We start from the raw sequence: 57671 nt of genomic DNA, 5'->3' as shown, positions 1-57671 counted from the left end.
GGGACCCATTAATCTCTAAAATCGCACACTCCACTTCTTCTATATTGAAGATATCCTTGCCTCGTAAAGCCTGTTTAAGAGATTCAAGTGAATAGCCCATTTGCTTCATTGACTCTTCGAGAATTTGTCCTTTTTGAATTATGGTAGCTGGTTCTCCAGCGATCCATTTTCCGAAGCGTGGATTTCGAACCGCAACAAGATTCAGCATAAAAACCACGGCACCCATAATAATCATTGCAATGATGAAATACAGGAATTTAATTTTAATATTGAATGCTAGATTTCCTGCAATGGTCCCCATGGTAATGGAAGCGATATAAAGGTGATAAGTCTTCTGGGCAATCGTCTGTTTACCGAGCAGCTGCACAAATACCCATAATAAAATAAAAGCAGTTAAGGTTCGAATGATGATTTCAACAGATCCTGACATTGCTATTTCTCCCTTACAAAAAATCCCGACAGATCGATTGTGATAGTATGCTCTACCTGCAAGCTCTTTATGAATATTATCAGCCAGCTGCACCACGCATACCGTTTTTCGAACCACAGAAGATTGGAAGAAGTAGTTTTACATTAAGCATGAGTTTGTACATCAAGATCAGGATGAACTTCTTGCATACGGGGAAGTGGTTATCGTTAACTTTGACTCTGAAAAGCAAAAAAGTGCACCAATCCCTGTTGAAATGCGAAATAAATTGGTAAAGTTTTTGAAATAATAATGTACTTGAATTAATAAGATGGCCATTTTTCTGATGAAGGGTCTTTTTAGTGACAATAATGCATTATGCATTGTTGGTACATTTCATTGGCCATTACACGCTTAACTTCCCTAAATTCATTTAACAATTGACCTCCTTTAAAATTCAACTGGAAATGAAAGGAACAAAGGTTTTGGATAAATTTCCACATTATCCTTATTTCTGTTGATTATAGAAGATAGGAAGATATAGTATATAATTATCATATTGAAAGGAAGGAAATACCAGTCGAAAACATGGCTAAGTGTCCATCAGTAAAATAAAAGAGTAATTATTTATTCGGGACAGCAAAAGATGATTGTGCATCTTCCACAATCCGTATTGAGAAAGCAATCGTCAATTTGGAAGGAATTTTTCAAGCAAATATCAATCTAGCCTTGGATAAAAATGAACGAACCAACAATCCAGCACTAACATACCAATTTTACTAGGGTAGTGACCTAATTTGAGGAGGAATTCAATGTGAAAGTTCTTTTAATAGGAGCCAATGGGACAATTGGCCGTGCGGTTCATAAACAGTTAGAGCTGAGACATGAAGTAGTGACGGCTGGGCGGAATGAGGCAGATTTACTGGTCGATATTACATCGCCAAATAGCATCAAAGAGATGTACTTAAAAATAGGGAAGGTGGATGCCGTTATTTGTGCAGCGGGTGCCACATTTTTTGGCTCACTGACAGAACTTACGCCTGAAAAGAATGAACAATCGATTCAAAGCAAGTTAAAGGGCCAAGTAAACTTAGTTCTCCTTGGTCATGAACACGTAAATAATAATGGTAGTTTTACCTTAACAACCGGTATTATTATGGAGGAACCAATTGGGGGAGGAGTTTCTGCTGCCATGGTGGGGGGAGCAATAAAGGCCTTTGTGGAATCAGCGGCATTTGAGCTGCCAAGGGGAATCAGGATTAATCATGTTAGTCCAACGGTCATAGCGGAATCAATTGAAAAATATGGTCCTTATTTTCCTGGATTTGAGCCTGTTTCTGCATACCGGGTGGCTAAAGCCTATCAAAAAAGTGTAGAAGGTATTCAATCAGGAAAGACATATCGCGTTTACTAAGTGAGGAAATCATATAATAGGAGATATATGAAGTTAGAACATGGACGTCTTGGCAAATTTGGAAATTTTAACGGTGTTTCGGGGATATTTAAAACAAAGAATGTTAGTTGTAGGGGTAAGAGAGGAATCCAATACAATGAACCCCTGTTTTTGTCTTTGTCAACCTTTTGTTAAAATTTTTAAAAAATTCAGAATATGTATTGACACATTTTTGTCACTATTATAACATTCATAATAGGAGTAAGTTAGTGAGTACTAACAAACACAGTTAGGTAGGTAGAAGGAATATGAATACGGATGAAAAAATATTAAAAGTGGCAATTGATATGATTGCGAAAAAGGGATATAAGGGAGCGACGACAAAACAAATAGCAGAAAAAGCTGCAGTGAGTGAAATGACTCTTTTTAGACATTTTCCGAACAAAAAGAAAATATTAGAAGCAGCAATTGACCGTTACTATTATAGTTTTCAGATGAAGGAACTTTTCGACCATAATTTAATTTGGGATCTAGGAAAAGACTTATTAATGATTGCTGAGACTTATCACACAATCATGAAAAAGAATAAAAACGTTATAAAGATTGCCATCCAAGAAGGGCATAATGTACAAGGGCTGAATGAGCAGGTAAATAAACACCCAAGGCAATTAAAGGAATTACTTATTAAATATTTTGAAGAGATGAATAAACGAGGGCTTATTATAGACGACGATTATGAGCTAACAGCTATGAATTTCCTTTATATGAGTTATGGTCTTTTTATATCCAGATCATTCGTTCAAGGTCAAACGATTACAACACTATCAGAAGATGATGTAATAAAAGGGAGCGTACAGGTATTTATCAATCACTTAACTCCGAATCAGGTAAGTCATGAAATTCACTAGACAAAGAGGGAGGAAAATAACATGCATTTAATGATTCACTTAACACATGGACCAGAGGCACCAACACAAGCTGACCGGGCTTTTCTTATTGCAAAAACAGCACTTAGGGATGGTCATCAAGCGTCGATGTTTCTTGCTGGAAGTGCGGTCCAATTAGTAAAGGAAGAACATCTTGATAGTGTTTTGGGTGTTGGGGTGACGGCTACAGAGTTAAGGAATTCTGTTAATGAAATCATTGAACGAGGCGGACGTATTGTGCTGTCACAGGTTTCCTGCGGGGCTAGGGGAATAACGGAAAAGGATTTCCTTGGAAAAAAGATTGAATTAGGTTCTCCTAGTGTCCTAGTTGAAATGACTGATGCTTGTGATAAAGTCATTACTTACGGATAAAAGGGGGAAAGCAAATGACTAGAATATGGGAAAGATACTTAGATGAGAGAGATGCAAAAATTTACTCTAACGCTGGATTAGGGACTACTTATGGTTTAGGTCAAAAACCTGCCCTCCTAATTGTAGATGTCCAATATGGGTTTACTGGGGATGGACCAGAAGAGATTGAAGATGCGATCAAAACATACCCAACAAGTTGTGGATCAGCGAGTTGGGAAGCCATTCCGTATATTAGAAGAGTACTAGAAATATTCCGTGAAAAAGGACTTCCTGTTATCTATACAATTATTGAAGGAAACAGGAGCGGTGATAATGACCGTGTAGCAATTAAAGGTCAGATATTCAATCATCCTTTGCTTCTTGAAGGAGAAAAAGGAACAAAGGTAGTCGAAGAGTTAGCACCTTTAGAGGGGAATATCATTCTATCAAAGAAAAAACCTAGTGCGTTTTATGGAACCCCATTGGTTTCCCTTTTAACCGCTAAGGGGATAGATAGTGTAATTGTTACAGGATGTACGACAAGCGGCTGCATTCGAGCAACCGCAGTGGACGCATTTTCAAATAATTATAAAGTTGTGGTTCCAGAAGAATGCGTGTTTGACCGTGGTATTACGACCCATGCGATTAACTTGTTTGATATACAACAAAAGTATGGTGACGTCATACCGACGGAAAAATTGATTCCCCTTTTGGAAGCGCTTAATAATGAGGGAGGAAGTAAATGATTATTTCAAAGCAGGAAGGGAAATTAGTGTTGGTAAGGCAGGATGAACATGCTACTCAAATGGGAAGTGTTTCTAGGTTATGGGGGAACGAAAACTTCAAGAAACTAGAAAATCATGAATCTGTCAGTTTTGGAATCGAAAAACATGACTCTGGATGGAAACAACCTGATGATGAAGTATTGTTTAACGATGCTACAAAACGACCAACCAATTTTTTAGAAGTTAATTTACCGGAACATGTTCGTTTCTACGAAAATGGGTATCGAAATACCTTAAAGCAGGATCCATATGCTGGGATGATGCTGGGAATGCACTGGATTGGTCTATATACAAGTAGATTTGGCTATGATCCAACCTTTACCTATAAGGTTTCAGACGATCTAAGAGGTTTCATGAATGAAACCATTAACACAATCCAAAAAGAATGGATTGATATCAAGCAAAAATATTGGGAAGCCCAGCAGAAACGCAGTGAATTTGAAGATAAAATCTGGATGCAGTATGAGTATTTTCAAGTGTTGGATCGCTTAGGATTATTTATGGGGCTTAACAATCCTAAGGAAGTAAATGAAGTTACCTTAGGTCCAATAAGAATGACAAGGGAAAGCGAACTGGTACACTTAACTGTTAGATCTAAAGGGAATGGAGAAATCCTTATTCATCCTTTCCCATTTGCTAATGAATTTGTTACAAGTGTCCCTGGTAGAAAAATAGATGACCGTGACTATGAAAATCATCAGGAAGCAAAGGAAGTAGTTAAGGCTGCAGAGAAAGAAGATATCCAATGGAGAATTGTTGCTAGCTAATCTAACAAACTTCCTTTTTAGATTTCAGAAAATTGTAAAAATGATAAAAGCCAGAAATATAAATAATGTACAGAGATCTATTGTAATGTTAGTTGGTACTAACTAACTTCAAATGATTGCAGGTGAATAGCAGTGAAGGAAAGCTTTGTCCTCAAAAATGAATTTGCACATGTATCCGTTCAAATAGATAGGTCAGCGAATGGTGACAGGTTGTTACTAAAGGATATCCGAACTGGAAAAGTTTCTTATTTTGATCCTCTTGAACTAGAAAGTCTATTATGGGCTACACATAAGGATCTTACAATTCTATTAGATCCTTCTAAAACTAGATGGATAGATGAAGCAGATGATCTTGAATAGAAGATTTCTATTGGAAATGGATTAAGTGGGGGGAATTAAATTGACCAAAGTAAAAGCAGCTGTTCTTACTGCTAAAGAAACAATAGAAATCATGGAGTTCCCAATCCCTGAAACAGGAGAAAATGACGGACTTCTCCATGTTGAAGCCTGCGGGGTTTGTGGATTTGATAGTGAAGCCTATTTAAATGGCGCAAATGGGGTATTCCAACTCCCGTGTGTGATTGGCCATGAAATAGTTGGAAGAGTGACGAACTTGGGACATAAGGCTGCAGAGCGCTGGGGGTTAAAAGAAGGGGACCGAGTGGTAGTGGAAGAGTATATTCCATGCGGTACCTGCAATAATTGTCTTACCGGTTATTATCAACAATGTTTTGATTTGCGCTATGGTGCGATGAACATAGACAATGATAAAACAGCTTTATGGGGGGGCTTTGCAGAATATATGTACTTGCACCCGAATTCCATTATTCATAAAGCGAGTCCAGATGTAACACCAGAACTTTTACAATTATATATTCCGATTTCAAATGGAATTCACTGGGTTCAAGAAGTTGGTAACACCAAAGTTGGTGACACTGTACTTATTCAAGGACCAGGACCTATGGGTCTTGGTGCTGTAATCGGGGCGAAAGAAGCTGGTGCGGGTAAGATCATCGTTACGGGAATGTCAAAGGATAAACACCGTTTGAAATTAGCAAAGGAATTCGGTGCCACGCACACTTTCTATGCAGATACTCAGGATCTCGTTAAAGAGGTTCATGATGTAACAGAAGGGAAGATGGCAGATACCATCATTAATGCAGCAACAGCTCCTCAACAATTAGTAACAGCTTTGAATTTGGCTGGACTTAGAGCAACTATCGTTCATTCTGGAACAGATGAAAAGTTATCGCAAAATCTAATGTCTAGTAAAATTACTTGGAAGCTTTTAACGATAAAAGGAGTCCTGGGCCGTCCAACTAAAGCTGTTGGGGTGGCATTACGGGTAATTGAATCAAGAAAATATCCTCTTGAAAAGATGGTTACGCATAGTTTTCCAATAGAAGAAGCGGCAAAAGCAGTGAGAATGCATGCTTATGGAGAAGATGGATGTATTCATGTTGCAGTTGTAAACGAATCTATTAAGGAAGATAGGTGAGAAGACCAATGGAAACGGTGAAAATTTCTGATCTGATTAAAGAAGGTTCAGTCCATGGAGATGTCTATACGGATGAGATAATTTTTCAAAAAGAAATGAAGAATATCTTTGAAAATACATGGGTTTACGTTGCGCATGAAAGTGAGATTGCTAATTCAGGTGACTACAAGACAACCATTATAGGAACCAATCCGGTAATTGTAACACGTGACTCTGATACTGATGAAATCCATGTTGTCTTTAACCGTTGCCGTCATAGAGCTGCTACTGTTTGTCAGCAGGAACAAGGAAATGCAAACTATTTCCGTTGTGCATACCATGGTTGGACGTATGCAAATAATGGTGATTTGACGGGAATGCCATTCCAGGATGGGTATGATAAAAACTTTGACCGCTGTAAAATGGGATTAATTAAAGTACCCAAGGTTGAGGTATACCAGGGTTTTATCTTTGCTAGTTTATCTGAAGATGTACCGAGCCTTGAGGACCATTTAGGGCACGCGCGCAAATATATCGATTATGTGGCAAATACAGGACCTGATGGTATTGCGTTAAATGCAGGTGTTCATAAATATAGCTTTGATGGCAATTGGAAGCTTCAGGTGGAGAATACGATTGACCCCTATCATTTAAGTGTTACCCATCGAAGCTTCTTCAATTTAATAGCGAACAAAACAGGAAAGAAAATTAATTTTTCAAAGATGCATAAGAACGAAAAAATTCGTGATTTGGGGAATGGACATTCCTTATATGAATTAGACGGAGACCTTGGAATAGGCGCATTGCCTTTTAATCTAATTATATTCCCTAACCTCGGATTTGTTGGTTCTCAAGTTCGTATCACTAGACCTATTTCCGTGAATAAAACGTATGTCAGTCTGTATCCAATCATGCTTAAGGGAGCATCCGTTGAGGAAAATGCCAGCCGGTTAAGAAAGCATGAAGGTTTCTATGGACCAGCAGGTTTTGGTACCGTAGATGATCTGGAAGTTGGTTTTGATCGAGTCATGGAAGGCCTAAAGGCAAAGAGTATGAATGAAGATTGGATGGAGATAAGCCGTGGTATGAATCGCGAAGAAATAGATGAAGATGGAATTATTACTGCCACTTCGAGTGACGAGGTTTCTGCTCGAGCATTATACAAAGAATGGAAACGACTAATGGTGAAAGAATAAACGATTATTATAGGAGGCATGAAAATGAATGAAGTTCTTGTAGACCGAAAGGATATAGAAGCTTTTCTTATAGATGAAGCCTCTTATTTAGATGAAGGAAAATTTAGTGAATGGTTAGACTTATTTACGGAGGATGCTTGGTATTGGATTCCTTCTAATAAAGATCACTATGATCCGAATACGCATGTATCTATTATTTATGATAGTAAAGAGCGATTGGATGAACGAGTGTGGCGATTACAAAGTGGTTTAGCATATGGACAGGACCCACAATCGAGAACAAGACATTTAATCACCAATGTTAAAGTTCTAGAAAGAGAGGAATACTCGCTTACGGTTAGTTCAAATTTTATTATTGTGGAATTAAGACGCGGGATCCAAACGATATATTCCGGCAGATTTGAACACAAGCTGAGGATCTACGGTCACTCTTGGAAGATTGCTTCTAAAAAAGTAGAACTGATTAATAATAACGAATTTCTCGGAAACCTGAGCTTCTTGTTATAAATGGGTGCAAGTATTATGAATAGAGTTCCCGTTATCATATTAAGTGGATTTTTAGGGAGTGGAAAAACAACTGTATTATTGAATTTGCTAAAAGAATCAGAGCGAAAAGAGATAACATCTGGAATACTCATGAATGAATTTGGAAAAATGGATGTTGACAGTCACATTATAAACGGAAGAAGTTCTGTACCTATACAATCACTTTCTGACGGATGTGTCTGTTGTAGTAAAAAAAGTGATCTGATAAATAGCTTTGAACAACTATTAAGAACGAATCCACAAATCATTTTTGTGGAATTAACAGGTATTGCAAATCCAGAGGAAGTCATGGATGAAATGTTGAAAAAGGAATTAATTTCCCGAGTGTTTGTGAAAAGTGTAGTTACGCTAGTGGATGCTGAAACTATTTCAGGGATAACATCTTTCGATATGAGGACCACATATGCTAGACAACTATCTTCTGCGGATTGTATTATCGTCAATAAGATGGATAATGTAGCGGATGGGCTTAGACCCAAAATGGAAAAAGTAATTAAAGAGTTAAATGAATCGGCTGAGATTACATTCACAACCTTAGGTAAGGTTTGCCTGGATAAACTTCTAAATGTTAAAAGGGCATGCAAAAAAAGCGATCGAAAGGATTCATTCAAAACCTCTGAAAATCATGAGTTTGCAGGAGACCAACCTTCATATGATTATTTATCAACAATAGCAATTCCTGTTCCAATTAAAGTGACTAAAAGTATAATAGAAGAATATTTCTCTCTTCTAAAGCCAAACTTAATTAGGGCAAAAGGATTTGTCCAATTAGAAGAAGATAATAAGATTTATTTAGTTCAGCTTACTAGGGATAGGGTTAGCTGGGAGATCTTTTTAGAATTTGAAAGTAATCCATTTATTACTTTAATTGGTATAGATATAAATGCTAATCAAGCATTTGAGGAATTTTCGAGTCTTGTAAAAAAACCAATTGATGAACTTTTGATGAATTATATTTAAAAATATAGATCAATAATGATTGGAGAAATACCTTTTAAAAATAAATGTCACAATATGTCGTTAACTAAAATATTCAGAAAATACAGAACTATGTATAATTAAAAACATGCTAACTAGTAAACTATCATTAGATTATAAGGGGTGTTTGAACAGATGAATCTTGAAGGCGAAGCGAAATTTTCGATGGATGTAAATCAGTTATGGGACTCACTTCTAGATGAAGAAATTTTAAAAAAAGTAATTCCGGGCTGTCATGAATTAGTCTTAAAAGAAAATGGGGAATATGATGTAGTTTTAAAATTGGGTGTTGCTGCCGTCAAAGGAGAATATATCGGTAAGGTGAAAATTGAAGGTGTAGATAAACCAAATTATTATATTCTCCATGCATCTGGCAGTGGTTCTCCAGGTCATGTAGAAGCCCAAATGCATTGTAGGATTTTTGAGATGGAGGGTGGATCAAGACTTGAATGGAAGTGTGACGCTGTTATCGGCGGTACAATTGCGAGTGTAGGGAATAGGGTACTCGCAGGAGTGGCTAAATTTCTAGCTGGCAAGTTTTTCAAAGATATTCAAAAGGTGGTCATAGCTGTATCACTAGAGACAGCTGAAAATTCCATTGTAGAAGTCGAATAATAAAAATAAATATGGTTGTCCAAAAAAACGTAAAAGGTGGAAATAAAAGAATGAAAAAAAATTATCGAGTAGGACTAATAGTTCCTAGCTCCAACACAACAATGGAAACTGAAATTCCTGCAATGCTGCATTCTAAGATGACTGAATCTTCAGAAGCCTCATTCACTTTTCATTCAAGCAGGATGAGAATGAAGCATGTTTCAAAAGAGGAATTATCTAAGATGGATGTGGAAAGTGACCGGTGTGCGGTCGAATTATCGGATGCCCGCTGTGATATTCTTGCTTATGCCTGTCTTGTAGCAATTATGTGCCAGGGAGCTGGTTACCATCTAAGCTCTGAAAAAAGACTGTATGGTGCCACGGTTGAAAACGGGGGAGCAGCCCCTGTTATTAGTAGTGCCGGAGCATTAGTAGAGGGTATAAAAACCATTAATGCAAAGAAGGTCTCCATTATTACGCCGTACATGAAACCATTAACTGAGACGGTAATTGATTATTTAGAACAAAGTGGGATTGAAGTGATTGATTCGATTAGTCTTGAAGTACCTGATAATTTGGATGTTGGGCGATTAGATCCCAATAATCTTCCTGCCATTGCGAAAAAGTTAAACATTGATGGAGCTGATGCTATCGTTCTTTCTGCGTGTGTTCAAATGCCATCTCTCCCAGCTGTTCAAAAGGTTGAAGACGAGCTTGGGTTACCAGTGTTAACTGCAGGCACCTCAACTGTATATAAAATATTAAAGCAATTGGAGTTGGAAACATTTGTCCCCAACGCTGGAAGCTTATTATCGGGAAAATATTAATAAAAGTAAATAAAACTAGTATAAGGAGGTCAACTTAATGAAGCCCCCAAAGTTCTCCTATCTAAGACCTAATAATCTCTTAGAAGCACTTGAAATGTTGGCTGAATATGGAGACGAGGCCAAAATCATGTCCGGAGGTCAAAGTTTGATTCCATTATTAAACATGAGGCTGTCAACTCCTGCCTACATAATAGATATTGGCAGAGTTGAAGAATTGAAAGGGATAAGAGATGAGGAAGATACCATTGTTATCGGCGGGATGACTCGGCATGCAGATGTAGAAAAATCACCATTAATTAGAGAAAAATGTCCACTTTTGTCTGAAGGGATCCGGTGGGTAGGACATAATCAAATCAGGACGAGAGGAACGATAGGCGGGAGTATTGCTCATGCTGATCCTTCAGCTGAACTGCCATGTATGTTAACCGCTTTAAGAGGGGAAATCGTTATCGTTTCAAACGAGGAGGAAATGATCTTTTCACCTCAGGAATTCTTTCTAAGTTATTTATTAACCTCCCTGGAGCCAAATCAACTTGTAAAGGAAATCCGTTTTCCGAAAATAAAAAAGGGAAGTGGATATGCCTTTGAAGAGGTTGCTAGACGACATGGGGATTTTGCTTTAGTAGAGGTAGCCGCAGTCATAGAACTGAATACGGATGGGACGATTGCAGATGCAAAAATCGCATTAGGCGGTGCAAATTCTGTTCCTTTTATCCCAGAAGAAACAGAAGGATTTTTAATTGGAAAGCTGCCAGACGATTCCATTCTAAAAGAAGCTGCTGTTCTTCAATTAGATGAACTTGATCCAGAAGGTGATATACACGGCTCGAAGGAATACCGCCGATATTTATCGGGTGTTTTACTAGAAAGGGCATTATATAAGGCTGTTGAACGGGCGAGGGAAGGAGTAATCGCATGAGTATGAATACCGTTAAAATAAAAGTTAATGGAAGTTTAATAGTAAAAGAGATTGAATCTCGATGGCTGTTATCAGACTTTTTACGGGATAAACTTGGTTTAACTGGAACACATGTAGGATGTGAACATGGTGTTTGCGGAGCATGTACGGTTTTAATTGATGGTGAGCCTGTTCGTTCCTGTTTGATGCTGGCTGTTCAGGCCGATGGCTTAGAAGTTGAGACTGTGGAATCACTAGCTGGAGATGATGGATCCCTCCATCCGATACAAAAAGCGTTTGCCGACAATCATGCCTTACAATGTGGGTTTTGTACTCCAGGTTTTCTAATGTCAGTCAAAAACTTCATGGAGAATCATCCTGATTTACCAACAGATGAAGAAATCCGCGAAGCGATTTCTGGTAACCTTTGTCGTTGTACCGGATACAGCAATATTATTAAAGCTGTAAAAGAGGCATACGTTTTGTAATGTTAACAAGGAGGATTCGTTGTGAAACAATTTGTTGGCCAGAATGTAAAAAGAAAAGAGGATTATCGGCTTCTCACGGGTTCCGGAAGGTTTGTCGCTGATATTCGAATTGAAAATATGGTGGAAGCGGCAATTTTAAGAAGTCCTTATGCCCATGCCAAAATAAAAAACATAGATCCTTCTCAGGCAAAAAATTATGAGGGTGTTCTTGATGTCATCATAGCAGACGACTTAGAGGGCAGCGTAAAACCATTTACTGAATTTGTAGAATTCACTTTGCCCCCACAGCTAGAAGCTGATATTAAACCAACCATCAAGAAAAACCCTGAACCCATGCTGGCTAAAGATAAAGTAACGTTTGTCGGTCAAGCGGTTGCCATTGTATTAGCTGTAGACCGCTATGTTGCTGAGGATGCACTTGCCTTGATTAAAGTTGAATATGAAGCTTTGCCTGTGGTCACGGATCCTTTTGAAACAATTAAGGATGACGCACCTGTCATTCATCAAGAGCTGGGCAATAATATCCAATCACATTTTGAGGTGAAAGTTGGAGATATCGACTATGCCTTTAAACAGGCTAATCATATTTTAAAAACACGAATAACAACTCCTAGAGTATCTGGAAATCCGCTTGAAACAAGAGGGGTAATTGCCGAATATGAGGAGCGGAATCAACAGCTTGAAGTTTGGTCATCTACACAAGTACCGTATATGGTTAGGTCCTATCTTTCAAAGCTTGTTGGGTTGGTGGAAGACAGCATCCGTGTTGTAGCCCCAGATGTAGGGGGAGGCTTTGGTCCGAAATGCGCCGTCTATCCGGAAGAAATCATCATTCCCTATCTTGCAATGAAATACAAGCGACCTGTTAAGTGGATTGAAGACCGCCTTGAACACATGCAAAGTACTAGACATTCACGTGATCAGGTACATGACGTGGAGGTTGCTTTTAAAAATGATGGAACAATCCTTGGATTAAAAGATCAGTTCTTGCTGGATAATGGTGCACATAATTCCTTTGCCTTATGCTGTGCCTATAATTCGGCTGCTCATTTAAGGGGAATGTATCACATTCCAAATTATAATATTACTGGTCGAATCGTCTTGACCAATAAAACACCTAACGTCCCTTATCGTGGCGCAGGAAGACCGGAAGCGGTATACGTTATGGATCGAATTATTTATATGATTGCCTCTAAGTTAAATCTTGATCCGGTGGAAGTGTCAATGAGGAATTTTGTACGACCTGAACATATGCCATATGACACAGGGATTTTTTACCGGGATGGAGCCAATATGGTTTTAGAAAATGGAAATTATACTGAGTCATTAAAACAAGCCATGAAAATCGTTGATTATGAGGAGTTCCGCCAACAGCAAGAGGACGCTAGAAAAAAGGGTAAATATATTGGCATTGGCTTTTCATCCTATATTGAAGGAACAGGTATTGGTCCTTTTGAAGGGGCTGTTGTTAAAATCGATCCAACAGGTCATATTTTGGTCGGAGTTGGTTCAAGCCCACACGGTCAAAGTCATGAGACCACATTCTCTCAAATATGTGCAGATGTATTTGGAGTGAACCCCGAGCAGGTAACTGTACGGGCAGGAGATACAAGTTTACTGCCATATGGTGTTGGCACTTTTGCCAGCAGAGGAGCCGTTACGGCAGGGTCCGCGGTACAAGGGGCTTCAAAACAATTAAAGGAAAAACTTATCGCTACAGCTGGAGTAATGCTCGGAGTTTCATCGGATGTATTAGAAATGCATGGTGGAAAAGTATATCTTAAAAATGATCCAGCTAAAGGAGTTTCTCTACAGGAAATTGCTCAGGCTTCTAGACCAGGACCGCGCTGTAAGGTTCCAAAAGGAATAGAACCAGGAGCAAGTGCCACTTACTATTTTGTTCCGCTTACCGTGACATTTTCTTCAGGTTTTCATGTAGCGGTTGTGGAAGTTGACAAGGAAACAGGATTTGTTAACATCCATCGTTATATTGTAGTACATGATTGTGGCCGAGTTATCAACCCGAAGATTGTGGATGGGCAAATTCAAGGTGGAGTTGCTCAAGGAATTGGCGGTGCTCTCTATGAAGAGATTATTTACGATAAAAACGGTCAATTAATAACCGGAACTTATATGGATTATTTAATCCCAACATCAATGGAAATTCCTAATGTTGAAATGGGCCACCAGGAATACTTATCACCTCACAATCCAATGGGGATCAAGGGAGTTGGAGAAGGCGGTGCGATTAGTCCCCCTGCTGCGATTGCAAATGCAGTATGCGATGCAATGAAACCATTAAATATCGAAATAAACACACTCCCTATTAGTCCAAATAAACTAAGAAGTTTAATAGTGGAAGCTGAATTGCAGGAAGTTTATTAAATTATTAAATTCTTTCGATCTTTTTTTTACTCTATAAACAATATAAGCACAGTGATAATAAAAAATAAAAGGGGAGGCTGAAGATGGATTACATTATTTATGGAATAATCACTGGTTGTATTTTGATAATAGCTTCCATCGGTTTTTCAATGGTTTGGAAAACAGAAAACTTCTTAAATATTGCTCATGGACAAATGCTCTTAATAGGTGCTTACATGGCCTATCTTTTTAAAAGCGTACTCAACTTCCCGTTTGCTCTTTCTATGATTTGTTCTGTTATTGCTACAGCGGTGTTGGGATTATTATTTGCGAAGGTTTTCTATTTCCCAGTACGTAAAAGTGGAATTCTAGTCTTACTCTTTACTTCTATCGGTCTTTCATGGGTAATCTACGGAGTGGTTCAGGCAATTGTTGGCCCTCAGATTCGAACTTTTGGACTTGAGACAAGTAATATGATCGAATTGTTTGGGCGGCAGCTCCTTTCTTATCAAGAATTACTAATTATCCTTATTTCGATAGTTTGTGTAATTGTGCTTCATTTCATCTTAACAAAAACCAAAAATGGTAAAGGCTTCAGAGCAATGGCTGAGAATCGTGATTTAGCCCAAATTCGAGGAATCAATTCTAAGAAACTATCCGATTATGTTTGGCTGATCTCTTCGGGATTAGCCGGATTAGCCGGAATTCTCCTTGCAATGACAGGGACTTTGAATATGGAGTTAGGCTGGCAGCAAATTTTAATTATCATGTCCGTGGTAATTGTTGGGGGTATGGGGAACCTTTACGGGACAATGCTTGCTGCCCTCATTATTGGATTAAGTATGGATGTTAGTACAATGATAGTTCCTACCTCTTACAGAACAGCAATTGCCTTTGTTATTGTCATCTTAGTGTTGTTAATACGCCCTCAGGGTCTATCCAAGCGAGGTGCTCATTAATGGAGATTTTAGTTTTCCTTTCAGGTCTGATTGCATTAGGCGGTATCTATGCAATGCTTGCTGTAGCATTGAATGTGAATGGCGGATTACTTGGATTATGGGATTTAGGAGTTGTCGGTTATTTTGCAGTAGGCGCCTATTCCTATACCTTGCTCACTATTGATGCTCCAGAGGGGCTTGGGCTCCCAATGATTGCGGGTGTCATTGGAGCTGCCGTTATTACCGGTTTACTGAGTTTATTTATCGGGTATACCTCCCTTCGGTTACAGAATGAGTATTTATTAATTACAACCTTTGCTTTTGCTGAAATCATTAGAATCATAGCAGGTAACGAGGAATGGTTAACAAATGGAAATATTGGTTTTTTCGGCTTAGATAAACCATTTCAAGACATAATTCCAGGTTCCAATTATATGTTATTTTTCTCAGGGTTAGTGCTTTTAACCTTGGTTCTATTTTATATCTTTGCCCAGCGATTGGCAGATTCGCCAATGGGCAGGTACATGAGAGCAATTCGGGAAAACGAACTAGTAACCCAGTCTATTGGGAAGAAAATATTCTCCACAAAGTTAAAAGTGTTTGTATTGAGCAGTTCCATGGTTGGTATTGTTGGCTGCTTTTATGTGTGGTACATGTCGATCATTGCACCAAATATGTTTACATCCACAATCACATTTACAGTTTGGACCGCACTTGTTTTAGGCGGGATTGGTAATAACCGTGGAGCAGTAATGGGTGCATTCGTACTAATTCTCGTCCAAGAAGGTACGCGCTTTATACCTGTTGCTGCAGAATATAGCGTTGTCTTAGCAGGATTACGTCAATTTATCTCTGGGATGATGTTGATTCTCGTTCTACGATTCTTGCCTCAAGGATTAATTGCAGAAAAGTTCAAATCAGTCGAGAAGCTATTTAAATTTCATCATAATTCGTTAATCCTCGAACCGAAGGGGGTAAGGGAAAATGTTGCAAGTCAAGGGGCTGAGTAAGAACTTTGGTGGAGTTCAAGCAGTTAAAGATGTGACATTAGAGGTTAATCAAGGTGAAATTGTTGGATTAATAGGACCAAATGGTGCTGGGAAAACAACCCTTTTTAATATGATTAGTTTATTTTTACCTTCAAATTCGGGACAGATTACCTTCTTAAACGAAAAAATTGATACAGCCACTCCAGATGGTGTAGTCGAGAAAGGATTATTAAGAACCTTTCAAACTCCTGTTGGGTTTCCGAAACTAAGTTTGCTTGAAAATCTAATGGTTGTTCCTCCAAATGAAGGAGAAGGGATATTTTCCATATTCCTTTTTAGAAAAAAAATTATTCAAAGGGAACAGGAACATTATGCAAAGGTTTGTGGACTTCTCAGGCAGTTTAATTTATTTGATAAGCGAAACGAGCTTGCTGAAAATTTAAGTGCCGCAGAGCTAAAACTATTGGAATTGTGCAGGCAGTTAATGGCTAGTCCGAAAATTATGCTTCTTGATGAACCAGCTTCTGGTGTAAACCCGGTGATGCTAGATAAAATGGTCCAGCATATTTTAAGGCTTAGAAGCGAAGGAATGACCTTCCTAGTAATCGATCATAATCTAGGTTTCATTTATCGGATTTGTGATCGTATTTATTGCCTGGCAAATGGGGAGTTAATCGCCTCAGGTACTCCTGAAGAAATTTCAAATAATGAACAGGTTAAATCTGTATATCTGGGGGCGAGTTAAGATGAGCTTTCTTGAAGTAAAGGATGTCGTTTCTGGATATGGGAAAATCCCGATTTTACATGAGATAAACCTTCATGTTAATCAGGGAGAAATGGTAGGAATCATTGGGTCTAATGGAGCTGGAAAAACTACGTTAATGCATACGATAAGTGGTTTGCTGCCATTAATGAGCGGTTCTATTACCTTCCAAGGAAAGCGGATTGACCAATTACCTCCAAGTGATATAGCAAGAATGGGACTAGGTTATGTTCCCCAGCGAAAAAATGTATTTGCGGATTTAACTGTTCTTGAAAATCTTGAAATGGGTGCGTATACATTAAAAAAGCAAAAAGAAAAGATTAATGAAATGCTAGAGATGTTTCCACGCCTGAAAGAAAGAATTGGACAAAAAGCAGGAACGTTAAGCGGCGGGGAAAGACAAATGCTCGCTTTAGCAAGTGCATTGATTGTAAATCCGAAATTTCTTCTCCTAGATGAACCGATAACGGGATTGGCTCCGCAGATTATTCAAGGTCTTATCGACATGATTGTTGAGATTCGAGATAAAGGCACAACCGTGATCTGGGTTGTAGAGGAAAATCCAAAAGAAGTGTTAAAACACGCAGATCGTGTTTATTTAATGGATTCTGGAATCATTAAAATGGAACGGACTGGAAAACAATTTTTGGAAGAAGAAAATTTAGAAGAGCTATTCTTGGGCCACTAAGGAGGAGGAAGGAAAATGAAAAAAGTTTCGATGGCAGCTATTTCAATTTGTACCGCATTAACAGTAATGACGGGGTGTGCAAGCTCCACAGGAAGTTCAGGGAATAGTGGTTCTAATAGTGGCGGGGATGTGAATGTTGGGTTCTTATCAGGGCTAACTGGCTGGCTTGGAGCCTTTACGAAAGAAAATATTAATTCTATTCTTCTAGCAAAGGATGAAATTAACGCAGCAGGCGGTATCCTTGATGGGAAGAAGATTAATATCATCGACGTAGATACTGCTTCTACTGTGGAAGGCTCAATTAAGGGTTTTCAAAAGCTGGTAAACGCTGATAAGGCAGTAGTAGCAATTGGGCCAGAGACAGAATCTATGCTTGCCTTATTAAAAGAAGCGCCAAAATCAAAAGTACCAATTATGTCAGCCTTTGCAGGTTCAACAGAACTTGATGAGGTTGGCGGAAATTATGCATTCAGAACAGCCGCTTCAGACTCAACAATAGGAGAGGTACGTGCAAAGGTATTAATTGAAAGCGGAGTAAAAGAAATAGCCATTATGGTTGGAAACTATGAAGGTGCTCAAAGTGACGTTGAGAGATTTAGAGAAACATATGAAGGTTTAGGTGGGAAGGTTCTGGCTGAAGTAACCTTCAATTCAGGTCAGAATACGTATAATGGGGAATTGAAAAAGATTGCAGACGTAAATCCAAAATTAGTGTATTATTCTGGTGCCATTGACACAGCCCCAACAATTTTTAAGTCAGCAAAGCAAAGAGGATACGAATGGGATTGGTATATAACACCTGATGTTGCTGTTCAAGAATTCATTGATGTTATTGGAAAGGATATCGCTGAAGGAATTAAGACAATCATTCCAATGGAGGATGAAAATAACGAAGGCTTTAAACGTTTCAATAAGGACTATGAAGCAAAGTTTAAAGCTAAACCATCTGGCGGATATTACAATGCCAATACGTATGACCTATTAATTGCATCCGCTTTAGCAATGGAAGCAGCAGGCGAAGCAAGCGGTAAGGCAATAAATGAAAAAATCCGTGAAGTTACAAACCCACCGGGCAAGATAGTAACTACATTTGAAGAGGGTCTTAAGGAACTGCGTGCAGGAAACGATATTGACTATCAAGGTGCCTCTGGTCCAATCGACTTTGACCAACACGGAAATGTTGTATCTTCATATGCTTTAATGGAAGTTAAAAATGGCGAATGGAAACAAGATAAATTCTTTACCGCAGATTTTCTTGAATAAAATTTCTGCATAATATAAAAACAGAAAACAAAGAGGCAAAAATCAATATTTTGCCTCTTTGTTCATTTAAAATGTTGGGGGAATTAGAATGAGAAAGGGAAATCTTCAACGACTACATATCTTTTCATCACCTCAATCAGCTATTCGCTCCCAGAACCTTTCATCAGGTATTGTATCTGGTTTACTGGCAGCCACAGGTCCGCCAGTCATTATCTTAGAGGCCGCAGCGAATGGCAATTTTACAGATGCACAAACGATTTCTTGGATGTTTTCTGTCTATTTTTTTGGAGGACTATTTAGTGTTGTCCTTCCCATGTTTTATCGAATACCAATTGTGGGCGCCCACTCCATTACAGGAGTTGCATTCTTAGCAACCATAACTTCACAGGTCCCTTTCAATCAATTGATCGGCAGTTACATGATATCAAGTCTATTAATCTTTCTCGTTGGTATTTTTGGGTTATTCGCAAAATTCATGAATTATGTCCCTAAGGAAATTATAGCAGCTATGATGGCAGGTATTATTACAAGCTATGTTGTAAGATTAATCGTGGCCGTTCAACACTTGCCCTTGATAGGTGGAACCGCATTGCTTACATACTTTTTGTTTTCTAAGTGGAAATTACGAGTTCCCCCCGTCATTGCCGCCGTTTTCTCTGGGTTTATTGTTCTGATAGTAACATATAATTTTGATGTAGCAACTGGTAGTAACACTGGTTTTGTTATGCCGATATTTCAACTGCCGGAATTTAATCTATTAACTATTTTCACTGTTTCAGTACCTCTTGCCTTATTGATTTTGAGTAACGATGCAGCCCCAGGTATCGGAGCATTACAACAAAACAACTATGAGCCTCCGATTAATAAAATTGTTACTTTAAGCGGGATATTTTCTCTTTTTGCCAATTTGTTTGGCGGTCAGTCTGCAAATGTTGCGGGTATGATGACAGCTATTTGCTCGGGCAAGGAAACTGGCATGAAAGAAAAAAGGTATATAGCAGCCATAGTTTCAGGGATTTTAATTATTTTGTTTGGTATCTTTGCCTGGTGGACAGTGCCTTTTATTAAATCATTGCCAGGTGATTTTGTGTCAATGCTGGCAGGATTTGCACTATTTGGAGTGTTAGGGTCCAGCCTAAATCTGAGTTTTTCGCAGCCCACTAGGATGATAAGTGTTACGTTTACCTTTGTTATAGCAATGTCAAACATTAGTATATTGTTTATTAGTGCACCTGTTTGGGCATTAGCAGGAGGAGCCCTAATTGCAAATTTTGTAGAAAAAAAAGAAGAAAAACAGGTGGGAAAAGGGGAAACTCATGGCGAAGGTAACTCTTACAGCGGTGGAGAATAAGTCTAAAATTTATTACGGATTTCTCGCATACGGATATCTGTTAAAATGATGTCCAGATTCTCTTTTTCAATCCAAAATAAAGCCTCTTTCCCATTCTCCACTGTGCCAATAAAATTGTGTTTCTACCGCGCTTTGCTTGGTGGCCTTCTTATAAAAGAGCAAAATTTAATCTGTTCTTTTTACAAGTGAGGAAATTGATCCAGAAAAAGAGGGATTTTCAGAAGAAGTATTACAGTCTCTATTATTAGTAGAGGACTGGGCTCAAACTATTCATCATCGGAAGCGTCCCTATGTTCAGGATGAGAGAAAACACATCAAGCCGGGAATAGAGAGAATCAATAATATAAAATAAACAAGCCTAACTATGTTAAAAGGCTTGTTTATTTTTGACCATTTTTAAGTTTAATTTTCCCAAAATGAACAAAGTGTTTTTCTGTAATGTATCTGTTATATACACTAATTATCTCATTTTAACATCTGCTTGATTACAGCCATTGAAATGTACCACATTTGATATATAGCATTTAACACCAAATGATGAAAAGGTGTCCCAAAGAATGACAGACTGTTTACCACTGCCCTTCCATGTGGTGTTAAAAGATATTAACCGTATTTTTTAGAATCAAAAGTGTTGTGAAAATTTGATTGATGCTCATTAAGGTCAGTCTTATGGTATGCTCTTGTATTTCGTAGTAGACTTATACTGCCCAGTAAATTTCTTCATTTTTTTATTTTCCTTGCTCCCTTTTAAAAAGAAAAGAAGCAAATGGTAGGGAATCGATATATTAGAAAATAGGAGACAAATCTGTAAAAGATTATATTAGTCGGTGGAACCGGATCCTAAACAAAGGTTTATATAATGGAGAAACAGAGCTTACTCCTTATTTGATAGCATCTGTTGATAGGGAGTATCCAGAAGACTCTCATTATCGCCTCATACTTAAACGATATATTGAATTCCAAAACAAACTGGAACAAAAAAGTTAATAAGGATAGTTGGGAAATGATCGGAGAAGTATATAATATATAAAGGTTAGTAGAGGGTAAGGCAAAATGTAAAGAATTTCAACTTAGTTATTTTGAAATACTAGTGTTTTAAAAGATGGTAAATGGATAATTATGGTGTAAGATGTATATGTAATCTACTAATCGTTGGAGTGATTTCATGCTAAAAAGTCTATTTAAGAAGAAAACGGATTTAGTCGACTTAACCTCATCTCATATTGATGAATTCGACGAAATTGAAATTGAAGAAGAACTAGTTGTTGATTTAAAAGATGAAGCAGAAAAACTGAATGCTGAAGATATAAACCAACACGAAGAGCATTTTTCAGAGGAAAAGTTTTGGACTAAGGTTCAAAAGTTTTCTAAAAGAGCTGGAACTTCTGTAGTCTATGCCGTTCTATTACTTTATTACACACTTCAAAAGCCTGATATACCATTAAAAGTTAAAGCAACCATTGTTGGGGCTTTAGGTTACTTTGTTTTTCCTCTAGATATTATTCCCGACTTAGCAGTTGGTGTAGGATATGTTGACGATTTAAGTGTTGTACTATTCGCTTTAGTTCAAGTAGCTTTATATGTGGATGATGAAATTAAAATGCAAGCCAAAAATAAACTAAAAGATTTATTTGGCGAGAATGTAGATACAACGGATGTTGATAATAAGCTAGGTAGATAATGAATTATGAGTCTGTTTCCATGCTCATTAATCCATCCTCGTAAATTTGTCCTTTTTGGACATAATATGTTACGGGACAGTGCAGCTAAAACAATAGCACTTCCCTATAAAAAACGAGGGAGTGAAATAGATGGCTGATATCAACGAACGCAAACGTGAGGATATCGATACTGGCGAGGCAGCAGGGACTGATGTAGGTGCTTTTGCTGGGGATACCATGGCTTCTGCTCTTGATCCATTTGGTAGTGTTGCAAGTGCTGTTGCTGGCGGAGCGCTGGACAACATGGCGGAGGGAGTTACCGTTGATCACGACAATGATGGCTCCAAAACAAGAGATTAGACTTACGTAAAGTCATCCTTTAACCGAAGGGTTATTGCATGCAGTGGACTTCCTAGAGGGGAGTCCTTTTTTAATAAATAAGTTAATGAGCCTCTATAAATAAATTTCCATTTTTATTGAAAGTTTCTAATTTTTTATTGGATAGCGTCCACTAGTAAAATAACGAGTTATTTATGAATTACAACACTAGTACCAATCGTAACTCTAGAGGATAAATCTAGAACATCATGATTAAACATCCTAATACAGCCATGGGAAACATTCTTACCGATTGAAGCTGGGTTATTAGTTCCATGTATACCGTAATGAGGTTTTGACAATCCCATCCAAAGAACTCCAAATGGTCCACCAGGATTACGTTGTTTATTGATTATCATGTATGTCCCAGAAGGTGTTGGTGACAATATTTTTCCTACTGCAATTGGGTACGTTTTTATCAGCCTATTTCCATCAAAAAGTATTAATTGATGTTTCGATGTAGATACGTTAATCCATCTCGCCATGAGGGATCACTCCAGTTTTTAACATAATGTATGAAGTCATTCAGTTATTTGTTAATTAACTTGAAATTAATCAGCAACCAAGAATTGCAGGTTATGAACCAATTAATGTTGATTATTACCTTTAGAAGATGAGATCGTTAATTAAGTATCCTTTAAAATTGCTCCTTCTTATTAGTTAGAAGAATTGGTGGTGAAAATCAGATGGAAATAACTCAGAGAGATTCTTGAGCGCATTCAATCAAATTCATGACTTGTTCCGAATAGTAACAAGACCATCGTTAGATGGACCGCGGAATGCGATTTCCTTAAACAACTTCTAAAAATAAAAAAGCGTCTGCAATTCATGCAAACGCCTCTTAGGAGGTCTATATACAGCTGGTGGGCTTACTAATAGGATATGCAATCAGAATTAATCTGAATGGGACAAGTGCTGATTATAGTAATTTTAGAATTTTGCACCACGACTTGTCGAAAATCAACAATAAAATTTAACATATCCAATAACTAAATAACTCTATTCTTAAAGAAAGTAACTACTTTTTAAATTTTTCATTTATTTTACTTAAAAAAGGTGCTACTTCTTTAATTAATGGTTTAAATTGTTTAGATGTAGCAACTATGGTACCAAAGGTTTCCATAAGCAATCCAATATCAACATTTTTAATGAAATTTTCTATTTGATTCTGAGTGTTTTGAGTCTGTTTCGGCCTGTTTTGATTCGATATAGGTTCCTTTCTTCCACGTCCAAAAAACCAATCATCATCGTTATGATTTGATCTGTTATCGAAAGATAATTGTTCTTTTTGTTCGAGAATTTCTTGTGAAATATTTTCGCTTTCTTTGTAAGTTTCTCTTGGTTTACGGTTTCCAAACATTATTCTTGAAAAAGGGTCCATTTCTCTATTCGACTTATGTTTTTGATTATGATCATTACCCTCCAACAACTTCTTCCTCCTCTCTTTAATACTCTTTTAGATAAGCTATGATTAGTTGAGTATTTTTGTGTGGATGCAGCCCATTAATAGTGTAGTAAGTAATCTAAACAAGGCAAAAATCAGCATGAGTCTTTTTTCTTCATAATAAGAACCTAATGTGGATTAATAAATTAAATAGAAAATAGAAGCGTCGGTTGACGCTTCTATACACTAAAGAAGTAGTGTGTTTTGTTCTGTGATTCTTTTACAAGCTTAGTACCCGCCCATGAAACTTGCACCAACAATAATTAAAAGAATGAATAGAACCACGATTAGTGCGAAGTTCATTCTAGATCCACCACCATATCCGCCGCCGTTTGACATAATGTATCACCACCTCTTTATAGAATCTATATATATTATGGAATGATGATAAATCTGAAATGGACAAACATGGAATTTTGAATATATTAGATCAATCACTCTTTAGTTATGATTTTGGTGTAACAATTACGGAATTGCGTCAGTTTTTGAAAATTATAAGCAATTGAAAAACAGGTACACCTGAAATCGCTATAACTGGTGATTTTGTACTAACTACTGAAGAACTAAATCCTGTTGCAACAACATTACGAAAACATGGTATTGAAGTAACTGCTTTAATTTTGAATAGTCGTCCTTGTTAATAAAGGTGAAAGAGTAATACAATGATTGGCTGCGTGCTTCTCTTTTTCTTTATTCAGCTAAAAAGGTCAACCAGAAAAATCTGGCTAACCTTATAAGAACGGGGAGCAAGAGTTGAAGATCAAACTTGATCGGCAACTCTTTTTTTCTTACCGAAGTAAATAGCAGTAAAGTTTAAGTGCGAAACTAGTTATCTTATCATTCGTATATAATATAAAGATATTAAATCTGGATTCCAATTATAAAGGGGAGATGTTGATGAATCCTATGGATTTAATGGCAGTAGGTTTTCCAGCTGTTATAGTTATATTAGTCCTAATTGGCTTTTATAAAGTGTTGGTAAAGAAGAGAAGTATAACACCTTTCTATACTCCATTTGACGAAATAACTAGACAAACTGAAGTTGAGTTTCACGAAGAACAAATAATTCTTGCAGAAGATGAAGACCAAGGAGACGACAAGAATAAAAAAAGTAGAATGAAATTTCCTAATGAGTAATAACTTAAATCTCATTCTTATCTTAAAACAATGATTATCATTAAAGTTTGATGACTAATCCTATTCAACTCGGGGTGCGTTAGTTAAATTTGGAAGTCATAGTTTAAGAAGGTGAAAAGAAGTGGAGAAACAATTTGAAATGGCACACCGTTTTAGTAGTCATCATCGAAAGGAATTAGTAAAGGACAATATATGTGGTTGCTTTTATTGTTTGAAAATCTTTAATCCCTCTGAAATTACCGATTGGTGTGATAGTGAAAATAGGAAGCTTCAGCATATAAATATTCTGCCTGGTGGGCGAATGAAATAGATGGAACTCACACACATGCACGTTCATGGTTAATGGCTGGATGGAAAACGGCTGAGGTAAAACCCGGAAAAATGGTGACATTTATGAAATAATTTGCTACTTCAAAAAATGATATATGGGATTATTTGAACAACGTTGCTCTTCATGGTCAGTACCATTGAGGACAGATTAATCAGCAATTAAGAATTGCAGGTTATGAACCAATTAATGTTGATTATATTACCTTTAGAATGTGAGATCGTTACTACTCTAAACCATCAAATGGAATAATGGATTATGAAGATAAAATAAATGTGAGGAGCTAAAATGGATGGGGAATAGGAAAGATGATATTTCAGTAACGGATGAACCTCAAAAAACATATACACTTATTGGCACTGATAAACGACCCTATGTGAGTAAAACACCTGGTACATATGGCGGTCACCGCAAAACGAAAGTTTACGGACAAATGGATTGTTCTTCAGCAATACGCGCATTAAATAAAGGCGGTTATGTAAAAAATCGGGTCTTTTTTGCAGATGAGCCAACAGCGATTGCAGCAGGTTTCCGACCATGTGCAGTGTGCCTCCCAGAGAAGTATGCTATTTGGAAGAGACAAAACGTATAGAAGTCAATAAATTTGGATGATTCGCGGAAGGATATTTTCAAGAGAATTATTTGATTATTTCACTTAAGTGAAAAAAACACAAAAAGGCTTAGAGATAGTTTCATCCCTAAGCCTTTTACTTGTTGCCTTCATTTAAAGTAGTGGAATACCATTTATTTTTCTCTATTCGAGATTCGCATGTTTTCCATACATTTTAGTAGAATCCAATCCTTTTTTCTCCATAAAGCGCAAGATGACGGAATCATAAAATAACAACATCGTTTGCTCAAATAGAGATCCCATTGGTTGAATCGTCTTGTAATCACCTGTAGATTGATCCTTCGTTACTCCCGGTAATGTAACAATCATATCAGCTAATGCTCCAATGGTTGATTCAGGAGAAATGGTGATAGCTGCGACTGTACCGCCTAAGCTCTTAGCTTTTTCAGCAATGGCCACTAAGGTTTTAGTTTCACCTGAACCAGAACCAACGATTAATAGATCGCCCTTTTCTAAATTAGCTGTTACGGTTTCACCCACAACATAGGCATCAATCCCCATGTGCATCATTCGCATGACAAAGGATTTACCCATCAATCCAGATCTGCCTGCACCAGCCACAAAGATTTTCTTCGATTCTAAAATCTGGTTTACCAATTTCTCTGCTTCTGCATCAGAAATGAGCTGGACCGTTTGACTTAATTCCTGAACGACTTGTGCTAAATATTCAGTAGTCTTCTTCATGGAATTACCCTTGTTTCATTAATTCTTGCATTTCGCGTGCTGTTGCTTTTTTATCTTCTTTACTTGTAATCCCGCCACCAACAATAACTAAATCTGGTTGTTGTTTAATGACTTCGGGAAGTGTTTCTAATTTAATTCCACCTGCAATGGCGGTTTTCGCATTTTTAACAACGCTCTTGATCGTTGCAAGGTCTTCAAATGAATTTTTTCCAACAGCTTGAAGGTCGTAACCTGTGTGAACGCAGATATAATCTACACCTAGTTCATCTAGTTCTTTTGCACGAGCGGCAATATCCTTTACAGCGATCATATCGGCAAGGATTTGTTTCCCTTGTTTTTTCGCTTCTTCGACTGCACCTTTAATGGATTCGTCTTCAGCAGTTCCAAGAATCGTAATGATGTCAGCACCTGCAGCAGATGCTTGGCTGACTTCATATCCAGCTGCATCCATAATTTTCAGGTCAGCTAATACAGTTAGGTTAGGAAAGGCAGCTTTTACTTCTTTTACAGCTTTAAGTCCTTCATTGATTACCACAGGAGTACCAATTTCTACCACATCAATATGCTCTTCTACCTCTTTCACTAATGCAATTGCTCCTGGAATATCGACAAGGTCTAATGCTAATTGTAATTTCATTTATAATCGCTCCTTAATAGAATGTTTTTTATTGTGCTTCAATTGAGATGTGCTAACGTTTCCCTGTGAAAAATGATTTTCTCATTGGCACGAGGTTTAGTATACTCTGTATGTTATCCATTTAAAAGTACGCACTTTTACCGCATATAGTGATAAAAAGTATACTATTGGGTAAATTAAGCAGGAGGTGAATGAAATGCCGAATTTAGGAGAGAAGACGTTTAGCTGTGAAAAGGAATTGACACTGGCAGTTATTGGTGGTAAATGGAAAATGTTAATTTTATGGCATTTAGGCAAAGAAGGAACGAAACGATTTGGTGAATTAAAAGCCCTGATGCCAGGGATTACCCAAAGAATGCTGGTTAATCAATTGCGTGAACTGGAAGATCATTTAATCGTACATCGTGAAGTATACCCTGTCGTTCCACCGAAAGTTGAGTATTCATTGACTGAGTATGGAAGAAATCTAATGCCGATTTTAGAAGCAATGTATGACTGGGGCAAAGATTACATTGAGCATGTATTGGAAAAGGAAAAGGAAAAGGAAACGGAAACGGAAGATGAACCGGCTGTTAAGTAAAAAAAGTTTCTTTTCATACTGTAGGACAATCATAACTTGCCACGGTTAGCCATAAATAACCGTGGTTTTTTATTGTGTATGTAAAAGCAACAACACACTATATATAGAAAGAGTATAAAAAAAGCCTTGGACAGTGATTTATACATACTCGCTGCCCACGGCTTTTTTTGTATTTATCCTTTAATATTCCAAGCGTAGTTTCTTAATTGATTAAAATTCCTCATAAACCGCAGGATCCTGATTAGCAATCCTTCCATCAGGGCGGCTTAATGCCGAAATCATTGCCATTTCTGAATCATCCAGTGAGAAGTTGAAAATGGAAATGTTCTCTACCTGGTGAAGGGGTGAAGCTGATTTAGGAATCGAAATTGCTCCAAGCTGGTAGTGCCAACGTAAAACGATTTGTGGAATCGTTTTGTTATGATGGGTAGCAATTGTTTGAAGGGTATCAATTTCTAAATCTTTGAATCCGCGAGTGAATGGGCTCCAAGATTCTGTCGCAATATTTTTCTCTTCATGGTATTTTCTTTGTTCAGCTTGGTTAAAGAAGGGATGTAATTCAATTTGGTTAATGCTTGGTTTGACGCAGGTTTCTTTTTCCAAACGATCCAAATGTTCTGGTAAGAAATTACAAACACCAATTGAACGAATGAGTCCCCATTTTTTAGCGTCAATCAAAGCCTGCCAAGCTTCTACATATTTATCCTGGTTAGGATTCGGCCAGTGAATGAGGTATAGATCATAGTAATCTAGGTTAGCTCGGTATAGAGATTCTTGAATGGTTGCAACTGCTTTGTCGTAGTCCTGATAGCGACCTGGAAGTTTGGAAGTAATGAGTAATTCATGTCTTGGTACAGAACTACGGCGAACAGCTTCACCGACCGTTCCTTCATTTTCGTAATTATAGGCTGAGTCAATCAGGCGATAGCCATTATTGATCGCACCTACGATGGCATTTACTCCAGCATTTCCTTTAAGCGGGTAGGTACCAAAACCCATCACAGGCAAGGTTAATCCATCATTTAACGTAACCTCTGGAATCTTAATTTCCATAAACTAACACTCCTCTCCATTTATATCCTAAGATATCACAATTTTGATACTTCTTCATTATTGGGGTTTGCGAAAAAAGGCGGGGTCCACTTGCATGAATAATAAATTTCTCTTGGTTAAATAACTTTATAGGCGTTGGCTTTAAGGATGCTAGTAATTTTATTAGAATTAATACATTTTTGCTCATATGCTAACAATGTAATAATCCGTTCATTTTCTGTTCATTTAAGAGGTGTATTCTAAGGAAGTCAAGAAGAAAGTGGAGGTATGAATGATGAATCTTGCATTTAAAGAAATTAAGAAAAATAAAGTTAGATTTTTAATATTAGGATCAATAATTTTTCTCGTAAGTTTACTAACTTATATTATTTCAGGTTTAGCGAATGGATTATCACAGGACAATGCTTCATTAATTAAAGATTTACCAGAAGGACATTTTTACATGAATCCAGAGGCAGAAGAAACATATAATCTGTCTCGCATTGATAGCAGTTTGCAAGAAGAGATAGTTAACGACTATCAAGACGCTACCGCACTATCCATTCAAATGGGTTTTCTAGATGATCGTAACGGCAAGCAACAAAGTGTTGTATTTGTTACTTCAACCGAGTCGGAAATTTTTAATGATGTCAAAGATGGCGAAATCCTATTAGATCGTTCATTGGAGGATAAGGGGATCAAAGTTGGAGATATGTTAACGAACCCTCAATTTAGCGGTGAGTTTATTGTAAAAGGTTTTGTTGACCAAACGAAATTCAGCCATGCAGCTGTTGCATTTATTAATATGGAGGACTACAAAGAAATCTATAAAGTTAATGAGATGCAGTTAGTATTTATACCAAAAGAAAATTCTCCTCATGAGATAACGGGTTTACAATCATTTACAAAACAAGAATTTCTCAAAACAATACCAAGTTATAGCGCAGAACAGATGACGTTAAATATGATTGTTTGGTTTTTGGTCGTAATTAGCGGAATGTTGTATGCCATCTTTTTCTATATGATGAACGTTCAAAAGATTGGTTTGTACGGTATTTTAAAAGCAATCGGTGTAAAGACAAGTAGATTATTTACAATGATGTGGACACAAATGTTTTTGATTACAATTACTTCACTTGCGCTGTCTATTGCAATTAGCCAAGGCTTTAACACGATTGCACCTGAAGGAATGCCTTTTAGTTTAACCATTGAAACAACGTTGATATTATCTGGGGTATTCCTCATGATTGGATTTATAGGCACTACTATTGCAAGCTTACAAATTAAAAAAATAGAACCGTTACAAGCGATTCAACAAGGAGAGATGTAGTATGTCTTTATTCACCATTACTAAAGTGAGAAAAACGTTTCAAAATGGGGATAGTAAGGAGGAAATATTAAAAGGAGTGAATCTTTCTCTTAGAGAAGGTGAAATAGCAGCATTAGTGGGTGCATCAGGCTCAGGTAAAAGTACACTGCTTACAATAGCTGCAGGACTTCAATCTGCATCAGATGGTCAGGTGCTTTTTGAAGAGAAAAATATAAGTGCCATGAATCAAGAGCAAATTCGAGAAATAAGATCGAAAAAATTTGGTTTTATCTTTCAATTTTCACACCTTGTTCCATTTCTCACCGTACAAGAACAATTAATGTTAATGCTAGATGTTTCTGAAACGGAACTTAAGAAAAGTGAACAAAAAAGAGAAGTGGATAAAATTCTGCAATTAGTTGGAATGGAACATCGAAAACATGCCTATCCATCCTCATTGTCAGGTGGGGAGAAACAAAGAGTTGCTATTGCTCGTGCAATTATTCATAAACCTAAAGTTCTTTTTGCGGATGAGCCGACTGCAAGTCTAGATTCAAAAAGGTCTAAAGAGGTAATGGAATTAATACGAGAGATAACGAAAACCTTGAACATTACTACCCTAATCGTAACGCATGATGAAGAGATGCTTTCTTACACCGATCACATCATTAAAATGAGCGATGGTTTGATTTTAAAAAATAAAGAGTTAATTCATTAATTTTAAGATACAATGTACCACTTCGCTTATTTTTTTTAAAAAAAGCCCGGTTATTTTGTACTGGGCTATTTTTTGATATTCAGTTCGTTAGGATAGTAAGGAGGTACCATAATGACAAATATTCTAGTTGCAGATGACGATATCAATATTTTAAAGCTTGTATCCATTCACTTGTCTGAACAAGGTTATATAGTATTTAAAGCAAAAGATGGAATTGAGGCTCTAGAAATCCTAAATAGAGAAACCTGTCACTTAGCAGTTGTTGATGTAATGATGCCGTTTATGGACGGATACAAATTAACAAGGGAAATTCGAAAGCAGTATAATATCCCGGTCATCCTTTTAACAGCAAAAAATCAAATTGAAGATAAGGAGCAGGGATTTCAAGCGGGTACAGACGATTATTTAGTTAAACCATTTGAACCAAAAGAGTTAAGCTTTCGAATAAAAGCATTATTGCGTCGGTATGACAATCAATCAGATGAGATTACGATTCGCATAGGCAGTACAACGATAAATAAAATGAGCTATGAGGTTCAGATTGGTGACAAAATGTTCCTTTTACCTTTGAAAGAATTTGAACTTTTGTATTTTTTAATGTCAAATTCTATGAAAGTTTTCTCTAGAGAAAAGCTAATTGAACATATTTGGGGGATAGATTATGAGGGAGATGACCGAACTGTAGATGTTCATATAAAAAGGTTGAGAGAACGTTTTACTAAAATAACAGATGACTTTCAAATTAAAACAGTACGAGGGGTTGGATATTTGCTAGAGGCCAAACGATCATGAAAACACTCTACGTAAAATTCGTTGTCATTTTCATTGGTATCTTGATCTTGAGCAGTATTCTTGCTTTTTTAATATCCAGTGCCTATTATCAGCAAGTATTGAAACCCGATAATGATGAAAAAATCACAAAAATTGCGCAATCGGTCTCAACCTATATTGACGCGCATCCGAATATCAACTTGGATGAGTACTTAGATCATATTTCTTCCATTGGATATCAAATGTACTTAATTGATAATTTGGGGGAAGAAGGTTTTTGGGGTGCAGCGTTTAGAGATAAAAGTCTCTCTACTTCAATGATTGAGCTTGTGTTAAACGGTAATACGTATCACGGTATTCTTAACTTCCCACAAGAAACGTTTGTAACCGGATTTTTTGCAAATGAGTTGATGAATACAATAGGTGTACCATTTACATATAACGAAAGAAACTATGCCCTTTTTATCAGACCAGATATTAAACTTCTTTTTAATGAAATGCATTATTTGTTTGGCTGGTTGCTTGTATTGACCATACTACTGAGCATCATTATGGTCCTTTTTAGTACCAAATATTTAGTAAAGCCCATTTCAAAATTAACAAAAGCCACAAAATCCCTTTCCAATGGCGACTTTAATGTTGAACTTGATAGTACTCGACACGATGAGTTAGGGGAACTTTCCAATAGCTTTTTACGTATGGCAAGAAAATTAGAACAAATGGATGATGTGAGGAAGGAGTTCATCTCGAATATTTCTCATGATATTCAGTCACCATTATCGAATATAAAAGGGTATACAAAGCTATTAGAAAATGAATCAATCACGATGGAAGATAGATGGCAGTACATTACAATTATTCATGATGAAATTAGAAGATTATCTAATTTAACGAAACAATTAGTACTACTTGCCTCGTTAGATCGGAGTGATAATTTTTTGAAAAAAAAATCATTCAATGTTAGTGAGCAGATTAAAGAATTGGCACGAAATTATCAATGGCTAGTAAGTGAAAAAGGGATTATGCTAAGTTACTCTTTACCTGATGTCTATATGTTCGGTGATCCGTCTTTACTCAACACAGTTTGGGATAACTTACTAACAAATGCCATTAAATATAATAGGCCTGATGGAAGTATTGAAATATCACTGGAAGATAAGGAAGACTCGATCATCGTTCGTTTCAAAGATACAGGAATAGGTTTAAATCATTCAGAAATTGAACGGATTTTCGACCGATTTTATCGGGCAGATACCTCACGTACACGTACAATTGAGGGAACAGGACTGGGGTTGTCAATTGTTTGGACGATAATCAAATTGCATGAAGGGCATATACAGGTGGAAAGTAAAGAAAATGTAGGGACAACCTTTGTTGTAGAGCTGCCTAATAATTTATAAACAAAATTAAGTCATACATTGACGATTGAATGACCAATCTTCAATGTATGGCTTTTTATTGTAAACGATTATTCATTCTTTCATATAGAATTGGTTAAAACATAATGATTTAAAGTAAAAATAAATTTTTCAAAATAGGGCTTAACCTATTGGGAATACACATGAATGAATGCATAGGATAGTGTAGCCGCAGCACCATTGTTTCTTAACATACAGAACATGCACCTTAATAGAAAGTCTCTAATACAAAAAAGCCCAAACTGGGCTTTTTTGTATTTTTAAGAAAAGTTTAATTGGTTTTTCTTAAAAACAGATAACTGCTCCAATGATGATTAACAAGATAAACAATACAACGATTAACGCAAAACCGCCTCTGAAACCTACGCCGCCGTAGCCGTAGCCACCACAACCTCCGTACCCACCATATCCAAACATTAGATAGCCCTCCTTTATATTATTTATTCCTTATAAAATATGCAGAAAAATTTAAAGTGGGAAGGGCAATCTCACTAGTTTTTATGAGGACAAACTACGGAATATGATTAAAGCGGTCATCGATCGAAGAAAAGAGTTTATTGTTTATTGAAGATAGTTTTGATTTTGATTTTGTTGTTTACCATCAATTTCTTGAAAAATATCTGTTTCATGACCTGTTTTTTCTTGAATTGCTGTATCCGAGTGCACTTCAGGAAAATAAGCATTCATCAATTTTTTAAAATCTCCTATTGTTAAAGGTTTAGCCTCTTCTTGCAGCTCATAACCTAGTAGTCCATTCGGTTCAATCGTTGCTGTTTTGATATCTTCCATTTTTGATATCCCTTGATTACGCAACCTCATTTCTAACTGGTCAACGGTCAAGCGCAATTTTTTTAAGTTCTGAACATTTAATGTACCATTGTTGATTACAATCTTGGATTTCCCCGTAATAAATTTTTCGAAAGTATTTGACTTTAGTTGCAAGTATTCAAGGATGATGAGAGAAATAACAAAGATGGCAGCAGCCACTATTGCTTTCATAACACTTTTTTCCACAATCGGTTGAACAATAATGGTACCGATTGAAATCATCACAATCGTCTGTGCTAATGTCATTTGCGCAATAGATTTCCTTCCGGCGATTCTCAGTAGGAGAATACCAGCCAAAATTAAAATAAAGGAGTACCAAATAAAATTCACCTTATCACCTCACCATTAAGTAGTCCCTTTTAAAATTTCCAATTTTAGTTAAACTATACAAAAACCGATGGATCGTAGAACATTAATGGGGTATCACAATAATTATAAATAAAAAAGTGTTTGCCATACTTGCAAAAACTTTTTCAAAGCTCTTTATAGACTTTTTTATATTTATGGGACAAACAACCACACTCGGAGACAAAACCATTCATAGTTTATCTAAATGGGTAGATTTGAGAGGAGAAAAAGAGTGGGGAAGGATAATAAACAAAAACAAAAGGCAAATGAAGAAAAAATGGTGGAAGAACAAATCATCCCTGTAGAAAAATACAATTTAGTTTACAATTGGAAACTCGTCATGCAATTCAATTTTGCTTTATTTAAAAACAAAGATGAATTTGTAATTATAAATAATAATGATGAATATATAGCTCGTTTTAGCATTTCCGATGCAGGGGTAATCGAAATAAAAAAAACGTCATCTGGCTTAACTCCGAAGATTGATTTTAAGAATAAAATGATTAAGATACCCAACTATTACAGAGCACGGTAGGCGTTTGCATTGTATTGCAGACGCTTTTTTATTTTTAGTATTTTTTTGTCCTAAACACAATGATATTTGTCCAATCAATTCTTGTCTTTAAAAATATATATAAGGAGAAATAGCTTTTGTCCGATTGGTGGTGAAAAATGGGCTGGTTCGGCGGATACGATGGAAATAACGTTGCTTATGGCGGCAGCAGCTTTGTTTTAATTGTTGTATTATTCATTCTTCTTATCATTGTAGCTGCTAATTTTATGTACTAGGTTACGTTCATCTGTCCCTTTGTCATATAGACTTCCCGAAATGAAAGGAGAATGATCACACATGGGCTTTTTTCGTAACGACTTTAGAAGAAGACGATTTTTCCCCTTCGAATTCTTATTTTTCCCTTTTGAATTTAGAAGAGTAAGAAGAAGAAGAAGACGTAGATTTTAATAAACAAATGATTTAAAAGTATTTACAGGGGCCTACGGGCCTTCTTTTCTTCTATGGAATCGATCACATACATATTACGAAGAAATGGTGAAATTAGAGTATTAAATTCATAGGAAAAAGAAGGTCACTAAATGGAGCTTTTAACTGAAAAATTATTATTTATAGCTTTGTTTACAAAATTCATTGTGTAAACGATCTTCAACTAAAGGGTGCAATCGTTGAAGTAACGAAGCATATAGTGAAAGAGTCCAGATTATCCTTTCTTAAGCAATTAGTATCCTTTTAAAACTATGAACGGAGGAATAATGTGAGATGACAAGGATATTTAAAGCATTAGCTATAATTGTTTTATTAACTATTGTTGGGTGCTCTAATTCAACAGACAGAAGTGAAGAAAAAAACAATGATATCAAAACTGAAAATTCCAGTTTTGTAGGAATAATCAAGAAAATTAACGGTAACAGTGCAATTGTTTCTGCTAAAGTATTTGAGGGTAATCCTGAAGGTGATGTGTTTGTTGACCTTTCCGTGAATAATGACGAAACATTCCAAGTTGGAGACAAGGTAAAAGTAGGGTTTGATGGTACCATAAAAGAATCGTATCCAGCTCAAATTAATACTCTTTCTGTTGAATTGGTTGATTGATAAAATAATTCCGGTTTCAATTAACGGGAGTGGTTAGGGGTCTCAATGGCTCAACAACTTCTGAGCTATTCTCAATTTTAAGTCCGAAATGCTCACTTTATTTCCACTCTTTTCCCAATCATAAATGCCAGATATCATCCAAAAAAGTGGATGGTATCTGGCATTTTATTTCTGTTCAATACAACGTCAATATTAGCCTAAAATGAAAAAAAACCGCCAGAACCGTCCCTCTTGTACTATTTATTAAATATTGAAACTTTTTTGTAATATAGCCGTAATAAAACTATAGCCTCACGGAGAGAAGGGGGAGACGGAATGGTTAATTTAAAAAGAATATATACAATCGTTGGTCTTACTTTTTTAGTAGCAATTGTCGGTATTGTCGGATTCACCACTTGGTATACGGTTGATGAAAGTGAGCAAGCCGTTATTATTACCTTTGGTGAGGTTGAAGAAGGAGTAAACGAACCTGGGCTGCACTTTAAGCTGCCATGGCCAATTCAATCCGTTGAAACGTTATCGAAGGAAACCTTTAGTCTTCAATTCGGTTATGAAGAGAAAGATGGGGAGATAAAAGAGTTTCCAAATGAAACGAAAATGATTACGGGTGATGAAAATATCGTTTTAGCCGACTTAGTGGTCCAATGGAAAATAACCGAGCCAGCCAAATATTTATTTAATGCTGAGCATCCAGAAGAAATATTGTATAATGCTACATCTGCATCTTTAAGAAGTATAATAGGCAGTTCGAAAATTGATGACGCTTTAACCTCTGGAAAGGCTGAAATCGAAGCGGAGGTCCGGGATTTGTTATCTACATTGGTTGAAAAATATGATATCGGGATTTCAATCCTTGCTGTCAAGCTTCAGGATGTGGAACTGCCCAATGACGAGGTAAGAAAGGCATTTACAAATGTAACGGATGCCCGTGAAACGATGAATACAAAAATTAATGAAGCAGGGAAATATCGAAACAAACGGACCAATGAAGCCAAGGGGGAAGTGGCAGCCCTTAATTCAACAGCCCTAGGTGATAAAGCAGCAAGGATTGAAACAGCAAGAGGGGATATTGCCGTATTCAATAAGCTGTATGAAGAATATCGTACGAATCCTGACATTACACGGGAGCGGCTGATTTTGGAAACGCTCGAACAGGTTCTTCCCAATGCTGAAATCTATATTATGAACGACGATGGAAATACGTTAAAATATTTTCCAATCCGACCTTTGGAAAACCAACAGCCAAAGACAAATGGGGAAGGAAGTGGAAAAAATGAGTAATGATAATGTAGTCAACATAGGTGATCGTGGAGGTAAAGGGTTCAACTGGCGAAACTACACAAAAACAGGCATCTTTTTAATCATCATACTTGTCCTCTTAGGAGTATTCCTTTTCAACCTCATTGTTGTTAAAGAAGGCGAATATAAAGTTATCCGGCAGTTTGGTGAAGTGGTTCGGATTGTGAAAACCCCAGGTCTAACCTATAAAGTTCCGTTCATTCAAAGTGTCACGACTCTACCAAAATATCAAATGACATATGATGTGACCGAAGCTGAGATTAACACCAAGGATAAGAAACGGATGCTCATCGATAACTATGCAATTTGGAGAATTGAGGATCCCAAAAAGATGATTTCCAATGCTAGAACCGTTGAAAAAGCAGAATCCCGAATGGAGGAATTTATTTACTCCGTCGTTCGTTCAGAGCTTGGGCAGTTAAACTATGATGAAATCATTAATGATGAAAAATCTTCACGTGGTTCTTTAAATGATCGTATTACGGAAAAGGTGAATGATCTTCTAAGAAAAGATCATTATGGGATTGTGGTTACGGACGTAAGGATGAAGCGAACGGATCTACCTTCGGAGAATGAACAGTCCGTATTCACAAGAATGATTTCTGAGCGTGAATCGAAAGCACAGGAATATTTGTCTATGGGTGATGCAGAAAAGAATAGAATTGAGGCTGATACGGATCGTGAAGTGAAGGAATTGCTATCAAAAGCGAAAGCTGAGGCAGAATCTATTCGTGCTGATGGGGAAGCTGAAGCAGCAAGAATCTATAATCAAGCGTTCTCAAGAGATCCATCATTTTATTCAATGTTCCGTACTTTAGAATCTTACAAAAAGACGATAAACGACAAGAGTGTTATCGTCCTTCCATCCGACTCTCCTTATGCACGTTTGTTGATGGGATATACAGATTAATCATTTAAACTAGGAATATAAATAAATGGTAATGCCCTGCTATTTTCTTTGACGTAGCAGGGCTTGTCCTGCATGCTAAGGGAGTAATCGTTTATATTATGAACACTACATAATAAGAAGGGAGCGAAGTGGAGTGAATCGAATACGGATCGTTGCTTGTTTATTATTGATATTAGGCTTTATGCTTATGCTGTTCCCAGTGGACAGTTCCGCGAAAGGGGAAGTTGTCTATGTTGTACCGATTGAAAAAACAGTTGAAAAGGGATTGCACGCCTTTTTGAAAAGAGCCGTTGAAACCGCAGAGCATGAAAATGCGGACGTTATTATTTTTGAAATTAATACCCCTGGAGGAGCAGTTGATGCTGCTGCAGATATTGGCAAGCTGCTTACTTCCACGAATATTAAGACAGTAGCTTTTATTAATAACCGAGCGTTATCCGCTGGGGCCTATATTTCATTAAATATGGATGAAATCTACATGGTAAAAGGAGCGACGATGGGAGCGGCTGCTATCATTGACCAGAACGGCAATACAGCTGGAAAGAAAGCGGAATCCTATTGGTTTGCCGAAATGAAAAATGCGGCAATGCATGCTGACCGGGATCCAATTTATGCACTGGCGATGGCTGATGAAGATGTTGATTTACCAGAGTACGGAGCCGAAAAAGGAAAATTATTAACCTTAACCTCCGAACAGGCTGTAAAGGTTAAATACGCCGAAGGAATTGTTAACAATCTTGATGAACTGCTTGAATTACTCGGATATACCGAAGCGGATGTACGCCCTCTTGAACTAAGCATGGCTGAAAAAATTGCCCGCTTTATCACGAATCCATTTGTTTATTCGATTTTACTAACGATTGGCATCGTTGGTCTCGTATTGGAATTATTCTCACCAGGTTTCGGTGTTTTCGGGTTTACCGGAATTTCAGCATTGCTGCTGTTTTTTTATGGACATTTCGTCGCGGGACTTACGGGATATGAAACCCTTGTTCTATTTATTATCGGGATCGGACTGATATTAGTAGAGTTTTTTATATCGGGTGGTATTGCAGGGTTCATCGGTTTTGTAGCCATTATTGCAAGTTTCTTTTTGGCAGCAGATAACCCAGTTCATATGGGAATATCCCTGATTATGGCCATTGTTGTTGCCATCTTGATATCCATTGTAATGATTAAGTTTTTTGGTAAAAAAATGCAACTGTTTAAAAAGCTCATTTTAACCGATTCCACGAATATAGAAAGCGGTTATATTGCTAGTAAAAGCCGCTTAGAATTAATCGGAATGGTAGGGGATACGTTAACCATGCTGCGTCCATCCGGTACCATTATCATTGATGACGAAAGGCTAGACGCTGTAAGTGAAGGTGAATTTATTGGCAAAGGAACCAAAGTAAGAGTAATGAGGGCAGAAGGGGCCCGAATTATTGTTAGAGAAATACCAAGTTTGGATAAGGAGATCCCTCAAGGAGTGGCCAAGACTTAGAGGGATTTATCGGATTTTATTTGAACTTGTTGAAGTCTCAGAATCTATTAAATAAAGTGTTAGGTACCTTCCAAAGAAAAGAGAGGTGCTTGACACTTTATTTTCTTATAAGTCATTTACTGTTGGTTCGGAAGATTGGACATAGTTGATATTAATTACTTTCGGGTCTGTTGGATGGGAATTATCAATTTTTGTGATGATACACCATCGACCAGTGGTGGTGAAGGTGAGTGGAACTTCAATGTCATAACCGAATGATGAATAGAACCATCGCCCACTTTTTTTAAATCACCCGTACGTTTTAAGTTCACATATCGATAAAAAAGTCAAAAAGCAACTTGACATTGGAGTTAACTCACATGATATTCTGAATTCATGGAAAAACTTTATTCTATACAAGAGGTTTCGCAGATACTTGGGATGTCCAAGGATACACTTCGGTATTATGACCGGATAGGGATCGTCTCGCCGTCCCGGGAACATAATCGGTACCGCAAGTATTCGAGGGACGACCTCATAGGCTTGATGAATATTCAGATCATGCGGTATGCGGACTTTTCTCTTGACGAAATCAAAGGGAAATTCGATTTTCACAAGATGGAAAATATCGACTCTGCTTACGGCGAAGAGGTTGCTGTGTTCCTCGATGCTAAGTACGCAGAAACGCGCAAAAAGATTACACATTTGGAAAAGGTCTGTCAGCTGCTCAACATAGCAGCCGACACAATGAGGAACCTTAATAACGAAAGCGACCAACGATTGGCAGAATTCGTCCGCGAGCTTTACAAGGATATCCGAAAGGATGAACTTGAAATTTCCAAGGAGGGTTGTGATCAACATCAAGGTTAGGAATTTTTATTATCTGATTGCAGGAGCTCTTGCGTTACTGTTTGCTTTCACTCATGCATGGAACGGGCAATCTGCTGTGTTGCCGGCGCTCGACATTACGGCGATGTCCAAGGATACCCAGATGGTATTCACGTATGTTTGGCACATTATAACGGCGGAGAATCTGGTCTTCGGCATCGCATTCATTTTCATGTCAATACAAAGTGAACAGTCGAAGACCCGGTTTGCCGCATGGATGATTACTGCGATCCTGATCGTCCGACTGACTGTGATTCTTGGTGTAACTGCTTTGTTGGACGTTTCTGCTCTTGCGGATACGTTTATAGATTCAGTTGCCATTGTAATCTATGTCGCTTTAATCATACTGGGCACAACTATGAAAAAAAACAGTCCAGTGGTTAGCAAAGATGTCTGAGTTGTCTTTTAATTCTTCAGAACTGCACAAAGCTTTATAGCAAGCAATCTCTGCATTCTTGAAAAAACAAATTTATGATCATACTATTACCGTAGAATAATTCAATTGTATATATTAAGAGTGTGTTTTGATTAATCTTTTTTCAAAACACACTCTTTCTTTTTGTTCGTTAGTAAAAACAAGCTGTACAAGGTGTAGCGGGGTTTAGTGATACCTTAAAAGAAGGATCTGCATTTTTATATACGTTATATATCAGAGGAATAGACTTCACAGCTTTCTTAGCGATACTTGCAACTTTATTTGCTTTAGCTCTCGTGACTTCCTGGGGGGAGAAGCTCCCAAGATGGTTATTAATCATATCAGGATGGTCAGTTGGGTTGTTGACAGTTATAGTTAGCTTCTTGACAGCTCTTCAATTTTTTGGAGTGCTTCCAAAAGGAAACACTGAAGGGTTAGCCATTTGGGTGTATGTTGTAACGTACGGAGGATTGTTCTTGTGGGGAGTAACTGTATTTATAGCGACTCTGTCGTTCCAGCATCGGATTAAAAACAAACATTCTCTCTAAAAGGCAATAATCTACTTCCAGTATTTATCTTGAATATCCTTTCAATGTTAGTGTTCAAGTGACACTTTTTAACAAGCGGGCGCATTTCCGGAATAGGATTAGCGTCCTTTTTGCATGTATATCCATTTTTCTTGACAATACTCCATTGGTAAATGAATTGGTAACAAGTGGTAATCCTTGTAACAATCGCAGGTGAAAAACAAGGTAGAAGTGGAACATTCTTATGTCTGTAATCAGACTTTTTATTACCTACCATGATAAAAAACAAAAAATTATAATTACATAATATACAAGCTGTTTTTCCCTGAATATGAATGAATCAATTATTTTATAAATCGCTCGAATGAAAGCGTTTTTAGAGATCTCAGAATAGATGTAATTGTTGACATTATCTGAATATAATTATACTATTATAACGATTAATTGAGAAGGACAATGTTTGATTCAAATAAAACAGTAATTTTACAAAAATTCATATTCAAATCATAAACAATTACCAGGTAAAAGGACGATGACTAAAAACTCATTTGCTGAAGAACGTTTTTTACTATGAATTAATTGAAAATTTAGTAATTTACACATCAGGAGGAATACACAATGAAACAAGCAACGAAAAAATATTTGATTGACCGTATGTATAAAGCTTCACAAGGACTTGCAAATGCTGTTTTAGTTACACTTGGAATTGGTCTCCTTATGGAATCACTTGGAACATTTACTGGTTGGGATGGCTTTACAATCATCGGAGTTTCGGCACAGCTCATGTTAGCACCAGCTCTTGGAGCGGGTATTGCGTACCAGCTTGGAGGGAATACACTCGTCATTTTCAGTGCAATGGCCTGTGCTACCATAGGTGCAAGCGCCGTTCAGATGACTGAAAATGGTGCTACATTAGTAACAGGTCAACCATTAAGTGCAGTTTTGGCTGCAGTGGTTGCTACTTGGGTAGGGAAGCGGGTTGCAGGAAAAACGAAACTTGATATGATGGCAATCCCTTTAGCTGCTATTTTTGTAGGAGGTATCGCTGGTGTATTTTTATCCAAGATTACCACTCCGTTGCTAGAATGGCTAAGCGCACAAATCGCTACATCTGTCGCTGGGTCTCCTATTATTGGACCTATGGTCATCGCTCTTGTTTGGAGTATTTTTCTAATGTCGCCAGCATCTTCTGCCGCTATTGCAATTGCCTTACAGCTTGATCCTGTATCAAGTGCAGCTGCTTTAATTGGTTGTACAGTCCAATTTGCTGGATTCACCGCTATGTCATTTAGACAAAATGATGCTGGGGCGAACATTGCACAATCCTTAATTACTCCTAAGGTACAATTTCCGAACTTAATCAAAAATCCACGACTTGCCATTCCGCCGTTTATCGCTGCGGTCATTTGTGCTCCCATTGCAACATTGATTTTTGATTTTCAAGTTCCATATAAATTAGCAGGCCTTGGTCTTAATTCATTGATCGCACCAATCAATATTTTAGCTGAACAAGGTGCTATTGTTTTATCCATTTACATCGCTGTTGGAATCATCCTTCCAATAATCATCACTCTGGCTATTTATCATGGTTTAAAAGTAATTGGCTGGACAAAAGCAGCGGACTTAAAAATGGAATTGCAATGATAGAAAACTGAGTAGAAAACGGAGAATCCTTTTTCTACTCAGTTTTTTTTGCTTTATTTACATTGTTCTCGTTTACCAATATGATCGGAATCGTTTAGTGCTTGACCAGACATATGGACGTATGTTTGGTCTTTTTTCATTTATTCACTTCTTACTATTATCGGTCCTGGCTTTTTGAAGGTTTTTGATTCCCTTCAGTAGAAAAAAGTAGCCCCCTTAGCCTGAAACTATCGGTGAACTGGAGATTGGGTAGGATTGATTTTACAAAAATCAACATTCACCTTTAACATAGCCGAAAAATAAATTAAAAAATCTGATAAAATAGTAGTAAGCTATAGTTATTGCATTAAAAAATAGGAGAAGTCGATGAATAGAAGGAAAAACAATCAAATTATCAAGAAATACTTATTTTCCCTCCCATACAGGGCCAAGTTAATACTTGTTTTTTCCCTTCTTATTATACTTACCGCTACGATTCTCGGAAGTATTACATACTATCAATTTTCCAAATCAAGTAGGGATCGAACAGAGGAATACCAGATTCAATTGGCAGATCAAATTAACCAGAATATAAATCGGTATTTACGAGAAATGCAAATTATGTCATTGTCACCCTTGTATGACCAAGAGATAATAGATATTTTAAAATCACATCAAGAACAGGGACAGGGGACTTCTTTTCCTCCTGCAGCTGAAAGAGTCCCTATGTGGAGATATATTTCTGGTTTGATTCATATGAGAAATGAAATTAGAGGAATACATATTATGGCCAACGACGGTACAATCTTTAGTAATTTGGATTCGAATACAGTGATGTTGAAAGTATTCGAATCCGATAATGACTGGATCAAAGCGATTAAGAAGGCAGATGGGGATTGGGTATTACTACCGCTGCATAAACCATTTTATTATTTAAATAAAGATACCTCTGTTTTTTCTGTTTCAAGACTCATTCGTGATCCTTCCTCCTTTGAACCGCTGGGGATTATTAAAATCGATTTAAGGCAAGAATTAATCCAAGAGATTGTGAGTAATCCAAATGATAAGAGTCATATTTTTATCTTAGATAAGAATAACCAATTCATTTACCCAAATAAAGAAGATAAAATTATTGAATCTTCCTTTCTGGAAGATCTGGGAAATATAAAGGTAAATAATTATACCAATATTCCCATTGATGGAACGGAATATATGATGGTCTATAATCAATCGGACTATTCTGGAGTCAAGACCATCATGCTGACCCCGCGTTCAAGTGTCTTTAGTGAAGTGAATCATTTACGGAGAGTGATGATTTTAGTTGTTTTCATGGGAATTTTAATCTCGTTTTTATTAGGATTTTTGCTCTCGAAGCCGCTGGTGGAATCGATTCACAAACTAAGAAGAGCGATGAATAATGTTGAAAAAGGGAATCTCGGACAGCGAGTTTCGATTACTTCCAATGACGAAATCGGAGAACTTGGAAAAGGCTTTAATCATATGATTAATGAAATTGATCGTCTCGTTTCGGAGGTATATAAAACTAGTTTGCGAGAAAAAGAGGCTGAAATCAGAGCACTGCAAAGTCAAATGAACCCCCACTTTCTTTATAACACCTTGGAATCAATCAATATGCTGGCAATCACAAAGGGAAATTTTGATGTTTCTGATATGGTCTCATCACTCGGCAAGCTGCTTAGATATACCATTGATAATTCATCAAAAATTGTCACATTAGAGGCTGAGTTATCGTTTATTCGCTCCTATGTGGCGATTCAAAGAGTAAGGATTGGGGAAAATCTTCAGTATCATGAGGACATTGAACCAGCCGTCCTGCATGTATACCTGCCTAAACTGATCCTGCAGCCATTCGTTGAGAATGCCATCGTACATGGGGAGATTAAGCAAGGCGGAATCATTTCTATCAATGCTCATAGGGCAGGACCGCTTCTTCAAATTACCATTTGTGATAACGGAAAAGGTGTTACACCACAGAAATTAGCAATGTTGAAGAATCTTATCAAAAACCATGCTACTACCTCTTCCGATAAACATAATGGGATTGCTTTATCAAATGTGCATGAGCGACTTCAGCTCTTATATGGAAAACATTTTGGAATTAACATAGATAGTCAAGAACAAAATGGATTTTCTGTTACGTTAACATTACCAATTCAAACGAAGGAGGAAGCTGGCCGTGAAAGAAATATTAGTGGTTGAGGATGAAGCGATTATCAGACAAGGTCTTAAGGTATTACTAGAGCAGGTCATTGGGGGATTTCGAGTAATCGAAGCGAAGAGCGGTGAGGAGGGGGTATCCCTTTTTCACCAAAGAATTCCCCATTTAATTATTACTGATATTCGCATGGGAGGAATGAATGGACTTACCTTTGTATCAAAAGTAAGACAGGTTTCAAAAGATGTACCCGTTATTATATTAAGCGGTCATAGTGACTTTGAATATGCACGGACTGCGATGCGCTACGAGGTCACGGACTATCTCTTAAAACCAATTAATCGTGTTGAACTATCTGAGACGATATCAAGGTTATTTAAGACTGACTCAGAAGAAAAAATAGATACCTCCAAACAATTTCAGAAAATCCTTCAGTACATAGATGAGCAGTTAAGTCATGAAATTTCCTTAAAACTTATAGCAGATTACGTATATTTGAATCCTCAATATGTGGGGCAATTATTTAAGTCAGAGCTTAACAAAAACTTTACGGAATATATTACAGAGGAAAGATTAAAGCGGGCGAAGCAATTATTAACAGTGACGAATTTAAAGGTATACGAAGTAGCGCAGCTTTCAGGCTATAAAAGCCCCAAGCACTTTATGACGGTTTTTAAGCAGGAGACCGGAATGACTCCTATACACTACCGGAAATATTCGTAACATTTTAAAAAATCTATGTTTACCGAACTATTTCTCCCTTTGAAGGGATACTTTTACCAATGCTGCTGCATTAAAATAAAGGTCAAAGGAGGGTTATACATGAAGAAAAAGTTAAAATTGATTTTTTTAACACTTATTTTGTTAGCGTTTACATCTGCTTGCAGTAATGACGCTGGTACGGAACCAAAGGATAAGGAATCAAAAGATGAAGAAGTAGAGTTGACCTTTATGATGTGGGGAAATGAAGCGCATCAGGAAGTGTACAATAATTTAATCGCAAAATTTAATGAAACTCACCCGAATATAAAGGTGAAAATGGAAAGCGTACCATTTCCAGATTATCAGCAAAAAATTACGGTTTTAGCAGCTGGCAGGGAACTGCCTGATGTTGGTTGGGTTGCCGAGCGGATGGCACCTCAATTTATGGAAAATGGACTGTTAGAAGATGTATCTTCCTTTAAACAGGATAAAGACTATAACATGGATGACTTTTTCCCATCAACACTAGATTTATTCGAGAAGGAAAGTAAATTATATGGAATTCCATTCTCCACGCCGCCAATGGTTATGTTCTATAACGAAGACCTATTTAAAAAAGCGGGTGAAAAAACTCCTAATGAACACGTAGCAGCCGGAACCTGGAATTGGGAGCAGTTTGAAAAGTCAGCAAAGGCGATTTCAGCTGATGGTGTCTATGGCGCTAACTTCTTCCGTGATTGGAATACGTGGATATCTTTACTTTCACATACCTGGAGCAATGGCGGGGACTTATTTAATAAAGACCTAAGCAAATTTACTTGGAATAGCCCAGAAGGTGTAGAAACTTTGAAAATGCTTGATCGTATGATGTTTAAGGATTCTTCGCATCCAAAAGCAGGTGAGCAAGTGAGCTTTGACTCAGGAAAAATTGGGATGTTCTTTGATGTATACAGTTATGTATCAGCTGCTCGAAATGTAAAGGATTTTAAGTGGGACATTGCACCACTTCCAGAAGGTTCAAAAGGTAGATATCCAATGCTTGGTCAAGCAGGCTATGGATTATTCAAGGATTCAAAACATCCAGAAGAAGCAAAAGAACTTCTTAAATTCTTTACAAGTCAAGAGGGAATCACCGCTACATCAACATTCTTCGTACCGCCACGGGAATCAGTGCTAAGCTCTGATGCGTTTGTAAATCAGCCTAATAACCCGCCGGCAGAAAGTATTAAACGTGCAGTTATTGATGAAATGGATAATGCGCGCTTGCAAGCTGGTCACATCGAATGGCCAAAAATTGATACGGCGATTCAATTTGGTTTCGACGAATTATTTGGTCAATTGAAAAAGCCTGAAGACATCTTAAAAGGCATGGAAGAAAAAATCAATCCAATCGTTAAATAATCAAGAAGATGCGGTTAACCCTTTAATAGGCTTAACCGCATCCCTTTTACAGGGGTGAAAAAACTGTGACCACATCATTTGTACAAATGCTTAAAGAAAACAAAATGACATTAATCGTGAGTTTACCAGAAAACCGAGTAGAACTAGCAAAGGCGGCAATTGATGCCGGAGTGGACGTTGTTAAGTTACATGTGAATGTAGAGCACCGGGCATCAGGGAATCATTTTACTTCCGTTGAAACCTATTTTGATATTTTCCGCAGGATTAGAGAGGAATTTTCTGGACCACTTGGCATCGTACCGGGTGGGGCATTTGAAGATATAAAACAAGGGGAATTAGAGAATTTAATTGGCTTAGGCTTCAATTTCTATTCCATCTATGCCCATCATCACCCAAGCTGGATGCTCAGTCTAAATAAGATGGAGAAAACCTTCGCGATTACAAGTGACTATAACATTAATTCCATTGGTAATGTAGGACACCTAGGTGTTTCAGCATTAGAAGCATCAATCATTCCAGGAGAGCAATACGGGACGCCCCTGACCTTAAAAGATGTACTTGCCTATAACTCGATTGTCCAACATGTAGATGTGCCAGTTCTCGTTCCTTCACAACGAAAGCTTGTACCATCTGATATTCCATTATTAGCGAAGGCAGGAGTAAAAGCAGTCATGCTTGGTGCTATTGTAATTGGACACACCGAGGCAAGTATTCAATCAGAAATCACTTCATTTAGAAAAGCAATCGATTTATTGTAATGGGGGTTGGAAGGTGGAAGTAAAGATTGAAACAGCGAAACGTCCGCCCTTAAAGGGTGCTAAAAAGCGAAAAAAATTTATTGGAAGTGAAGCCTTTTACGGCTACTTATTTGTCAGCCCCATGGTGATTGGCTTTCTGGTGATAATGCTTTTTCCACTTATCTATTCGATTTATATGAGTTTAACAGATTGGCAGCTGCTCGGTGATCCTAATTTTATTGGGACAGAAAACTATCAGCGATTAGTAAATGATCCTGATTTTTGGGTTGTATTGAAAAATACAATTATTTTTGCAGCCGGATTAGTGCCAATCAATATCGTTCTGGCCCTTTTATTGGCCCTATTACTACAGAAGAATTTACCAGGTATTGGTTTTTTTCGAACAGCGATCTTTATACCAGTTATGACATCTATTGTGGTTTGGTCGATTATTTGGAAATATATGTTTGGTACCGAGGAAGGCTTTATTAATCAAGTGCTTGCTACTATTGGGATTGACGGACCTGCCTGGCTATATGATCCAGATTTAGCTATGGGGGCAGTTATTGTCGTCAGTGCTTTGAAAAATGTTGGGTTAAATATGGTTCTGTTCCTAGCGGCCCTTCAGCAGGTAGACAAGAATCTTTATGAAGCCTCCTATTTAGATGGTGCAAATAAGCGTAGACAATTTTGGCATGTGACCCTTCCTATGATTACACCTACTGTATTTTTAACCTTAATCTTAACTATCATTGGTTCGATGAAGGTGTTTGGACAAATCTATGTCATGACGAACGGAGGTCCGGGAAATCATACAAAGGTATTAGTTTACTATATTTGGGAAAATGCATTTAGACTATTCGATTTTGGCTATGCATCAGCCATAGCACTTGTTTTATTTGTGATTATTTTAGTGTTTACTGTCATTCAATGGACTGGTAGAAAAAGGTGGGTTTTCCATGAAGAATAAAAAGAAAAATGGAATTTTAACGAAGGTATTATTTTACGGTGTGCTGTCATTCATTTCCATTGTAATGATTGTCCCATTTTTATGGATGATTAATACGTCATTCAAAGATTCAACGAAAATCTTTGTATTTCAATTCATTCCAAATCCATTTAAGTGGGAAAACTATCTACAGGTGTTAGAGTCAACACCATTTCACCTTTTCTATTTTAATAGCTTATATATTGCTATTTTAGTAACAGTTGGAACCATTTTTCTTGGTTCATTAGCAGGCTATGCCTTTGCGAAGCTAAAATTCAGGGGGAGTTCCATCCTTTTTCTATGCTTGTTAAGCACGATGATGATTCCGGTTGAGGTAATCACCATCCCTCTTTTCTTATTTATGAGAGATTTAGGGTTAATCAATACACATGTTCCGTTAATTGCGATACCAATTTTAGGGCCGGCCGGTGTATTTGGTGTTTTCGTTATGCGGCAATTTTTCTTATTAGTACCAACAGAACTTGAAGAAGCCGCGAAATTAGACGGCTGCTCGTACTTCCGGATTTATTGGAATATCATGCTTCCGTTAGCAAAACCAGCTGTTGCCACACTCACAATTTTCACCTTTTTAACAAGCTGGAATGAATTTTATGAACCACTTATTTACATTAATTCAAAAGAACTTATGACGCTCCCTCTCGCACTGGCCTTATTCACGGACGAGGTAGGGACGAAATGGGAGCTGCTGATGAGTGCATCAGTTATGGCAACCGTTCCATTATTAATCATCTTCTTCTTTGCACAAAAGCAATTTATTGAAGGTGTAGCCATGACGGGTGGAAAGTAACAATAAAAAAGGATGTGTCTATTTTGAAGAGTGAACTAGAATTTGATGTTGTAGTCGCGGGAGGAGGTCCCGCCGGGATTAATGCAGCGATTGCTTCTGGTAGAACTGGAGCAAAAACACTTCTAATTGAAAGATATGGATTTTTAGGTGGGATGTCCACGATCGCACTTGTTTATCCTTGGATGACCTTCCATACAGAATCAGGAAAACAAGTTATTAAAGGGATTGCACAGGAAATCGTTGAAAGATTAATGGACCAAGGTGGTTCACCGGGTCATTTGCGCGATACCGTAGGGTTTACCAACACGCTGACTCCCTATCATCCAGAAAAATATAAGGTATTAGCAATAGAAATGCTAGAAGAAGCAGGCGTCGAAGTCCTTGTTCATAGCTTTGTAGATAAGGTAGAGGTAGTGGGGAATCAGATTACATCTATTAATCTAACAACGAAATCCGGATCGATACGAGTTTCGGCTAAACGATTTGTTGATACAACTGGTGATGCTGATCTTGCTTATTTAGCGGGTGCTCCTTGTTTGATAGGGCGGGAGGTCGATCATAACACTCAGCCGATGACGATGAAATTTCGGATGAGGGGCGTTGACCTTTCAAAGGTGAAAGAAGCGATGAAGACGAATCCAAGCAATTTCTACAAAAAAACACCCATTGCTGAATTGGATGATATCCCCCTCACTGGAGTACAAGGATTTTATAAAGAATGGAACGAATCTGGCGTACCTATTAACCGTGATCAAGTTCTCTTTTTTGCTGGCCCTGAAGAAGATGAGGTTCTTGTTAATTGCACCCGTGTTCAAGGTCTAGATGGAACAGATGTATTTGATTTATCAATGGCTGAAAAAGAAGGCAGGAAGCAAGTGTTAATGATGGCTGAATTTTTACAACAGAAGATTCCGGGCTTCGAAAAGGCCTCCATCTCAGCGGTAGGCTCTCAAATTGGGATACGTGAAACAAGGCGGATTGATGGACAATATGCTCTTACAATCGAGGATGTGGTCGCTGGAAAGAAATTCGATGATACGATTGCTCTCAGTGGTTATCCGATTGATATTCATGACCCAACTGGTAAAGGTGTTCAAGCAAATGATATCGAGGGAGATGGAAGCTATGGCATCCCTTACCGATGTCTCGTTCCTAAACTTATTGAAAACCTATTAGTTGCAGGACGCTGTATTTCCACTACCCATGAGGCATTGGCTACAACAAGGCTGACTCCTAGTGCAATGGCAACCGGGCAGGCAGCTGGAACCGCCGCAGCCCTTTCGATTACCGATCATGTTGCGCCAAAGGATTTGGATATCAAAAAGCTTCAGGCGATCTTGGTAGAGAACGGGGTAGTAATTTAAAGATACTTTTAGAGGAGGAATATCATGTATCAATTGAGAAAAATCTTTACCGTTTGTCTTGCTGTGCTCCTTTTATTTAGCACTGTAGGGATGGTTAATGCACAGGGAAAAAAGAAAAATTTAGCTACAATTCTCCTAGTTCCATTAGATGACAGACCAGCAAATGTATATTTTCCTACAGAGGTTGGAGCAACTGCAGGTGTAGAGGTGATTACACCTCCAAAAGAAATGATCGGAATGTTCACTCAGCCAGGGAATGGTGAGCAAATTGGTAAATGGCTGTTAGAAAATGGTGCTCAAGCTGATGGATTTGTTATTTCAACAAGTATGCTTGCATACGGGGGCTTAGTAGCTTCAAGGACAGGTGTCAAATCTCTTGAAGAAGCAATTGAAGATATTCAAGTGATAAAACAATTGAAACAATTGTACCCTGAAAAACCTGTATATGTGTTTGATACGATTCAAAGATTAGCCGTCACTGCAATCAGTGATGAATATTTAAAATATTATTCACAGATTAGTGAATGGGCCATCTTATATGACAAGGTCGTTAATTTAGGGATGGATGGAAGAGCGAGACTTGATCAATTAGAATCGATTATCTCAGAAGCGGTTTTACAAGATTACAAAAATGCTCGAGCAAGAAATCACACGGTTAATAACCTAATGATTGATTGGGTTAATGAAGGATATATCGACCATTTAATATTGGCACAAGATGATGCGGCACCTTATGGACTTCACCGTGCCGAAAGAGAACTTTTACTTGAAAAGGTCAATCAGCTAAATGTAGAAGATCATGTAGCTGTCTTCCCTGGGGCAGATGAGGTGGGGGTTGTGTTGGTATCCCGCTTCGTAAATCAATTGTTTCATACATCCCCAACCTTTTTTATTGAATATGGAGGGATTCATGGGGAGGATTGGATTGCTCCATTTGAAGATACAACCTTCCATTATAATGTGCAAAAGCATATCGTTTCGGCTGGAGGAAGGGTTGTTGACAACGAAGCGGAGGCTGATATCCACCTATTATTAAATACTCCATCTGTAGTTGGAACAGAAAGATCAGTGGATATTACTCAGCTTGTCATGAGAACAGATGAATTAATATCGAATGGAAAACAAGTAGCCATTGGTGATGTCTTAATCGTCAATAAAGCGGATGAGGCATTCGTTACTGAGCTTGCCGAAAAAGTCGACTTAACCAAAATCCTTTCCTATAGTGGGTGGAACACTGCTGGAAATGCATTAGGAATTACAGTTGGACATGCTGCAGCACGAACAGCATTTTTAGAGCAAGAGTCAGGATTCGGTGTGCCTTTATATGCACAAGCAGCTGAAAACCACTTTGAATTTTTACTCCATCGATTCGCAAAAGATCAAGGATATAAAAATGTTGTTCATCCAGCTGCAAGAATATATATTCAGCAAACAGGTGCGAGCGAATGGGATTTAGGTGCTAATTACGGCCTAGTAAACAATTTTGTTAAGGAAAAGCTAACAGCAGAAACAGAAAAGTGGTATCAATATTTTGATGGTGAGGAAGTTTACATTGGTTCAAGAGGAAATAAGGATTTCTTCAAAACCATTTCATCTTTAGAAAGTGTTCATGTGAACCTGCCATGGCCAAGAATCTTTGAGGCTGAATTAGAGCCAGAATTGGAACTCAAGTAATATACGAAGGATCAGAAAATAAAAGAATTGTTGAAAAGTGAAGTTGTGCGTGAGCAGGTAGTCAAATAATATAACAAAAGTGTCAGTGTATAATTTACTGACACTTTTTCCTTTCATTTATAAACTGAACAATCAGAAACACTCGTTCTTGTTTTTCAATGTTGTTATAATATAGATAGAATACAACTCCCCAGTTTTCCTCCTAATCTTCTCATAAGGATGTGTTAAAATGGCACTAGAACTGCTAGTCCGCGAAGACTCCAACCATGAAAGAATGTATTATTATTTCAGCCAGCTTTATAATAAATACAGGAAACCAATTTTGCCTATCGCCATCTTTTCCTATGACCAAAAACGAAATGAACAAAATCAATATACACGAAAAAAGAAAAAGTTCCAGTGAAAAAGGAGTTTTTGCGAATGTTGGTTAAAATGGAATTGAACCCAGCAAAAGCAGAACTCATTAATGGTTTTTTTGAAACATATCTTACCTTAAATAAAAGTGAGGAGGAAGAACTATGTCGATAGAGGTAAAACGAAGAAAAATAATTTTAGATTTAGCTGTTACGTTAGATGGTTTTATAGAAGGGAAAAATGGAGAAGTAGATTGGTGCATAATGGACCCGGACATGGGGTTTAATGATTTCTTACATCAAATTGATACCATTTTATATGGCAGAAAGAGCTATGAGTTATGGGGGCAATATACTCCAGAAACAGAAGTGACGGAAACGGATAAAGAATTATGGGAGTTAGTACATAGTAAACAAAAATATGTGTTTTCTAGAACGCAAAAGCGGAAGGATGATAAAGCAATATTTATTAATGATCATCAGGTACTAGAAGAGGTCAATACATTAAAGAATAAGCCTGGTAAAGACATTTGGTTATATGGCGGAGCTTGTCTAATTACTACTTTTATTAGATTAGGTCTTGTGGATGAATTTAGATTATCTGTTCACCCTGTAGTTTTGGGGGAAGGGAAACCATTGTTTATTGATATCCAAGAGAGGTTAAATTTGGAATTAGTTAATACAAGATCATTTTCTTCTGGCGTTGTTCAGCTAATCTATCATTTGAATAGAGAAAATCCTGAGCTGATTAAGGAGTGATTCGGGGAAGAACAAGCAGGCGAATGATTATGATTCCTTGCTACAACAGCCCTAAGTCATTGTAGGAGATTGGAACATCAATTAGATATTCGATCTATAAATAGATTAGGGACACAGACAGAAGTTGTGGAGTTCTTAAAGAACATGGCATTAAAAGTGCTTACTTTGCTTATTTTAATGAGGAGCAAGGGGAAGAGTCTGTCTCGACTCATTAAAAAGGAAAAGTCTAGTACTCTTCAAATAGATTTTTTGTTTGCTTCAAAACACATCCTATCTAGATTAAGCCATTTTGAGATTGGATCCTACAAAAGATGGATTGAATGCAGCACCATGTCCTGTTATGCTCCTTATTTGCTGGTGAGTAAGGATAATTTTATAGTAAAGGGGTGGTTTTCTTGGAAACAATACATTCTATGTTTAAGCATTTACATTGGGCGAATCAACGTATATTAGAAACCTTACAAAACGGTGAGGAGAACAAGCAGGCGAATACTCTCTTCTCTCATATTCTGCATGCGGAAAACGTTTGGTATACTAGATTAAAAGGCGCAGATAGTTCACATTTACCGATCTGGGCAGAAGTTAGTTTAGAATCATGTGTAGAGATGATTAACAAAAATCATCATAACTATGGTGAATTTCTTGCAAGGATATCTAATACTAATCTAGATCACCTAGTTCTTTATAAAAATAGTAAAGGTACAGAGTTTCATCATTCCATAAGGGATATTTTAACCCATGTTGCTCTTCATGGTCAGTACCATCGTGGACAGATAAATCAAAAGCTAAGAGCAGTAGACCTTGAACCTATTAATGTTGACTATATTACATTTAGAAGATGAAGACAGATAATAAGAGTGCAGGGCACCAATCCATTTTAATGGTGGTGCCTGACACTCTTTTTTTCTATTATCATTTCTATTTGGAAATACATTCAACGTTTTCAGGCATTACACTATTTCAATATACCCATCTGTTCCATGCACGCGAATCCGTTGACCGTCTTTTATTAGTTTGGTGGCATTTTCCACCCCAACAACTGCTGGTAAGCCATATTCCCGTGCGATAACGGCTCCATGTGTCATCAAGCCGCCAACTTCTGTGACGAGACCTTTTATGGAGACAAATAATGGTGTCCATCCAGGGTCGGTAAAGGAGGTGACCAAGATATCTCCCTCTTCTAAATCAGCTTCTTCCATGTTTAAGATGACACGAGCCCGACCCTCTATTACTCCCGAAGAAACAGGCAGGCCTACAATCGCCTGTGCTGGCAGATTTTCTCGTTTGTACTGACCAGTAATGATCTCACCGTCAGATGTGATAACACGTGGGGGAGTTAGTTTTTCATAAAATTTGTATTCGTCTTTTCGTTTGCTGATGATCGGGTAATCCAGTTTGTTTGTACGAACGACCTCGTGAAGTTCTTCAAAAGAGAGATAGAAGATATCTTCTTTTTCATGGATAAGTTTGTTTTGTACGAGTTGTTGGGCTTCTTTCAATAAAGCCTGTTTATAAAGAAAATAGCGATTAATCATGCCGTATTTCGGATATTCACGATACCCGATGAAGTTCCGTAGTATGCTGATCATTCGTTTTGTTTCTTCGGCTTTTTGTTCACCATCCGGTAATTGCTGCAGCCGATGTACTAACTCTTGTTCTTTTTTCAAGGCTTTCTGACGCCCTTGCTCAAATTTTCGATTAGCAGCACCAGGCTCATATGATTTGATGTTACCGAGGATCATCGGGACAAGTGTTATAGGTTTTTCACTCCAACGCGTTTTCATTAGGTCGATCTCTCCCGCACATCGCATTCCATATTTGTTGAGATAAGCTATTATTGCATCTTTGGTTTCCAGTCCACCATCAAACTTGACCAGTTCATCCAAAAATGTATCATCTTTTACCTGCTGTAAATAAACAATTACTTCCGGATATGGGCGAATTACATCGGCTACATCCAATAGAGTCAGACCCGTTTCCGAAGTAATATTGTTAGGTACAGATAGAGAAAGCGTGTCTGCTGCGTTTTTATCACCTAACCACTTGTTCATGTTTTCATTGATCCATGATGAAGCATTAAAAGCAGCCTTAATTACAGCGGAACTTTGCGGGTCAAATAAAAGCTTCTTTAATTGCTGGATATCATCTAGGATAAAATCAAATAAATCCGATCCTGATTTCGTCTGGATATTTTGTTTTAACTCTTCTATCGATGTTTGACTCTTCTTAATCAAATCAGAAACAATGGCCGGGTTGTTTTCAATTTCTGGCTGCATGTTGGAATGGTTTCTGCTGGGACTCGGTGCTCTCCCATCAGTGGATACTGTTTTTATAAAATCTCCTCGCTCTATAACGGTCATGAGTGCGTCTTTTATGAGCGGTTCGGATTGACCTATGGTATTTACTAGCATTTCTCTACTAACGGGTGAAGCAAGCATAGGTGTGACATCCACAAACAACCTTCCACCAGCGGTACGCATAGGTGCAGGTGTCGTTAATAAGTAAAAGGACAATCCCAATGGGCTCATGGGGTCGGTCATCATTTGTTGGTGGCCAACGGATACATAGATGTGATTTTCTTGATCGTTAACTTTGGGAATAGGGAAAAGAGTAGTAATGGGACGACTTTGGACGATATAAAAAGTATCATCAACCAAACACCATTCAATATCCTGAGGAGAGCCAAAATAAGCTTCGATCTGTCTGCCGATGTTTGATAGTTGTAAAATTTGCTGTTCGGTTAGTGTTTGAGTTTTTTGCTGATCAGGATCGATTGGTATGGTTTCTGTTCCGCCTTCTTTTCGACCATAGATTGCCAATTTTTTTGTGGATATCCTCTTATCCACGATGGTATCTTCCTTTACTTTGTAACAATCAGGAGAGACCAAGCCAGAGACCAATGCTTCTCCAAGTCCAAAACTGGCGTCGATGGATAAAAGCTTTCGGTTTGAGGTAATCGGGTCAGCGGTAAATAAAACTCCTGAAGTCTGTGGAAACACCATCCGTTGAACAATAACGGATAAAGAGACTTGACTGTGGCCAAATCCGTTTTGCATTCGATAGATTACCGCACGATCTGTATATAGGGATGCCCAGCATTTGCTGATATGCTGTAAGATTGCTTCTTCGCCGATGATATTTAAATAGGTGTCTTGCTGACCAGCAAAAGAGGCATGTGGTAAATCTTCAGCAGTTGCACTCGAACGCACGGCATAAGCATGTTCCTCGCCAAACTGGGAGAGATAGTATGCAACTTCTTTCACAACATCGGAAGGAATTTCTACACCCAGTAAGACTTGTCGAACCTTCCTGCTGATCTCGCCAATTTTTTCTCGATCCTCTACTTTTAGATTCGTAAGTTGGGCCAACAATGCTTGAAACGTTTCGTTTTGTTCGATGGCTTTCTGATATCCTACGGTTGTCACACAAAATCCTTCAGGTACTTGTATTCCTTGGATACTTGATAATTTCCCTAAATTTAATCCTTTTCCACCAACTAGTGAAAGCTGCGTTTTTTCCATTTCCTGAAAACTGAGAACCAAAGAACTCATTCAACATCGCTCCTAACGGAATATTTATCAATAGAGGAACACTGATACCTCCAACAATTCTCCTTCAAAGGTCTATTGCATTTTAGCAATAATAAATATGAATAAACAGTCTATATTGCCCCTTTTTTATCTGCTATAATTAAATTAGGGAGAGATTCCTTTTTTAAAAAAAGCTTGTCCTTACAACCGTAACCTAATACGACGCATACTATAATAGACAACCCACCAATCGTCATGTTGGTGGGTTTATTTACGTGTATTTTCTTTCTTTTGCGATTCGAGGCTTTTAATAATTAACTTCTAATTAAAGTTAATGTCTAAATTAAAGTTAAAATGTCGAATTTCTTAGAAAATAATACGTTTGTTTGATGAACGATTAAAAGGTGAATTTACAGAAAAAGTTTTGGATATTTATTTGGTGGTTTTGGATGTTTTTCTAGTGGTTTTGAACACTTTTTGTGGGTTTTGGACAATTTTCTAGAGGTTTTGGACATTTTTAAGCACCTTTTGGACGTTTAGACAATATTTGGAAA

62 protein-coding genes and 2 pseudogenes (1 of these 64 running past the window's edge) are annotated in these 57671 nt (G+C 37.5%); 54 read left to right on the top strand and 10 right to left on the bottom strand.

Annotation, left to right across the window (positions count from 1 at the left end; all coding sequences use genetic code 11):
- Positions 1-430, bottom strand: the 5' portion of a protein-coding gene (locus tag V7124_RS05050) for a DUF421 domain-containing protein (protein ID WP_335486788.1). 260 nt of this gene lie to the left of the window's left edge; 430 of the gene's 690 nt are visible here — the first part of the coding sequence; it begins with the start codon at positions 428-430; the stop codon falls past the left edge of the window.
- A gap of 790 nt (positions 431-1220) precedes the next feature.
- Here V7124_RS05050 and V7124_RS05045 point away from each other — a divergent pair.
- The 23 genes from V7124_RS05045 to V7124_RS04935 all read left to right on the top strand — a co-directional run bounded on the left by V7124_RS05045 (position 1221) and on the right by V7124_RS04935 (position 22009).
- Complete coding sequence (locus tag V7124_RS05045; protein WP_335486785.1) at positions 1221-1820, top strand: short chain dehydrogenase; 600 nt, start codon at positions 1221-1223, stop codon at positions 1818-1820.
- Between the two features lie 287 nt (positions 1821-2107).
- Entirely contained in the window at positions 2108-2707 is a 600-nt protein-coding gene (locus V7124_RS05040) for a TetR/AcrR family transcriptional regulator (protein WP_335486782.1), read from the top strand.
- 21 nt (positions 2708-2728) lie between these two features.
- Positions 2729-3097, top strand: coding sequence for a DsrE family protein (locus V7124_RS05035; RefSeq protein WP_335486779.1), 369 nt, complete (start codon positions 2729-2731; stop codon positions 3095-3097).
- A 14-nt stretch (positions 3098-3111) separates the two neighbouring features.
- The gene (locus V7124_RS05030; protein WP_335486776.1) at positions 3112-3822 is read left to right on the top strand and encodes an isochorismatase family protein; all 711 of its coding nucleotides are present in this window, start codon (positions 3112-3114) and stop codon (positions 3820-3822) included.
- Positions 3819-4628 (top strand): DUF3891 family protein, encoded by an 810-nt coding sequence (locus tag V7124_RS05025; RefSeq protein ID WP_335486773.1) that lies wholly within the window; start codon positions 3819-3821, stop codon positions 4626-4628. Before V7124_RS05030 ends, V7124_RS05025 begins: the two co-directional genes overlap by 4 nt.
- Positions 4629-4760: 132 nt before the next feature.
- On the top strand, positions 4761-4988 hold the full coding sequence (locus V7124_RS05020) for a hypothetical protein (protein ID WP_335413649.1): 228 nt from the start codon (positions 4761-4763) through the stop codon (positions 4986-4988).
- Positions 4989-5028: 40 nt separating this feature from the next.
- Positions 5029-6126, top strand: coding sequence for a zinc-dependent alcohol dehydrogenase (locus V7124_RS05015; protein ID WP_335413652.1), 1098 nt, complete (start codon positions 5029-5031; stop codon positions 6124-6126).
- 8 nt (positions 6127-6134) lie between these two features.
- The gene (locus tag V7124_RS05010) at positions 6135-7301 is read left to right on the top strand and encodes an aromatic ring-hydroxylating oxygenase subunit alpha (protein WP_335413655.1); all 1167 of its coding nucleotides are present in this window, start codon (positions 6135-6137) and stop codon (positions 7299-7301) included.
- A gap of 24 nt (positions 7302-7325) precedes the next feature.
- Positions 7326-7808 (top strand): aromatic-ring-hydroxylating dioxygenase subunit beta, encoded by a 483-nt coding sequence (locus tag V7124_RS05005; protein ID WP_335413659.1) that lies wholly within the window; start codon positions 7326-7328, stop codon positions 7806-7808.
- Entirely contained in the window at positions 7809-8807 is a 999-nt protein-coding gene (locus V7124_RS05000) for a CobW family GTP-binding protein (protein WP_335486769.1), read from the top strand.
- Between the two features lie 153 nt (positions 8808-8960).
- Positions 8961-9440 (top strand): SRPBCC family protein, encoded by a 480-nt coding sequence (locus V7124_RS04995; protein WP_335413664.1) that lies wholly within the window; start codon positions 8961-8963, stop codon positions 9438-9440.
- A gap of 50 nt (positions 9441-9490) precedes the next feature.
- Complete coding sequence (locus V7124_RS04990) at positions 9491-10246, top strand: maleate cis-trans isomerase family protein (protein WP_335413668.1); 756 nt, start codon at positions 9491-9493, stop codon at positions 10244-10246.
- A gap of 37 nt (positions 10247-10283) precedes the next feature.
- On the top strand, positions 10284-11165 hold the full coding sequence (locus V7124_RS04985; RefSeq protein ID WP_335413670.1) for an FAD binding domain-containing protein: 882 nt from the start codon (positions 10284-10286) through the stop codon (positions 11163-11165).
- Positions 11162-11632: a (2Fe-2S)-binding protein gene (locus tag V7124_RS04980; RefSeq protein ID WP_335413672.1), complete on the top strand. Its 471-nt coding sequence runs from the start codon at positions 11162-11164 to the stop codon at positions 11630-11632. The genes V7124_RS04985 and V7124_RS04980 overlap by 4 nt, the downstream gene beginning before the upstream one ends.
- 21 nt (positions 11633-11653) lie before the next feature.
- The gene (locus V7124_RS04975; RefSeq protein WP_335486766.1) at positions 11654-14017 is read left to right on the top strand and encodes a xanthine dehydrogenase family protein molybdopterin-binding subunit; all 2364 of its coding nucleotides are present in this window, start codon (positions 11654-11656) and stop codon (positions 14015-14017) included.
- Between the two features lie 83 nt (positions 14018-14100).
- Positions 14101-14955: a branched-chain amino acid ABC transporter permease gene (locus tag V7124_RS04970; protein ID WP_335413677.1), complete on the top strand. Its 855-nt coding sequence runs from the start codon at positions 14101-14103 to the stop codon at positions 14953-14955.
- Entirely contained in the window at positions 14955-15944 is a 990-nt protein-coding gene (locus V7124_RS04965; protein WP_335413681.1) for a branched-chain amino acid ABC transporter permease, read from the top strand. Before V7124_RS04970 ends, V7124_RS04965 begins: the two co-directional genes overlap by 1 nt.
- On the top strand, positions 15919-16668 hold the full coding sequence (locus V7124_RS04960; RefSeq protein ID WP_335413683.1) for an ABC transporter ATP-binding protein: 750 nt from the start codon (positions 15919-15921) through the stop codon (positions 16666-16668). The genes V7124_RS04965 and V7124_RS04960 overlap by 26 nt, the downstream gene beginning before the upstream one ends.
- 1 nt (position 16669) lies before the next feature.
- Entirely contained in the window at positions 16670-17374 is a 705-nt protein-coding gene (locus tag V7124_RS04955; protein WP_335486763.1) for an ABC transporter ATP-binding protein, read from the top strand.
- 15 nt (positions 17375-17389) lie between these two features.
- Positions 17390-18637 (top strand): ABC transporter substrate-binding protein, encoded by a 1248-nt coding sequence (locus V7124_RS04950; RefSeq protein ID WP_335486760.1) that lies wholly within the window; start codon positions 17390-17392, stop codon positions 18635-18637.
- Positions 18638-18725: 88 nt separating this feature from the next.
- Positions 18726-19988: a benzoate/H(+) symporter BenE family transporter gene (locus V7124_RS04945; RefSeq protein ID WP_335486757.1), complete on the top strand. Its 1263-nt coding sequence runs from the start codon at positions 18726-18728 to the stop codon at positions 19986-19988.
- A 1165-nt stretch (positions 19989-21153) separates the two neighbouring features.
- The gene (locus V7124_RS04940; protein WP_335486755.1) at positions 21154-21669 is read left to right on the top strand and encodes a YkvA family protein; all 516 of its coding nucleotides are present in this window, start codon (positions 21154-21156) and stop codon (positions 21667-21669) included.
- Between the two features lie 130 nt (positions 21670-21799).
- Complete coding sequence (locus tag V7124_RS04935) at positions 21800-22009, top strand: hypothetical protein (RefSeq protein ID WP_335413702.1); 210 nt, start codon at positions 21800-21802, stop codon at positions 22007-22009.
- A 167-nt stretch (positions 22010-22176) separates the two neighbouring features.
- Here V7124_RS04935 and V7124_RS04930 read toward each other — a convergent pair whose 3' ends face one another.
- From V7124_RS04930 to V7124_RS04920, 3 genes are all read right to left on the bottom strand, one after another.
- Positions 22177-22512, bottom strand: coding sequence for a L,D-transpeptidase (locus V7124_RS04930; RefSeq protein ID WP_335486752.1), 336 nt, complete (start codon positions 22510-22512; stop codon positions 22177-22179).
- A gap of 533 nt (positions 22513-23045) precedes the next feature.
- A complete protein-coding gene (locus V7124_RS04925) occupies positions 23046-23453 on the bottom strand; it encodes a hypothetical protein (RefSeq protein WP_335486749.1) in 408 nt (135 codons plus the stop codon).
- Between the two features lie 246 nt (positions 23454-23699).
- Entirely contained in the window at positions 23700-23810 is a 111-nt protein-coding gene (locus tag V7124_RS04920) for a YjcZ family sporulation protein (protein WP_335413711.1), read from the bottom strand.
- Between the two features lie 185 nt (positions 23811-23995).
- On the opposite strand from V7124_RS04920, the gene V7124_RS26245 reads away from it, so the two are divergent.
- The 5 genes from V7124_RS26245 (at position 23996) to V7124_RS04905 (ending at position 25528) form a co-directional block, all read left to right on the top strand.
- Entirely contained in the window at positions 23996-24112 is a 117-nt protein-coding gene (locus tag V7124_RS26245; RefSeq protein WP_420490506.1) for a DUF1259 domain-containing protein, read from the top strand.
- A 256-nt stretch (positions 24113-24368) separates the two neighbouring features.
- Positions 24369-24608, top strand: a complete 240-nt coding sequence (locus tag V7124_RS04915) for a DUF3951 domain-containing protein (protein ID WP_335486746.1) — start codon at positions 24369-24371, stop codon at positions 24606-24608.
- A 121-nt stretch (positions 24609-24729) separates the two neighbouring features.
- Positions 24730-24918, top strand: coding sequence for a hypothetical protein (locus V7124_RS04910; protein WP_420489523.1), 189 nt, complete (start codon positions 24730-24732; stop codon positions 24916-24918).
- On the top strand, positions 24915-25010 hold the full coding sequence (locus tag V7124_RS26240; RefSeq protein WP_420489526.1) for a hypothetical protein: 96 nt from the start codon (positions 24915-24917) through the stop codon (positions 25008-25010). Before V7124_RS04910 ends, V7124_RS26240 begins: the two co-directional genes overlap by 4 nt.
- A gap of 218 nt (positions 25011-25228) precedes the next feature.
- On the top strand, positions 25229-25528 hold the full coding sequence (locus V7124_RS04905) for an Ada metal-binding domain-containing protein (RefSeq protein ID WP_335486743.1): 300 nt from the start codon (positions 25229-25231) through the stop codon (positions 25526-25528).
- Between the two features lie 162 nt (positions 25529-25690).
- On the opposite strand, the gene hxlB is transcribed toward V7124_RS04905, so the two are convergent.
- Positions 25691-26251: a 6-phospho-3-hexuloisomerase gene (hxlB, locus tag V7124_RS04900; RefSeq protein WP_335486740.1), complete on the bottom strand. Its 561-nt coding sequence runs from the start codon at positions 26249-26251 to the stop codon at positions 25691-25693.
- Between the two features lie 4 nt (positions 26252-26255).
- A complete protein-coding gene (gene hxlA / locus V7124_RS04895; protein WP_335413727.1) occupies positions 26256-26888 on the bottom strand; it encodes a 3-hexulose-6-phosphate synthase in 633 nt (210 codons plus the stop codon).
- Between the two features lie 196 nt (positions 26889-27084).
- Here hxlA and V7124_RS04890 point away from each other — a divergent pair, with 196 nt between their 5' ends.
- Positions 27085-27468 (top strand): winged helix-turn-helix transcriptional regulator, encoded by a 384-nt coding sequence (locus tag V7124_RS04890; protein WP_335486737.1) that lies wholly within the window; start codon positions 27085-27087, stop codon positions 27466-27468.
- A 210-nt stretch (positions 27469-27678) separates the two neighbouring features.
- On the opposite strand, the gene V7124_RS04885 is transcribed toward V7124_RS04890, so the two are convergent.
- Positions 27679-28521, bottom strand: coding sequence for an aldo/keto reductase (locus V7124_RS04885; RefSeq protein ID WP_335413734.1), 843 nt, complete (start codon positions 28519-28521; stop codon positions 27679-27681).
- 274 nt (positions 28522-28795) lie between these two features.
- Between V7124_RS04885 and V7124_RS04880 the strand changes: the two genes are divergently transcribed.
- The 4 genes from V7124_RS04880 to V7124_RS04865 all read left to right on the top strand — a co-directional run bounded on the left by V7124_RS04880 (position 28796) and on the right by V7124_RS04865 (position 32698).
- Positions 28796-29830, top strand: a complete 1035-nt coding sequence (locus V7124_RS04880; protein WP_335486734.1) for an ABC transporter permease — start codon at positions 28796-28798, stop codon at positions 29828-29830.
- A gap of 1 nt (position 29831) precedes the next feature.
- On the top strand, positions 29832-30527 hold the full coding sequence (locus V7124_RS04875) for an ABC transporter ATP-binding protein (protein ID WP_335486731.1): 696 nt from the start codon (positions 29832-29834) through the stop codon (positions 30525-30527).
- A gap of 111 nt (positions 30528-30638) precedes the next feature.
- Positions 30639-31319 carry a response regulator transcription factor gene (locus V7124_RS04870; RefSeq protein WP_335486728.1) on the top strand — a complete coding sequence of 227 codons (681 nt, stop codon included), beginning with the start codon at positions 30639-30641 and terminating at the stop codon, positions 31317-31319.
- Complete coding sequence (locus V7124_RS04865) at positions 31316-32698, top strand: sensor histidine kinase (RefSeq protein ID WP_335486725.1); 1383 nt, start codon at positions 31316-31318, stop codon at positions 32696-32698. Before V7124_RS04870 ends, V7124_RS04865 begins: the two co-directional genes overlap by 4 nt.
- A 303-nt stretch (positions 32699-33001) precedes the next feature.
- Here the strand turns inward: V7124_RS04865 and V7124_RS26235 are convergent.
- Together V7124_RS26235 and V7124_RS04855 are read right to left on the bottom strand one after the other, a co-directional pair.
- Positions 33002-33085 (bottom strand): annotated as a pseudogene (locus V7124_RS26235) (YjcZ family sporulation protein); the annotation flags it as partial.
- A gap of 192 nt (positions 33086-33277) precedes the next feature.
- Positions 33278-33874, bottom strand: coding sequence for a DUF421 domain-containing protein (locus V7124_RS04855; protein ID WP_335486723.1), 597 nt, complete (start codon positions 33872-33874; stop codon positions 33278-33280).
- Between the two features lie 250 nt (positions 33875-34124).
- Here V7124_RS04855 and V7124_RS04850 point away from each other — a divergent pair, with 250 nt between their 5' ends.
- From V7124_RS04850 to V7124_RS04750, 21 genes and pseudogenes are all read left to right on the top strand, one after another.
- Positions 34125-34427, top strand: a complete 303-nt coding sequence (locus V7124_RS04850) for a hypothetical protein (RefSeq protein WP_335413757.1) — start codon at positions 34125-34127, stop codon at positions 34425-34427.
- A gap of 137 nt (positions 34428-34564) precedes the next feature.
- Positions 34565-34681, top strand: coding sequence for a YjcZ family sporulation protein (locus V7124_RS04845; protein WP_335486720.1), 117 nt, complete (start codon positions 34565-34567; stop codon positions 34679-34681).
- A gap of 484 nt (positions 34682-35165) precedes the next feature.
- Positions 35166-35498: a DUF3221 domain-containing protein gene (locus V7124_RS04840; protein WP_335486717.1), complete on the top strand. Its 333-nt coding sequence runs from the start codon at positions 35166-35168 to the stop codon at positions 35496-35498.
- Positions 35499-35813: 315 nt separating this feature from the next.
- Positions 35814-36779: an FtsH protease activity modulator HflK gene (hflK, locus tag V7124_RS04835; RefSeq protein WP_335413766.1), complete on the top strand. Its 966-nt coding sequence runs from the start codon at positions 35814-35816 to the stop codon at positions 36777-36779.
- The gene (gene hflC, locus V7124_RS04830; RefSeq protein ID WP_335486714.1) at positions 36772-37707 is read left to right on the top strand and encodes a protease modulator HflC; all 936 of its coding nucleotides are present in this window, start codon (positions 36772-36774) and stop codon (positions 37705-37707) included. Before hflK ends, hflC begins: the two co-directional genes overlap by 8 nt.
- Before the next feature lie 133 nt (positions 37708-37840).
- A complete protein-coding gene (locus tag V7124_RS04825; protein ID WP_335486711.1) occupies positions 37841-39193 on the top strand; it encodes an NfeD family protein in 1353 nt (450 codons plus the stop codon).
- Positions 39194-39568: 375 nt separating this feature from the next.
- A complete protein-coding gene (locus V7124_RS04820) occupies positions 39569-40042 on the top strand; it encodes a MerR family transcriptional regulator (protein ID WP_335413775.1) in 474 nt (157 codons plus the stop codon).
- Entirely contained in the window at positions 40023-40457 is a 435-nt protein-coding gene (locus V7124_RS04815; RefSeq protein ID WP_335413779.1) for a hypothetical protein, read from the top strand. The genes V7124_RS04820 and V7124_RS04815 overlap by 20 nt, the downstream gene beginning before the upstream one ends.
- Positions 40458-40633: 176 nt before the next feature.
- Positions 40634-41023 (top strand): annotated as a pseudogene (locus V7124_RS04810) (hypothetical protein); the annotation flags it as partial.
- 597 nt (positions 41024-41620) lie between these two features.
- Entirely contained in the window at positions 41621-42646 is a 1026-nt protein-coding gene (locus tag V7124_RS04805) for a PTS transporter subunit IIC (RefSeq protein WP_335486708.1), read from the top strand.
- A gap of 366 nt (positions 42647-43012) precedes the next feature.
- Positions 43013-44845 (top strand): sensor histidine kinase, encoded by a 1833-nt coding sequence (locus V7124_RS04800; RefSeq protein ID WP_335486706.1) that lies wholly within the window; start codon positions 43013-43015, stop codon positions 44843-44845.
- Positions 44823-45524: a response regulator transcription factor gene (locus V7124_RS04795; RefSeq protein WP_335413784.1), complete on the top strand. Its 702-nt coding sequence runs from the start codon at positions 44823-44825 to the stop codon at positions 45522-45524. Before V7124_RS04800 ends, V7124_RS04795 begins: the two co-directional genes overlap by 23 nt.
- A 99-nt stretch (positions 45525-45623) precedes the next feature.
- Positions 45624-46904 carry an ABC transporter substrate-binding protein gene (locus V7124_RS04790; protein WP_335413788.1) on the top strand — a complete coding sequence of 427 codons (1281 nt, stop codon included), beginning with the start codon at positions 45624-45626 and terminating at the stop codon, positions 46902-46904.
- Positions 46905-46969: 65 nt separating this feature from the next.
- Positions 46970-47662, top strand: a complete 693-nt coding sequence (locus tag V7124_RS04785) for a hypothetical protein (RefSeq protein WP_335486703.1) — start codon at positions 46970-46972, stop codon at positions 47660-47662.
- Between the two features lie 13 nt (positions 47663-47675).
- Entirely contained in the window at positions 47676-48611 is a 936-nt protein-coding gene (locus tag V7124_RS04780) for a carbohydrate ABC transporter permease (RefSeq protein ID WP_420490505.1), read from the top strand.
- Positions 48601-49437 carry a carbohydrate ABC transporter permease gene (locus V7124_RS04775; RefSeq protein ID WP_335486700.1) on the top strand — a complete coding sequence of 279 codons (837 nt, stop codon included), beginning with the start codon at positions 48601-48603 and terminating at the stop codon, positions 49435-49437. The genes V7124_RS04780 and V7124_RS04775 overlap by 11 nt, the downstream gene beginning before the upstream one ends.
- A gap of 23 nt (positions 49438-49460) precedes the next feature.
- Entirely contained in the window at positions 49461-50801 is a 1341-nt protein-coding gene (locus V7124_RS04770) for an FAD-dependent oxidoreductase (RefSeq protein ID WP_335486697.1), read from the top strand.
- A gap of 24 nt (positions 50802-50825) precedes the next feature.
- Positions 50826-52475 (top strand): DUF4127 family protein, encoded by a 1650-nt coding sequence (locus tag V7124_RS04765; RefSeq protein WP_335486694.1) that lies wholly within the window; start codon positions 50826-50828, stop codon positions 52473-52475.
- A 229-nt stretch (positions 52476-52704) separates the two neighbouring features.
- Positions 52705-52878: a hypothetical protein gene (locus V7124_RS04760; RefSeq protein ID WP_335413801.1), complete on the top strand. Its 174-nt coding sequence runs from the start codon at positions 52705-52707 to the stop codon at positions 52876-52878.
- A gap of 115 nt (positions 52879-52993) precedes the next feature.
- Entirely contained in the window at positions 52994-53587 is a 594-nt protein-coding gene (locus V7124_RS04755; protein WP_335486691.1) for a dihydrofolate reductase family protein, read from the top strand.
- Positions 53588-53973: 386 nt separating this feature from the next.
- A complete protein-coding gene (locus V7124_RS04750; protein WP_335413807.1) occupies positions 53974-54429 on the top strand; it encodes a DinB family protein in 456 nt (151 codons plus the stop codon).
- Positions 54430-54537: 108 nt separating this feature from the next.
- Here the strand turns inward: V7124_RS04750 and ppsA are convergent, their stop codons facing one another.
- Positions 54538-57138 (bottom strand): phosphoenolpyruvate synthase, encoded by a 2601-nt coding sequence (gene ppsA, locus V7124_RS04745; protein WP_335486689.1) that lies wholly within the window; start codon positions 57136-57138, stop codon positions 54538-54540.
- Positions 57139-57671 lie beyond the last annotated feature (533 nt).

The organism is Neobacillus niacini (assembly GCF_036961885.1).
Classification (GTDB): domain Bacteria; phylum Bacillota; class Bacilli; order Bacillales; family Cytobacillaceae; genus Neobacillus; species Neobacillus niacini_H.
Note: the sequence above shows the minus strand (reverse complement) of the source record. Positions and strands in the feature narration are given on the sequence as shown.

Coding starts and splice junctions, on each gene's coding strand:
- V7124_RS05040 (WP_335486782.1), top strand. CDS start 2,108: ATGAATACGGATGAAAAAATATTAAAAGTGGCAATTGATATGATTGCG.
- V7124_RS05035 (WP_335486779.1), top strand. CDS start 2,729: ATGCATTTAATGATTCACTTAACACATGGACCAGAGGCACCAACACAA.
- V7124_RS05030 (WP_335486776.1), top strand. CDS start 3,112: ATGACTAGAATATGGGAAAGATACTTAGATGAGAGAGATGCAAAAATT.
- V7124_RS05025 (WP_335486773.1), top strand. CDS start 3,819: ATGATTATTTCAAAGCAGGAAGGGAAATTAGTGTTGGTAAGGCAGGAT.
- V7124_RS05010 (WP_335413655.1), top strand. CDS start 6,135: ATGGAAACGGTGAAAATTTCTGATCTGATTAAAGAAGGTTCAGTCCAT.
- V7124_RS05005 (WP_335413659.1), top strand. CDS start 7,326: ATGAATGAAGTTCTTGTAGACCGAAAGGATATAGAAGCTTTTCTTATA.
- V7124_RS05000 (WP_335486769.1), top strand. CDS start 7,809: ATGGGTGCAAGTATTATGAATAGAGTTCCCGTTATCATATTAAGTGGA.
- V7124_RS04995 (WP_335413664.1), top strand. CDS start 8,961: ATGAATCTTGAAGGCGAAGCGAAATTTTCGATGGATGTAAATCAGTTA.
- V7124_RS04990 (WP_335413668.1), top strand. CDS start 9,491: ATGAAAAAAAATTATCGAGTAGGACTAATAGTTCCTAGCTCCAACACA.
- V7124_RS04985 (WP_335413670.1), top strand. CDS start 10,284: ATGAAGCCCCCAAAGTTCTCCTATCTAAGACCTAATAATCTCTTAGAA.
- V7124_RS04980 (WP_335413672.1), top strand. CDS start 11,162: ATGAGTATGAATACCGTTAAAATAAAAGTTAATGGAAGTTTAATAGTA.
- V7124_RS04970 (WP_335413677.1), top strand. CDS start 14,101: ATGGATTACATTATTTATGGAATAATCACTGGTTGTATTTTGATAATA.
- V7124_RS04965 (WP_335413681.1), top strand. CDS start 14,955: ATGGAGATTTTAGTTTTCCTTTCAGGTCTGATTGCATTAGGCGGTATC.
- V7124_RS04960 (WP_335413683.1), top strand. CDS start 15,919: ATGTTGCAAGTCAAGGGGCTGAGTAAGAACTTTGGTGGAGTTCAAGCA.
- V7124_RS04955 (WP_335486763.1), top strand. CDS start 16,670: ATGAGCTTTCTTGAAGTAAAGGATGTCGTTTCTGGATATGGGAAAATC.
- V7124_RS04950 (WP_335486760.1), top strand. CDS start 17,390: ATGAAAAAAGTTTCGATGGCAGCTATTTCAATTTGTACCGCATTAACA.
- V7124_RS04945 (WP_335486757.1), top strand. CDS start 18,726: ATGAGAAAGGGAAATCTTCAACGACTACATATCTTTTCATCACCTCAA.
- V7124_RS04940 (WP_335486755.1), top strand. CDS start 21,154: ATGCTAAAAAGTCTATTTAAGAAGAAAACGGATTTAGTCGACTTAACC.
- V7124_RS04935 (WP_335413702.1), top strand. CDS start 21,800: ATGGCTGATATCAACGAACGCAAACGTGAGGATATCGATACTGGCGAG.
- V7124_RS04930 (WP_335486752.1), bottom strand. CDS start 22,512: ATGGCGAGATGGATTAACGTATCTACATCGAAACATCAATTAATACTT.
- V7124_RS04920 (WP_335413711.1), bottom strand. CDS start 23,810: ATGTCAAACGGCGGCGGATATGGTGGTGGATCTAGAATGAACTTCGCA.
- V7124_RS04915 (WP_335486746.1), top strand. CDS start 24,369: ATGAATCCTATGGATTTAATGGCAGTAGGTTTTCCAGCTGTTATAGTT.
- V7124_RS04905 (WP_335486743.1), top strand. CDS start 25,229: ATGGGGAATAGGAAAGATGATATTTCAGTAACGGATGAACCTCAAAAA.
- hxlB (WP_335486740.1), bottom strand. CDS start 26,251: ATGAAGAAGACTACTGAATATTTAGCACAAGTCGTTCAGGAATTAAGT.
- hxlA (WP_335413727.1), bottom strand. CDS start 26,888: ATGAAATTACAATTAGCATTAGACCTTGTCGATATTCCAGGAGCAATT.
- V7124_RS04890 (WP_335486737.1), top strand. CDS start 27,085: ATGCCGAATTTAGGAGAGAAGACGTTTAGCTGTGAAAAGGAATTGACA.
- V7124_RS04885 (WP_335413734.1), bottom strand. CDS start 28,521: ATGGAAATTAAGATTCCAGAGGTTACGTTAAATGATGGATTAACCTTG.
- V7124_RS04880 (WP_335486734.1), top strand. CDS start 28,796: ATGAATCTTGCATTTAAAGAAATTAAGAAAAATAAAGTTAGATTTTTA.
- V7124_RS04875 (WP_335486731.1), top strand. CDS start 29,832: ATGTCTTTATTCACCATTACTAAAGTGAGAAAAACGTTTCAAAATGGG.
- V7124_RS04870 (WP_335486728.1), top strand. CDS start 30,639: ATGACAAATATTCTAGTTGCAGATGACGATATCAATATTTTAAAGCTT.
- V7124_RS04865 (WP_335486725.1), top strand. CDS start 31,316: ATGAAAACACTCTACGTAAAATTCGTTGTCATTTTCATTGGTATCTTG.
- V7124_RS04845 (WP_335486720.1), top strand. CDS start 34,565: ATGGGCTGGTTCGGCGGATACGATGGAAATAACGTTGCTTATGGCGGC.
- V7124_RS04840 (WP_335486717.1), top strand. CDS start 35,166: ATGACAAGGATATTTAAAGCATTAGCTATAATTGTTTTATTAACTATT.
- hflK (WP_335413766.1), top strand. CDS start 35,814: ATGGTTAATTTAAAAAGAATATATACAATCGTTGGTCTTACTTTTTTA.
- hflC (WP_335486714.1), top strand. CDS start 36,772: ATGAGTAATGATAATGTAGTCAACATAGGTGATCGTGGAGGTAAAGGG.
- V7124_RS04820 (WP_335413775.1), top strand. CDS start 39,569: ATGGAAAAACTTTATTCTATACAAGAGGTTTCGCAGATACTTGGGATG.
- V7124_RS04805 (WP_335486708.1), top strand. CDS start 41,621: ATGAAACAAGCAACGAAAAAATATTTGATTGACCGTATGTATAAAGCT.
- V7124_RS04800 (WP_335486706.1), top strand. CDS start 43,013: ATGAATAGAAGGAAAAACAATCAAATTATCAAGAAATACTTATTTTCC.
- V7124_RS04790 (WP_335413788.1), top strand. CDS start 45,624: ATGAAGAAAAAGTTAAAATTGATTTTTTTAACACTTATTTTGTTAGCG.
- V7124_RS04775 (WP_335486700.1), top strand. CDS start 48,601: ATGAAGAATAAAAAGAAAAATGGAATTTTAACGAAGGTATTATTTTAC.
- V7124_RS04765 (WP_335486694.1), top strand. CDS start 50,826: ATGTATCAATTGAGAAAAATCTTTACCGTTTGTCTTGCTGTGCTCCTT.
- V7124_RS04760 (WP_335413801.1), top strand. CDS start 52,705: ATGGCACTAGAACTGCTAGTCCGCGAAGACTCCAACCATGAAAGAATG.
- V7124_RS04755 (WP_335486691.1), top strand. CDS start 52,994: ATGTCGATAGAGGTAAAACGAAGAAAAATAATTTTAGATTTAGCTGTT.
- ppsA (WP_335486689.1), bottom strand. CDS start 57,138: ATGAGTTCTTTGGTTCTCAGTTTTCAGGAAATGGAAAAAACGCAGCTT.